General features: G+C 73.9%; 40 protein-coding genes (1 of these 40 cut by a window edge). 11 read left to right on the forward strand and 29 right to left on the reverse strand.

The annotated features are described in order from the left end of the window. A protein-coding gene (locus AB0O11_RS21105) for an IS200/IS605 family accessory protein TnpB-related protein (protein ID WP_363388998.1) crosses the window boundary here: on the reverse strand, nucleotides 1–1307 show its 5' portion. 325 nt of this gene lie to the left of the window's left edge; only the first 1307 of its 1632 coding nucleotides appear in the window; its start codon is at nucleotides 1305–1307; the stop codon falls past the left edge of the window. 437 nt (nucleotides 1308–1744) lie between these two features. Here AB0O11_RS21105 and AB0O11_RS21110 point away from each other — a divergent pair, with 437 nt between their 5' ends. Then, nucleotides 1745–3253, forward strand: a complete 1509-nt coding sequence (locus tag AB0O11_RS21110) for an FAD-binding protein (protein ID WP_363389001.1) — start codon at nucleotides 1745–1747, stop codon at nucleotides 3251–3253. Nucleotides 3254–3316: 63 nt separating this feature from the next. Here the strand turns inward: AB0O11_RS21110 and AB0O11_RS21115 are convergent, their stop codons facing one another. Continuing rightward, complete coding sequence (locus AB0O11_RS21115) at nucleotides 3317–4837, reverse strand: multicopper oxidase domain-containing protein (protein ID WP_363389004.1); 1521 nt, start codon at nucleotides 4835–4837, stop codon at nucleotides 3317–3319. Between the two features lie 360 nt (nucleotides 4838–5197). On the opposite strand from AB0O11_RS21115, the gene AB0O11_RS21120 reads away from it, so the two are divergent. The 4 genes from AB0O11_RS21120 (at nucleotide 5198) to AB0O11_RS21135 (ending at nucleotide 9000) form a co-directional block, all read left to right on the forward strand. After that, nucleotides 5198–6715, forward strand: a complete 1518-nt coding sequence (locus tag AB0O11_RS21120) for an aminotransferase class I/II-fold pyridoxal phosphate-dependent enzyme (protein ID WP_363389006.1) — start codon at nucleotides 5198–5200, stop codon at nucleotides 6713–6715. Continuing rightward, nucleotides 6712–7425 carry a hypothetical protein gene (locus AB0O11_RS21125; RefSeq protein ID WP_363389009.1) on the forward strand — a complete coding sequence of 238 codons (714 nt, stop codon included), beginning with the start codon at nucleotides 6712–6714 and terminating at the stop codon, nucleotides 7423–7425. Before AB0O11_RS21120 ends, AB0O11_RS21125 begins: the two co-directional genes overlap by 4 nt. After that, on the forward strand, nucleotides 7422–8087 hold the full coding sequence (locus AB0O11_RS21130) for a DUF6875 domain-containing protein (protein WP_363389012.1): 666 nt from the start codon (nucleotides 7422–7424) through the stop codon (nucleotides 8085–8087). The genes AB0O11_RS21125 and AB0O11_RS21130 overlap by 4 nt, the downstream gene beginning before the upstream one ends. Before the next feature lie 184 nt (nucleotides 8088–8271). Further along, nucleotides 8272–9000: an NAD(P)H-binding protein gene (locus AB0O11_RS21135; RefSeq protein WP_363389014.1), complete on the forward strand. Its 729-nt coding sequence runs from the start codon at nucleotides 8272–8274 to the stop codon at nucleotides 8998–9000. A gap of 178 nt (nucleotides 9001–9178) precedes the next feature. Here the strand turns inward: AB0O11_RS21135 and AB0O11_RS21140 are convergent, their stop codons facing one another. The 22 genes from AB0O11_RS21140 to AB0O11_RS21245 form a co-directional block, all read right to left on the reverse strand. Next, entirely contained in the window at nucleotides 9179–9502 is a 324-nt protein-coding gene (locus tag AB0O11_RS21140; protein ID WP_363389017.1) for a hypothetical protein, read from the reverse strand. A gap of 95 nt (nucleotides 9503–9597) precedes the next feature. Then, a complete protein-coding gene (locus AB0O11_RS21145) occupies nucleotides 9598–10461 on the reverse strand; it encodes an ABC transporter permease (protein ID WP_363389020.1) in 864 nt (287 codons plus the stop codon). Continuing rightward, a complete protein-coding gene (locus AB0O11_RS21150) occupies nucleotides 10421–11263 on the reverse strand; it encodes an ATP-binding cassette domain-containing protein (RefSeq protein WP_363389023.1) in 843 nt (280 codons plus the stop codon). Before AB0O11_RS21150 ends, AB0O11_RS21145 begins: the two co-directional genes overlap by 41 nt. Beyond that, entirely contained in the window at nucleotides 11260–11742 is a 483-nt protein-coding gene (locus tag AB0O11_RS21155) for a MarR family transcriptional regulator (protein WP_363389026.1), read from the reverse strand. The genes AB0O11_RS21150 and AB0O11_RS21155 overlap by 4 nt, the downstream gene beginning before the upstream one ends. 83 nt (nucleotides 11743–11825) lie before the next feature. Beyond that, complete coding sequence (locus tag AB0O11_RS21160) at nucleotides 11826–12281, reverse strand: hypothetical protein (protein ID WP_363389029.1); 456 nt, start codon at nucleotides 12279–12281, stop codon at nucleotides 11826–11828. A gap of 33 nt (nucleotides 12282–12314) precedes the next feature. Further along, a complete protein-coding gene (locus AB0O11_RS21165) occupies nucleotides 12315–13052 on the reverse strand; it encodes a hypothetical protein (protein WP_363389032.1) in 738 nt (245 codons plus the stop codon). 193 nt (nucleotides 13053–13245) lie between these two features. Further along, complete coding sequence (locus AB0O11_RS21170) at nucleotides 13246–13866, reverse strand: AraC family transcriptional regulator (protein ID WP_363389035.1); 621 nt, start codon at nucleotides 13864–13866, stop codon at nucleotides 13246–13248. A gap of 229 nt (nucleotides 13867–14095) precedes the next feature. Next, on the reverse strand, nucleotides 14096–14983 hold the full coding sequence (locus AB0O11_RS21175; RefSeq protein ID WP_363389038.1) for a hypothetical protein: 888 nt from the start codon (nucleotides 14981–14983) through the stop codon (nucleotides 14096–14098). A 181-nt stretch (nucleotides 14984–15164) separates the two neighbouring features. Next, complete coding sequence (locus AB0O11_RS21180; RefSeq protein WP_363389041.1) at nucleotides 15165–15842, reverse strand: NAD(P)H-binding protein; 678 nt, start codon at nucleotides 15840–15842, stop codon at nucleotides 15165–15167. A gap of 86 nt (nucleotides 15843–15928) precedes the next feature. After that, a complete protein-coding gene (locus tag AB0O11_RS21185; protein ID WP_363389044.1) occupies nucleotides 15929–16723 on the reverse strand; it encodes an MBL fold metallo-hydrolase in 795 nt (264 codons plus the stop codon). Nucleotides 16724–16935: 212 nt separating this feature from the next. Next, entirely contained in the window at nucleotides 16936–17847 is a 912-nt protein-coding gene (locus AB0O11_RS21190; protein WP_363389048.1) for an alpha/beta fold hydrolase, read from the reverse strand. Next, complete coding sequence (locus AB0O11_RS21195) at nucleotides 17844–18545, reverse strand: indole-3-glycerol-phosphate synthase (protein WP_363389051.1); 702 nt, start codon at nucleotides 18543–18545, stop codon at nucleotides 17844–17846. Before AB0O11_RS21195 ends, AB0O11_RS21190 begins: the two co-directional genes overlap by 4 nt. Beyond that, the gene (locus AB0O11_RS21200; RefSeq protein WP_363389054.1) at nucleotides 18542–19261 is read right to left on the reverse strand and encodes an N-(5'-phosphoribosyl)anthranilate isomerase; all 720 of its coding nucleotides are present in this window, start codon (nucleotides 19259–19261) and stop codon (nucleotides 18542–18544) included. The genes AB0O11_RS21195 and AB0O11_RS21200 overlap by 4 nt, the downstream gene beginning before the upstream one ends. Next, on the reverse strand, nucleotides 19258–20403 hold the full coding sequence (locus tag AB0O11_RS21205; protein ID WP_363389057.1) for an acyl-CoA dehydrogenase family protein: 1146 nt from the start codon (nucleotides 20401–20403) through the stop codon (nucleotides 19258–19260). The genes AB0O11_RS21200 and AB0O11_RS21205 overlap by 4 nt, the downstream gene beginning before the upstream one ends. Nucleotides 20404–20557: 154 nt before the next feature. Further along, on the reverse strand, nucleotides 20558–20932 hold the full coding sequence (locus AB0O11_RS21210) for an ectoine synthase (RefSeq protein ID WP_363389060.1): 375 nt from the start codon (nucleotides 20930–20932) through the stop codon (nucleotides 20558–20560). Continuing rightward, nucleotides 20926–21801 (reverse strand): tryptophan synthase subunit alpha, encoded by an 876-nt coding sequence (trpA, locus tag AB0O11_RS21215; protein WP_363389063.1) that lies wholly within the window; start codon nucleotides 21799–21801, stop codon nucleotides 20926–20928. Before trpA ends, AB0O11_RS21210 begins: the two co-directional genes overlap by 7 nt. Beyond that, nucleotides 21794–22858 carry a hypothetical protein gene (locus tag AB0O11_RS21220; RefSeq protein ID WP_363389066.1) on the reverse strand — a complete coding sequence of 355 codons (1065 nt, stop codon included), beginning with the start codon at nucleotides 22856–22858 and terminating at the stop codon, nucleotides 21794–21796. Before AB0O11_RS21220 ends, trpA begins: the two co-directional genes overlap by 8 nt. 5 nt (nucleotides 22859–22863) lie before the next feature. Beyond that, nucleotides 22864–23139, reverse strand: a complete 276-nt coding sequence (locus AB0O11_RS21225) for a phosphopantetheine-binding protein (RefSeq protein WP_363389068.1) — start codon at nucleotides 23137–23139, stop codon at nucleotides 22864–22866. Nucleotides 23140–23190: 51 nt separating this feature from the next. Then, on the reverse strand, nucleotides 23191–24720 hold the full coding sequence (locus tag AB0O11_RS21230) for an AMP-binding protein (protein WP_363389071.1): 1530 nt from the start codon (nucleotides 24718–24720) through the stop codon (nucleotides 23191–23193). Between the two features lie 5 nt (nucleotides 24721–24725). Further along, a complete protein-coding gene (locus AB0O11_RS21235; protein WP_363389074.1) occupies nucleotides 24726–25634 on the reverse strand; it encodes a MaoC family dehydratase in 909 nt (302 codons plus the stop codon). Further along, a complete protein-coding gene (locus tag AB0O11_RS21240) occupies nucleotides 25631–26866 on the reverse strand; it encodes a beta-ketoacyl-[acyl-carrier-protein] synthase family protein (protein ID WP_363389077.1) in 1236 nt (411 codons plus the stop codon). Before AB0O11_RS21240 ends, AB0O11_RS21235 begins: the two co-directional genes overlap by 4 nt. A gap of 56 nt (nucleotides 26867–26922) precedes the next feature. Further along, nucleotides 26923–28134, reverse strand: coding sequence for an aminotransferase class I/II-fold pyridoxal phosphate-dependent enzyme (locus AB0O11_RS21245; protein WP_363389080.1), 1212 nt, complete (start codon nucleotides 28132–28134; stop codon nucleotides 26923–26925). Between the two features lie 668 nt (nucleotides 28135–28802). On the opposite strand from AB0O11_RS21245, the gene AB0O11_RS21250 reads away from it, so the two are divergent. Both AB0O11_RS21250 and AB0O11_RS21255 read left to right on the forward strand, forming a co-directional pair. Then, entirely contained in the window at nucleotides 28803–29675 is an 873-nt protein-coding gene (locus AB0O11_RS21250; protein WP_363389083.1) for a BTAD domain-containing putative transcriptional regulator, read from the forward strand. Between the two features lie 715 nt (nucleotides 29676–30390). Next, nucleotides 30391–30744 (forward strand): helix-turn-helix domain-containing protein, encoded by a 354-nt coding sequence (locus tag AB0O11_RS21255; RefSeq protein ID WP_224285129.1) that lies wholly within the window; start codon nucleotides 30391–30393, stop codon nucleotides 30742–30744. A 7-nt stretch (nucleotides 30745–30751) separates the two neighbouring features. Here the strand turns inward: AB0O11_RS21255 and AB0O11_RS21260 are convergent, their stop codons facing one another. Then, complete coding sequence (locus tag AB0O11_RS21260) at nucleotides 30752–31747, reverse strand: zinc-dependent alcohol dehydrogenase family protein (protein WP_363389087.1); 996 nt, start codon at nucleotides 31745–31747, stop codon at nucleotides 30752–30754. A gap of 313 nt (nucleotides 31748–32060) precedes the next feature. Here AB0O11_RS21260 and AB0O11_RS21265 point away from each other — a divergent pair, with 313 nt between their 5' ends. From AB0O11_RS21265 to tpx, 3 genes are all read left to right on the forward strand, one after another. Beyond that, nucleotides 32061–33026 (forward strand): aminoglycoside phosphotransferase family protein, encoded by a 966-nt coding sequence (locus AB0O11_RS21265; protein ID WP_363389134.1) that lies wholly within the window; start codon nucleotides 32061–32063, stop codon nucleotides 33024–33026. Nucleotides 33027–33828: 802 nt separating this feature from the next. Further along, on the forward strand, nucleotides 33829–34191 hold the full coding sequence (locus tag AB0O11_RS21270; RefSeq protein WP_363389089.1) for a hypothetical protein: 363 nt from the start codon (nucleotides 33829–33831) through the stop codon (nucleotides 34189–34191). A 1362-nt stretch (nucleotides 34192–35553) separates the two neighbouring features. Beyond that, nucleotides 35554–36054 (forward strand): thiol peroxidase, encoded by a 501-nt coding sequence (gene tpx, locus AB0O11_RS21275; protein ID WP_363389092.1) that lies wholly within the window; start codon nucleotides 35554–35556, stop codon nucleotides 36052–36054. An 855-nt stretch (nucleotides 36055–36909) separates the two neighbouring features. Here the strand turns inward: tpx and AB0O11_RS21280 are convergent. After that, nucleotides 36910–37230, reverse strand: coding sequence for a hypothetical protein (locus AB0O11_RS21280; protein WP_363389094.1), 321 nt, complete (start codon nucleotides 37228–37230; stop codon nucleotides 36910–36912). Nucleotides 37231–38145: 915 nt separating this feature from the next. Between AB0O11_RS21280 and AB0O11_RS21285 the strand changes: the two genes are divergently transcribed. Beyond that, nucleotides 38146–39129, forward strand: coding sequence for a tetratricopeptide repeat protein (locus AB0O11_RS21285; protein WP_363389097.1), 984 nt, complete (start codon nucleotides 38146–38148; stop codon nucleotides 39127–39129). Nucleotides 39130–39858: 729 nt separating this feature from the next. Here AB0O11_RS21285 and AB0O11_RS21290 read toward each other — a convergent pair. From AB0O11_RS21290 to AB0O11_RS21300, 3 genes are read right to left on the reverse strand one after another with little or no spacing between them, the layout of a single operon-like run. Beyond that, nucleotides 39859–40614 (reverse strand): SDR family NAD(P)-dependent oxidoreductase, encoded by a 756-nt coding sequence (locus AB0O11_RS21290; RefSeq protein ID WP_363389100.1) that lies wholly within the window; start codon nucleotides 40612–40614, stop codon nucleotides 39859–39861. After that, on the reverse strand, nucleotides 40611–41597 hold the full coding sequence (locus AB0O11_RS21295) for a beta-ketoacyl-ACP synthase 3 (protein ID WP_363389103.1): 987 nt from the start codon (nucleotides 41595–41597) through the stop codon (nucleotides 40611–40613). The genes AB0O11_RS21290 and AB0O11_RS21295 overlap by 4 nt, the downstream gene beginning before the upstream one ends. Before the next feature lie 34 nt (nucleotides 41598–41631). Further along, nucleotides 41632–41892 (reverse strand): hypothetical protein, encoded by a 261-nt coding sequence (locus AB0O11_RS21300; RefSeq protein WP_224279085.1) that lies wholly within the window; start codon nucleotides 41890–41892, stop codon nucleotides 41632–41634. Nucleotides 41893–43247: the final 1355 nt, after the last annotated feature.

Below are 43247 nucleotides of genomic sequence, written 5' to 3' on the forward strand. Positions count from 1 at the left end.
TTCTGCCAGTGCTGCGCGCCCCATTGGGAGGTGTAGGCCGGGTCCACGGCGACGATGACCATGCCCTGCCCGGCGGCCATGGACACGAGCCTGGCACGGAGCCTGCTGGTGGGGATGCCGGAGACGAGCTGCCGGAAGTGCTTGCGGCGCCCGTGTTTCTCGCGCGTGGTCTCGGCGGTGAAGTCCAGGTCCTCCAGGCCGATCGCTCTCACACCGCAGCGCTTCGCCCAGTGCAGCAATTGGCTGATGGCGTGGCGGATCTGGGCGTCGCGGTGGCTTGCGGTGCCGGTCAGGTCGTAGCGGAAGCGGCGAGGGTCGCCGACCGGGTTACCGTGGGCGTCGAGACGCCAGCACGCGAAGTGGTCGGCGTTGGTGTCCACACCGATCATCCCGGCCGCGCGGGCCACCTCCAGCGGCATCGTCCGCACCAGGGGCCGGGTCCAGGACGCGTCCAGATACCACCGCCCCCGCTGCACGTCCAAGTGGATCCAGTACGCCACCGCCCGGTTGGCAACGATCCGGTCCGCCCACTCGGCACCCCGGTGCGCGAACGCCACCTTCACGGAAAGGACGTACCTGCCGCTCCCTGCGTTGGCGTGCCCGGCAAGCGGGGCGGGCAGCTTGATCGACACCTCGCCCTGCGGGGTGACACGGATCGTCTCGTTCCCGAACCGCTTCCCGGACTCACCGTCAGCGGACAGGAACCAGCGGGACACCTCCCAACGCTTGCGCCAGTCGGCTTCGGCGAGACCGGCGGCGGCCAGATTGCGCCGGGTGTTCAGCAGCTTCCCGCCACCGCGCACCACATGCACGACACCGGCCTCACGATCGGCCGCGACCTGCGCACGCCTCTCCTCCAGCGCCGCGAGTCGGCGGGACTTGACGAACCACTCGTGCCTGGAGCGGTAGCCACCGGGCCCACGCCTGGTGCCCTTCTCCCCGACCGGCAACGACAGGCGGTGGCGCAGCATCCGGATGCCTGCGTCCAGCGAGTCCAGGTGCGCGGCCTGCCCGCGACGCGACAGCGCCCACTGGTCGTGCGTGGCCTTCGTGACCGAACCGGCCCAGCGCGACGAGGACTCCACGGTCAGGTCACGCTTGCGCGCGGCCCACCTCTCGTTGCCGTGCTCCAGGCCGTCCGCACAGCGCGCCTTCAGGTCGCGGGACGCCAGAGCCCCCATATGCTCGCCGACCAACCGCAGCACCCGCTCATCCTCAGCAGTGAGGCCCTTGAGACGATCACGGACCGTCACGCCCGACGGGCCAAGGGAAACGAACGGCGCGTCGATCCGCCGCAGCCCCTTCATAGGCCCAGCCACGCCACCCACCCCCTCACAGTCAGTACCACCACCCTCACACACGGCACTGACACTCGTCCCAGTCATCCGACAAACCGCGATCGAAAACACGCCCGTGGACACTTGTATGCACCAAAACGGCCCCAATCGCTAGCAGTTCATAACCCTTCTTCCGCCTTGCTACACCGACCTGCGCCCGCAGACTCGTGGGCATCCCGTTCCGCGCCACCTCCCTGCTCAGGACAGCCGCCACGCGCGGCGTGCTGCCCGCAGGCGGGAGGAGTGGCATGAACGGTGAAGGGAGACAAGGGGCATGCACGAGGACCTGGTGCTGAGGGCACGGGTGCGGCTGCTGATGAACGACCGGCAGTGCAGGGCAGTAGGTGATCACCCGATGGTTGCGGTACAACAATCCCTATTTGACGACTGATCGGAGAAAACCTGATATGAGCAGGTCAGGACTGTCGCGCCGCACCCTCCTCGCCGCCGCCGGCGCCGGCGCCGTCACCGCCGTCACCGGCTGGAACACCGCCACCGCCGCCTGGGCCACCGAGGCCGACACCGCCGCCGGCGCCGACATCGCCCCACTGCCCGCCCTGGACGGCACGGTGACCCTCCAGGGCGAGGGCCTGGAACGCTTCTCCACCGACTTCGGACACCTCGTCACCGCCACACCCCGCGCGGTGCTGCGCCCCGGCTCGGTGCGCGACGTGCAGCAGCTGGTGGCCTTCGCCCGCCGCCACCGCATCCCGGTGGCCGTCAACGGCCAGAGCGGCGACCTCGCCCAGCTCGGCGAGGCCGGCCTGGAGTCGCACTCCAGCTACGGCCAGGCCAACCCCCGCGGCGGCATCGCCATCGACGCCCGCGGCCTGTCCAAGGTCCTCTCGGTGCGCCCCGGGCGCGCCGTCGTCGAGGCCGGGGCCACCTGGGCGCAGGTCACCGAGGCGGGCCTGGCGGCGGGCTGGGTGCCGCCGGTGCTCACCGACTACCTCCACCTGACGGTGGGCGGCACGCTGAGCGTCGGCGGCATCGGCGGCGGCGTCCAGCGTCACGGCATGCAGGTCGACAACGTCCTGGAACTGGACGTGGTGACCGGCACCGGCGAGCTGGTGACCGCCTCCCCCGCCCGCAACCGGGAGCTGTTCGAGGCGGTGCTGGCCGGCGGCGGCCAGGTCGGCGTCATCGTGCGCGTCACCCTCGCCCTGGTCCGGGTGCGCGAGCGCGCCCACGTCTTCTCGCTCCACTACGACGACCTGGACGCCTACCTCGCCGACCAGCAGAAGGTCATGGCCGAACGCCGCTTCGACCTCCAGGTCGGCGACGTGGTGCGCAGCGAGGACGGCACGCGCTGGCGCTACAAGGCGGAGCTGGTGGCGTTCGCGGACGCCGGGCAGGCGGTGGACCGGGCGGCGCTGCTGGCGGGGCTGGGCCCGGTGCAGACGGAGGTGGTGGAGCAGAGCTGGCGGGAGTACGCGTTCCGGGTGGACGGCTTCGCCGGGTACCTGCGCGCGGCCGGGTTCTGGGCGCTGCCCAAGCCGTGGCTGAGCGTGTTCCTGCCGGCGTCCGCGGCGCGGGCGTTCATGGCGCGGGCCGCCGAGGTGCTGACGGCCGCCGACCTGGGGGCGGGGCTGCTGCTGTTCTACCCGTACGAGCGCTCGAAGGTGAAGGCGCCGCTGGCGGTGCTGCCCGAGCAGGAGGTGGGCTGGCACTTCGACCTGCTGGCCTTCCCGGGGCCGGGGGCGGACACCGCGGCGATGCTGGAGCGCAACCGGCGCCTGTACGACCTGGCGGTGGAGCTGGGCGGCAAGCGGTACCTGATCGGGGCGGTGCCGGGGATGACGCAGGCGGACTGGCGGCGCCACTACGGGGGGCTGTGGGAGCGGGTGGTGCAGGCCAAGCGCCGTTTCGACCCGGCGGGCATCCTGACGCCGGGGCAGGGCATCCACGTGTCCTGACCTGACCGTCTCTTCCAGGGCCGCCCGTGCCCGCGGGTGGGTGCGGGCGGCCCGGTGGGCGGGTCAGGTGATCTCCATCTGGGCCATCATGCCCATTGCGGAGTGGTCCAGCAGGTGGCAGTGGTAGGGGTAGCGGCCGCGGTAGGAGTCGAAGGCGGCCTGGAGGCGCACGCTCTCGCCGGGCATCAGGCGCACGGTGTCCTTCAGGCCGGCTTCCTGGGGGCCGGGGGCCGCTCCGTTGCGCTCGAGGACGCGGAACTGCACCAGGTGCAGGTGGAAGTTGTGCGGGATGTCGGTGTTGGCGTTGACCACCGTCCAGATCTCCGAGGTGCCGAAGGCGACGGAGGCGTCCACCCGGGCCGGGTCGTACTGCCGGCCGTCGATCAGGCCGCGCGGGGCCGCGCCCGCCGTGCCCTCCTCGACCTTCAGCACGATGGTGCGCTCGCGGGCCACCGGGCCCAGCGGGGGCAGGGTGCGCAGCCGGTCGGGGACGGCGGAGGGGTCGGGGGCGGGGCGGCCGACGTCGAAGCGCAGGACCTGGCCGATGTGTTCGGCGGGGCCGGGCGGCATGGAGTTGGTGAGCACGACGCTGGTGCCGGGGCGGTAGCGGGAGAAGTCGATGACGACGTCGGCGCGCTCGCCGGGCGAGAGGTCGATGGTGTCGGTGGTGTGGGGGCGTTCCAGCAGGCCGCCGTCGGAGCCGATCTGGGTGATCGGGCCGCCGTCGGCCAGGCGCAGGGAGAAGAAGCGCAGGTTGGAGGAGTTGAGCAGGCGGATGCGGTAGCGGCGGGCGGCGACGTCGACCTTGGGCCAGGGGCGGCCGTTGGCGAGGATGGTGGCGCGGCCGGCGGCGTCGTCCATCCGGTAGACGAGGTTGCCCGAGGTGTCGAAGCGGGCGTCGCGCAGTGCGATGGGCAGGTCGTAGCGGCCGGAGGGCAGCGGCAGGGCGGCCTCGGTGGCGTCGGTGAGCAGGTAGGTGCCGGCCAGGCCCCGGTAGACGTGCTCGGACTCCAGGTGGTGGGCGTGGTCGTGGAACCACAGGCTCGCGTGGGGCTGGTCGTTGGGGTAGGTGTAGGTGCGGGTGGCGCCGGCGCCCAGCAGGTTCATCGGGCCGCCGTCGCTGTCCACGGGGACGGCGGAGCCGTGCAGGTGGACGGAGACGGGGTCGTCCAGCAGGTTGGTCTGGCGCACGATCACCGGCCGTCCGGAGCGGGCGCGGATGACGGGGCCGGGGAAGGCGCCGTTGTAGGTGAGGACCTCGGTGCGGTGCCCGGGCAGGATCCGCGCGAAGGAGCGCAGCATGGTCACCGCGTAGGTGTCGGCTCCGTTGTCGGTGGCGACGGGGCTGAGCACCGGGGGCAGCGGCAGGGCGGTGGTGAACTTCTCCACGAGCGAGGGGCCGGCGTCCGGGCCCGGGTCGGGGGCGGCGGCGCCCGCCGGGTGGGCGTGTCCCGCGTCCTGCCCGGCGGCGGCGTCGGCGGTGGTGGAGGCGGCGGAGGCGGCCGGGCGCAGCGTGGTGCGCACGAGCAGGACTCCTCCCCCGGTCGCCAGGGCGGCGCCGATCATCCTGCGTCTGGTCACCATCGCGTCGTTCCTCCCGCGTGAGCTCCCCCGGCCTCGCCCGGACGGGGGTGTGGGGCGGCCTTGTCCGGGGGTGATTGCAGCAGCGCCGGCTCACGCCCCGGTGGGGTTCGGCTTGGGCCGTGCGGGAGGTGTCCGGGGCGGGTTCGGGGCAAGGCGGTGGGGCCGGCGGGCGGGGTGGTGGGTGAGCTGCGGGTGTTGCGGGCGCCTTGCGCGCGGTGGCCACCGTGGCTGCGGACGCGGTCGAGGAACGCTCAAGACTCGGCACGCGGTGAACGCTCGTACTCGCCAGGGGCCCGGCGTGCTGCTCACCTGCGCGCCGGTCCCCCTTGTTGTCGAAGGACTGAGGGGAAGGGCCGGAGCGTGGACCTGCGGTACTGGCTGCCGAGGGCGGCCGAGGTGGCCGAGCGGTGGGGCGAGCGGTTCGGGCCGCTGGAGCCGCATCCCTCGCACCTGGTGGACGACGCGGACTTCGCCGCCGCGTTCGAGCGTTTCGCCGAGCGCCTGGAGCACAACTACCCGTTCTTCCACCCGCGTTACGCGGGGCAGATGGTCAAGCCCCCGCACCCGGCGGCGCTGGTGGGCTACCTGACGGCGATGCGTTTCAACCCCAACAACCACGCCTACGAGGGCGGGCCGGCCACCAACGACATGGAACGCGAGTGCGTCGCGCAGCTGGCCGCCATGTTCCGCCTGCCCGCGCACGTGGGCCACCTGACCAGCAGCGGCACCATCGCCAACCTGGAGGCGCTGTACGTGGCGCGCCAGAGCCACCCCGGCCTCGGCGTCGCCTACAGCAGCCAGGCCCACTACACCCACAGCCGGATGTGCCACGTCCTGGGCGTCAGCGGCCACGCGGTGGCGGCGGACGCCGAGGGCCGGATGGACGCCGGCGCGCTGGAGGAGCTGCTGCGCACCGGGCGGGTGGGCACGGTGGTGGTCACCTGCGGTACCACCGGGCTCGGCGCGGTGGATCCGGTGCACGAGATCCTGCCGCTGGCGCGCCGTTACGGGGCGCGGGTGCACGTGGACGCCGCCTACGGCGGGTTCTTCGCGCTGCTGGCCGCCGACGACGCGCTGGCGGCCTCGCTGGGGGTGGACACCGCGCCGTGGCGGGCGATCGCCGGCTGCGACTCGGTGACCGTCGACCCGCACAAGCACGGCCTGCAGCCGTACGGCTGCGGGGCGGTGCTGTTCGCCGATCCCGGCATCGGGCGCCACTTCGCCCACGACTCCCCGTACACCTACTTCACCGACGCCGAGCTGCACCTGGGCGAGATCAGCCTGGAGTGCTCGCGCGCCGGGGCCTCGGCCGCCGCCCTGTGGCTGACCCTGCAGCTGCTGCCGCTCACCGCGCAGGGCCTGGGCGCGGGGCTGGCCGCGAGCCGGCGCGCCGCCCTGGCCTGGGCCGCCCTGATCGAGGACAGCGCGGAGCTGACGCTGTACCAGGAGCCGCAGCTGGACATCGTCACCTACTTCCCCACCGTCGCCGGTGTGCCCGCGCTGTCCGCCGTCGACGCCGCCGGCGAGCGGGTCCTGCGCCGGGGCATGGCCGACGAGCACGACCCGGTGTACCTGAGCGTGCTGCGCGTGGACGCCGCCGACTTCACCCGCCGCCACCCGGGCGTGCGGGCGGACGCGGGCGGGGCGCGGGTGCTGCGCAGCGTGCTGATCAAGCCCGAGGCGCAGGGGTGGGTGGCGCCGCTGCACGCGCGCGTCGCCGCCCTGGCCGCCTCGGCCACGCGCCTTCCTGCCGATGTGCCGGCCGGCCCGCCGGATGTTCCCGCCGGCCGGCCGGATGTGCCGGTCGGCCGGCCGGGTGTTCCCGCCGGCCCGTCTTCCCCTTCGTCCGCCCCCTCGTTCGAGGAGAGTGCCCGTTGACCACCGCCACCGCCCTGCCCGCCGCCGCGGGCACCGCCTTACAGCCCGCCGTACGGCCCGCCGTGCGCCCGGCCCGCCCGGGCGAGGAGAGTGCCCTCGCCGCCGTGCTCGCCGGCGCCTTCGCCGACGACGCGCTGATGCTCTGGGCCTTCCCCGACCCCGAGCACCGCGCGCGCGTCCTGCCCGCCTTCTTCCGCGTCCACGTCGAACAGTGCCTGGCCCACCGGGGCGTGCTGGTCGCCCACCGGGCCACGGCCACCGCCGACAGCGGCCCGGCCCGCGACGGCGGGCAGCCGCTGGGGGCACTGCTGTTCCTTCCGCCCGGCCGGTGGGAGAACCCGGGCCTTCACGACGGCGCCGCCACCGACGCCCTCGCCCAGGCCGTCGAGGCCCCCGGACACCTCCAGGCGGCCCACCGCCTGGAGTCCATCACCCGCCTGCAGACCCTGCGCCACCCGCGCCACCGCTCCCACCACTACCTCGCCTTCGTCGGCGTGCGCCCCGACGCCCGCCGCACCCGCGCCGGCGAGGCCCTGCTGCACGCCTTCCTCACCGAGGTCGACACCGCCGGCCAGGCCGCCTACGCCGAGACCAGCTCCCCGGCCGGTGCCCGCCTCCTGGCCGGCGGCGGCTTCACCCGCTTCGGCGAGGCCATCGCCCTGCCCGGCGGCGGACCCCGCCTGGCCCCGGTCTGGCGGGGGCCCCGGTGACCGCCCCCACCGCCACCGCCGGTGCGCTGCGCCTGTACAGCGCCGCAACCATCGACGCCGGCCACGCCGCCGACCGCCCCGAAGCCGTGGAGACCCTCGCCTGGGCCCGCGCCTTCCTCACCGCCTCCCACCCCGACCTCGGCCGCAGCGGCCCGGTCTGCCCCTACACCCAGCCCTCGCTGCGCCGCGGCCTGTTCCACATCGCCGTCGCCGACGGCTCCCCCGGGCGGGACCTTCCCGCCCTGGTGGCCGAACTGCGCGCCCGCTACGACGAGTTGCTCGCCGGCCTTCAGGAGGAGCCGGAGCGCGAGCTGCTCACCGTGCTGCTGGTGCTGCCCGAACTGGACCGCGAGGACTCCACCGTGCTGGACGAGCTCCAGCGCAAGGCCAAGGACGAGTTCGTCGAACAGGGCCTGATGATCGGCCAGTTCCACCCGGTCTGCGAGGAACCCGGCCTGTGGAACCACTCCTTCAGGCCGCTGCGCTCCCCCGTCCCGCTGCTCGCGGTGCGCAAGCTCCTGGTCTTCGACCTGCCCTTCCTCGCCGGCGACGAGACCCACCTGGACCACTACCTGGCCCGTTTCGCCCCCGAGGTGCCCGCCCGCATCCGCGCCCAGCTGGTCACCAGCGTCCGCGCCCGCCGGCAGGGCGCCGCCGCCTGACCCTCCTCCCCCAGCGCGCGCGGAGCCGGCCGGCGCCCGGCTCCGCGCGCGCCCCTCGGCAGGCAAGGGCCCCGGGCCTGGCGACCCGTCCCCGGCGATCAGCCCGCCCGGGTCGGGTGCATGTCATGCCCACACAGGGGTTCATATGCCATATTTCAGACATGATCCCGACGAAAGGCATGTCATGAAGTTCGCAGTCATCGGCGGCACCGGGCTGATCGGGTCGCAGGTCGTCAGAAATCTGAACGCCGCCGGGCACGAGGCGGTACCGCACTCGCAGTCCACCGGGGTCGACGTCATCAGTGGCCGGGGACTGGACGAGGCGCTGGCGGGGGCCGACGTCGTCGTCAACCTGACGAACTCCCCGACGTTCGACGAAGCCTCCCTCGCCTTCTTCCAGACCTCGATGGACAACCTTCTGGCCGCGGCCCGCAGGAGTGGCGTCGGCCACTTCGTCATCCTCTCGATCGTCGGTGCGGACCAGGTGCCGGAGCTGGACTACTACCGTGCCAAGGTGCTCCAGGAGGACATCCTCGCGGCCGGGCCGATCCCCTACTCGATCGTCCGGGCGACGCAGTTCATGGACTTCATCGACGCCGTCCTGTCCTGGACCGCCGACAGCGAAACCGTCCGGTTGCCCGCCACGCCGATCCAGCCGATCGCCTCCAAGGACGTGGCCGACGCGGTGGCACAGGTCGCGGCGGGCGCCCCGCTGGGCGGCACTCGCAACATCGCGGGCCCCGAGATCTTCCCCCTGGACGAGCTGGGCCGGATCACCCTGTCCCGCAAGGGCGACAGCCGTACCGTCGTCACCGACCCCACCGCCGGCATGTTCGCCGTCGTCAAGGGGGACGTCCTCACCGACACGGACGCCCACCTCGCCCCCACCCGCTACGCGGACTGGCTCTCCTGACCTGCTCGCACCCCCTCGGGCACGCGAACCGCCGGGAGCGCCACGGGGTGCCACGCGGCGGCGGCCCCTGGTTCCGGGCGTTCGAAGGCCTGCCCGGCGAAGAGCCGGTACCCCACGGCGCAGGCCCCGGGCTCCGGGCGGGGCTGTGGCCGGCTCCGCGCAGCGGTCCGGCTCCCCGTCAGGTGGCCGGCCGGGCGGCGGACAGGTGCAGTTTGAAGGGCGACCCGCCGGCGCCGGGCGTCCAGCCCTTGGAGCGCGCGAAGCGGATGCCCGCGGCGACCTCCCGCGGCAGGACCAGGTGCGCCGGCACCGCGTCCGGGTTGCGGAGGGCCGGCCGGCCGGTGTCCACGACGAGCGTCGTTCCGGGGTGTGCCGCGTCCTCCACGGCGTAGCCCAGGGTGGTGCCCTCGTAGTCGCAGCACCAGTGCCGGCTGCTCACGCGCCAGCGGTACGCCACGCCGTCGACGACGATGCGCCGCGAGCCCTTCCTGGCCAGTGCCACGGTGGTGCCCTTTCGGTCGTCGGGACGTGTCCGGATGCCCGTGGGCAGTCTCCTCGGACGGCGCCCGCATGTCACCGCGTTTTCCGGTGTGGTGGCTAACGCGCCAGGCGCCCGAGCAGGGCGGAGGAGGCGCCGATGCCGAGGAGGGTGGCGAAGGCGAGGACGGCGAAGTCCAGGGGCAGGTGGGAGGGGGTGCCGATGAGCAGGCCGCGCAGCGCGTCGACCTGGTAGCTGAGCGGGTTGGCCTTGCTGACGGCCTGGAGCCAGCCGGGCATCAGGTCGACCGGGTAGAGGGCGTTGGAGGCGAAGAACAGCGGCATGGTGATGGCCTGGCCGACGCCCATGAGGCGGTCGCGGGTGAGCACGATGCCGGCGATGGCCATCGACAGGCAGGAGAAGAACGCCGAGCCGAGCAGCACGACGGCCACGACGCCGAGCAGCCGCAGCGGGTTCCACGTCATGGCGACGCCGAGCACGGCGGCGATCAGCACCACCACCGCGGCTTGCAGCACGGCCTTCACCCCGGCGGCGAAGGCCTTGCCGGTGACCAGGGCGGCCCGCGGGGTCGGGGTGACCAGCAGTTTGGTGAGGACCCCGGAATCCCGCTCCCAGATGATCATGATGCCGTAGAAGATCGCGATGAACATCGCGGACTGGGCGATGATGCCCGGCGCCAGGAAGTCCAGGTACGGGATGCCGCCGGTGGGAATGGCCTTGAGACGGGTGAAGGTCTCGCCGAAGATCAGCAGCCACAGCGCCGGCTGGACGGCCCGGGTGTACAGCTCGGTGCGGTCGTGGCGCAGCTTCTGGAGTTCGACGGTGCACATCGCGCCGATGCGGGCGGGCACCAGGCGCCAGCCGGTGCGGGCGCGCGGGGGCACCAGCAGCAGGGAGAAGTCGGGGCCGGGCCCTGGGGGTTCAGCCGACGCGGCCTGCGGTGCGGCGGGTTCGGCGGACATCGCTGAAGTCTCCTTCGGTGGCGTCGGCCAGCTGGCGGCCGGCGAAGTGGCGGAAGACGTCGTCGAGGCTGGGGTCCTCCCGGGCCGGGTCGGCGTGGCGGACCCGGTCCTTGAGTTCGGCGGGGGTGCCGAGCGCGCGGATGCGGCCGCGGTCCATGAGGGCGATGCGGTCGCAGTGGCGGTCGGCCTCGTCCATGTAGTGGGTGGTGACCAGGACGGTCATGCCGGTGGCGGCCCGTACGGCGTCCACGCGTTCCCACACGCCGGTGCGGGCGATCGGGTCCAGGCCGATGGTGGGTTCGTCGAGGACGAGCAGGCGCGGGGCGCTGACCAGGGCCTGGGCGAGTTCGAGGCGGCGCACCATGCCGCCGGAGTAGGTGGCGGCCATCCGTTCGGCGGCCTCGGTGAGGTCGACGGCGGCGAGGGCCTGGGTGACGCGTTCGGCGCGTTCGCGGCGCGGGACGTCGAAGACGCGGGCGAACAGGGCGACGTTCTCGCGTCCGGTCAGGGCGGCGTCGGCGGACAGCTGCTGGGGGACGTAGCCGAGCAGGCGGCGCACCTGCATGGGGTGGCGGGTGGCGTCGTGGCCGAAGACGCGGACCATGCCGGCGCCGACGGGCAGCAGGGTGGTGATCGCGCGGATGGTGGTGGTCTTGCCGGCGCCGTTGGGGCCGAGCAGGCCGAACACCTCGCCGGTGCGCACGGTCAGGTCGATGCCGTCGACGGCCCGGGTGGTCTTGCCGCGGCCGTGGCGGAAGACGTACTCCAGGCCCTGGCACACCACCGCGTCCTCGGCGTTCATCGCTTCTCCTCCCCGGGCAGGGTGCGCAGGCCTTCGGCGACCTGCCGCAGCGCGGGCAGGGCGGCGGCCAGGGCGGCGCGCTCGGCCTGCGGCAGGCCGGCGACGATGTCCTCCATCAGCGCGCGGCGGCGCCGGCGCCAGGCCTCGATCCGCTCCACGGCCTCGGGGGTGGCGTGCAGGAGGGCGGCCCGGCGGTCGGCGGGGTCGCTCTCGCGGCGCAGCAGGTGGAGGGCGACGAGCTGGTTGACCAGGGTGGACACGGAGTTGCCGGCCAGGCACAGCTCCTCGGCGGCTTCCGAGACGCGCAGTCCGGGGGTGTCCATCACCAGGTGCAGCAGTTCGACCTGGGCGCCGCGCAGCCGGGGTTCGTCCATCGTCTGCCGCAGGCGGCGGCGGACCAGGCGCTGGATGCCGACGAGGAGGGTGGAGAACTCGTCCGCCGGCACGACGTCGAGCGTCTGGGGCGCTGTCGCGGTCATACCCTCATTTTAGCTCTCAGTGAGAGCTATCCGTCGAGAGTTCTCACGCTGCCCTCTGTCCGTGGAGGAGGGCGGGCAGGGAGTCACAGGGCGATCGGCCGGTACCGGAGGGCCTCGTCGACGATCTGCTCGGCCGCAGCGTCGCGCAGGTCGGCCGGGGGGCGGAAGATCAGGTCGGCGACCCGGGGATGAGCCGCGTTGGCTTCGAGGAGCCGCAGGTAGTAGCCGCTCTCCGGGCCGCCGGCGAGGACCCGGCGGACGATCTCGACGAGTTCGCCCGTGGTGATGCCCGCGATCCGGGGCGCAGCCGGGCGGGCGGCCTCCAGCGCGAAGTCGGCGAGGCTCCGGCCGCCGTCGTGTTCGGCGAAGTCGAGAGCCGTGTAGTGGTGGCCCGTTCTCGCGTTGAAGGCCGCGATCTCCTCTGCCGCGTTCGCGGCGCCGCCGAGCAGCAGGTCGGCGATCCGCAGGATCTCGCGGCAGAGCTCGTCCAGCCTGTGCGGGCTCACCGGCGGGGGTGTCAGTTCCACTCTCAGGTCCACGCCCGGATGATGCCACCGCCTGCGGACACCCCGTCAGGGGATCCATCGTGCGGTCACCCGGTCGGCGACCGGGAAGACGGTCCCGCAGTCGGGGCAGGCCGCGTGCCCGAACAGGTAGGTCACCGCGCGGGCCACGGGCTCGTGCCCGTCCGCGAGGGCCCTGGCGTGCAGGCGCCTGGCCAGGCCGTCCAGGGCGTCCGGCCGGGCCGGACGCGGGGGCGACGTGGCGGCGTCCTGCGGTTCCATGTCGTCGCCGCTCGCGCAGTAGCAGCCGTGTTCGCCGAACACGACGGACACGTTGACGCCGCAGTAGGGGCAGTCGACCTCGTACTCACCGGTGTGCAGGCCTTCCAGGCAGCGGTCCCAGACTTCGGCCCCCTCGAAGGAGAGCAGGCACTGCAGCAGGTCGACGTAGTCCTGCTCCTCCTGCGTCGTGCGCAGGGCCTCGTCCGTGAGGCGGTGGAGCACGGCGAGCGGGGCCGCGAAGACCTCCAGCGGCCCGCCGGGCTGCGCGTGCCCGGGAGCGCAGGCGGCGATCGCCCCGGCCGCCAGCAGCACCCGGCGCAGGTGGTCCGGGGCGCAGGTGGTCGCGGTCTCGGCCAGGCGCGGCAGCGCGGCGTAGCTCGCCGGGTAGGCGGTGTCCAGGTGCGGGCACAGGTGGTCCATCAGTTCGGACCAGACGCCGCCGGGATCGGCCTCGAACCGGTCCAGCAGCGCGGGGACGTGCTCCGCGGAACCGCACGCGTCGTCGAGCGCCGGCCAGTGCGTCATGCCCTCATCCAACCAGGCCCCGGAGCGGGCCGTGCGCGGCCCCCGGGCCGGGCCGGTTCAAAGGGGGGGCGGCGGGGTGGGGGCGGATCCGCGGGCTGTGCCGGCGGGTTGTTCGTCAGCCTCTCGGTCGGGTGACGTCGCCCGTCGGGAGGGGCCGCCGCCGCGGGTGCGGGCGGCGGCCCCGGGGGGGCCGTCAGGAGCGGGCGGGCTCGGCCGTGCGGGCGGCGCTGACGGCGTGCAGGGCGCGTTCGACGGTTTCCCGGTTCTCGCCGACCGGGGCCACGTAGTCGAGGACGGCGCGGGCGGCGTCTTCTCCGAGGGTGCGGGTGATCACCCAGGTGGCGAGGTACTGGGAGGCCAGGCAGCCGCCCGCGGTGGCGATGTTGCCCTCGGCGTGGAACGGCGCGTCGAGCACGGTGACGCCGCGGGCTTCGACGAAGGGGCGGCTCGTCAGGTCCGTGCAGGCCGGCATGGTGCCCAGCAGGCCGAGGTGTGCCAGCACCAGCGCGCCGGAGCACTGGGAGCCGATCAGCTGGCGCGTGGGGTCGAGCGGCAGCTGGGCGAGCAGCCGGCCGTCGGCGACCACGTCGCGGGTCCTCACGCCGCTGCCGATCAGCACGACGTCGGCCTCGGTCACGAACTCGATCGGGCGCTGCCCGGTGACCTCGACGCCGTTCATCGACGTGACCTGCGGTGTCGGCGTGGTGATGAAGGCTTCCAGGCCGTCCTTGCGGCAGCGGTTGATCAGCGCGGAGGCGATGAAGCTGTCCAGTTCGTTGAATCCGTCGAAAGTGACCACGGCTACCTGTGCCATCACTGCTCCCTCATGCGGTGTCGGATGTCCGGTGTGCCCAGTGTGCCGCGCGCGCCTGAGGTCGGCGGGTGCGGGTGGCGATCCGGGGTGCGCTCGGCGGCCCCGGGGGGCCCGGCCGGGAGCGGCGGTGGTCCGGGTCGTCCCGTCGGGTTCCCTCGCCGGCAGGGCGGGTCTCCCGGTGGCGCAGCCCTGCCGGGCAGGCGGTGCGCGGCCGTCCGGCAGGGCGCGGTCAGAGTCCGCCGCCGCAGCCCCCTCCGCAGCCGCCGCCGCAGCCCGCGCCACCGCCGTGGGAGGCGGCGCGCTCGGCGATCGCGGCACGGATGCGGGCGGCAGAGCGCTCCTGGGACCCGGCCCAGCAGACCCGCAGGTCGTGCTCGGCGGGCAGGGCCGGCAGCCCGCCGAGCGCCACGGCCGCCGGCCCGTGCTGCCACCGCTCGTCCGTCCTCGCGGCGGCGAGCACCCGGGCGCCGAGTCCGGTGGCGGAGCGCGTGGGCGGCCACGACGTGTGGTCGATCCACAGGGCTGCCGCGAACAGCGGCGGGAAGGCCGCCAGCGGGACGATCCAGTTCTCGTGCCGCACGAGTGTCCACACCAGGGCGGCCAGGCCCGCCGCGGCCACCAGGACGAGTACCGCCGGCATCCGCTCGCTGACCTCCCGCGCGCGCTTGACCAGTTCCTCGTCGTCGGCCAGGCCCTGCGCCGCGAGCCGCTTGCGCAGCGCCTTCGTCTCCGGGGAGCGGTCCACTTCCCGGATCAGTTCCCCGATGTCCCCGGTGCGCGTGGGCCCCAGCCATCGCACGGCCACCGCCTCGAAGCCGTCCCCGGCGCCTGGTCCGTCCCCGGCCCCGGCCCCGTCCCCGGCCGCGGCCGCGGCTTCGGTCACCGTGACGTCACCCGAGCGGGAGGCGATCAGCCGGCCGCCCTCGTACATCTCCACGAGTGTCAGGTCCGCCAGGACTTTGGCCAGGCCGGCGAGTTCGATCCGGTCGAGGTCGAACTCCCGTCCTGCCGCGAGCCGTTCGGCCCGGTGCAGCTCGCGCAGCGCAGAGCGGCAGCGCCGAGCGGCCGCGGCCACTCCCGCGCCCGTCCCCAGCAGGAGTACCAGGACCACCCACATGACGCCCCCTCCCCCGGCAGGTCAGCCCAGTGTGGTGATGCCGGGGTCGCCCGGCAAGTCCCAAGTCCACTGGCCGCAAAGGGATTTACTGTTCGTTTAACCGCCGCCGGCCGGGGGCCGGCGGGCTGCCTGGCGAAGGTGCGGTCACGGACGGGCAGGCGGGCGGCGGGGCGCGGTGGGCTCAGCCGCCGGTGAGGGAGCGCGCGGCGATGCGGGCGACGGCCTGGTGGACGGGGGTGGGGCCGCTGGTGAGTTCCAGCAGGCGCGGGGTGGTGGCGGGCACGGTGAGCAGGTGGGCGAGGACGGCTGCGGCGTCCGGCCGGTCGATCTCGCCGGGGCCGGTGTGTGCGGCGAGGTGGACCAGGCCGGTGCCGGGCCCGTCGCGGAACCAGGCGGGGCGCAGCACGGTGGTGTCGAGGTCGGGGCGGGCCAGCAGGTCCTGGTCGGCTCTGCCTTTGGCGCGCAGGAAGGTTTCCACGAGCGGGTCGGCCGGGTAGTGCGCGTCCGGGTGTGCGCCCATGGCGGAGAGCAGGACGAAGCGGCGCACTTTGGTGAGGCGGGCGGCGTCGGCGAGGGCGAGGACGGCGTCGTGGTCGGCCGGGTTCGCGTGTCCGGGGTCGTCGCCGAGGCCCGCGCCGGCGGCGTAGAGGATCGCGTGTGCGCCGGTGAGGATCTGGGCGAGGCGGGTGGGGGTGGCGGTGGTGAGGTCGGCGAGGGCCGGGAGGGCGCCGGCGGCCCGCAGGGTGGCGGCCTGTTCGGGGCGCCGGATGATTCCGGTCACCCGCAGGCCCTGGTCGGTGAGCAGGCGGGTGGTCAGGAGTGCGACTCTGCCGTGGCCGCCCGCGATGACAACCGGCATGGGGGCACCTTACGGTCCGGGTGTCTGCCGGCCGGGCATCGGCGCGCTCGGCGGGGCCGTACGGGCGGGCGGCGGGGGCGGCGGGCTCAGAGGGCGACGAAGCGGCGGTTGCCGTCGGCGGCGAGGATGCGGCCGAAGCGCATGCCGGGCAGGTGGGCGGCGACGAGCAGGTCGTCGGTGTCGGCGGCCTCGTCGGCGATGCGGTTGCGCACGGCGCGGGCGGCTGCCGGGTCGATGTCCCAGATGACCTGCCAGTCGCGTTCGGCGAACTGGACGACGGAGTGGACGACGTCGCCGAGCAGCAGGGCCCGGCGGCCGCCGGAGGAGAGCACGTAGACGGTGGTGCCGGGGGTGTGGCCGGGCTGGTGGAGGGCGTCGATGCCGGGGGCGAGGGTGAAGTCGGTGTCGAAGAGTTCGAGTTGGCTCTCGATGGGGGTGAGTTTGGCGATGGCTTCGGGGGTTGCGGTGTCGCCGGTGACGAAGTGCTGCCAGTCGGCGCGGTGGGCGCGGTAGGTGGCGTGGGGGAAGACGGGCCGGTCGTGGACGCAGGCCCAGCCGACGTGGTCGAAGTGGAGGTGGGTGAAGACGACGTCGGTGATGTCGGCGGGGGTGACGCCGTGGGCGGCGAGGGAGTCGAGGAGCGCTCCTCCGCGGTACTTGCCGTCGTCGTGGGGGCCGACTCCGGCGTCGACGAGGACGGTGCGTTCGCGGCTGCGGACCAGGAAGCCGCCGAGGGGCAGGGTCAGGGTGCCGTCCGGTTCGCGGTGGTGCTGGTGGCAGGCCCAGGGGTCGTCGGTGCCGGGGCGGGTGAGGATGTCGGCGGCGGTTTCGGTGCCCGTTCCGTCCGTGATCGCCAGGACCTCGATGTCGCCGATCCTCATGTGTGTCCCCTCCTGTGGCCGGCCGTCGGTGTGCCCGCGGCGGACCGGGGGTCCGTGCACGGGCTGTCGGCTGCAACCGCCTGGGGCGGTGCGGGATTCCCGCGGGCGGTGTACGGGGGGCGGGCCCCGCCGTCCCTTGCCCTGGGGGACGGCGGGGCCTTCCTACCACCCTGCGTCAGATGGCTTGTCGGGGTCCTGCCCGGTGGTTGCGCTCAGGCGGGGGCGAGGACGGGGGCCGGCGCGGGGGCGGCGGGCGCGGGCGCGGGGGCGGGGCGGGTGAGGCAGTCGTCGGTGAAGGCGAGGGCGCGCAGGTGGTAGGGGCGGGCGGCGTGGCCGAGGGAGAGGTTGTGGCCGGCGCGGGGGGCGGTGGCCAGGTGGGCGAGGCCGGTGGGGAAGGCGGCGGTGAGGGCGGTGCGGGAGGCCGCGTCCAGGCGCCACCAGTGTTCGTGGTCGGCGAGGGTGAGGCGTACCGGTACCTGGATGCGGGCGGCGAGGGTGGTGTAGCGGGTGGGCCAGGTGGCCAGTTCGCGGGATTCGAGGGCGGGGACGGGGGTGAGCAGGGTGCGGGCGGCGTGGAAGGTGCCGGGCGGGTAGAGGTTCAGGGGGCCCCAGTTGAGGCGGCCGCCGCCGGCGAGGTCGTCGGGGCGCTCCCACGCGCCGGGGGCGTAGTGCTGGGCGAGGCCGGAGATGTCGCAGCCGAGCAGGGGCAGGTGGGGGTCGGCGGGCCAGTGGGCGGCGAGCTGGAGGGCGATCTTGCCGCCGAAGGAGTGGGCGAGGAGTTGGACGCCGGCGCCGGTGTGGTGGGCGCGGGCGTAGTCGGTGAGGGCGGCGTGGAGGGTGGCGGCCTGGTCGGCGATGAGCTGGCCGTGGGGCAGGCGGCGGGCGGAGGCGCCGTGGCCGGGGCGGTCGATGGCCAGGACGGTGTAGCCGAGGTCGGCGGCGAGGGTGAGCAGGCTGGTGTCGGGGTGGGCGGGGCCGGCGAAGTAGGCGGCGCGCATGCCGCGGCCGTGGATGGCGAGGAGGACGGCTTTGGGGGTGCGGCCTTCGGGTTCGGCGACCAGTGCGGACAGGGGGATGCCGTCGGCGTCGAGGACCAGGGAGCGGGTGCGCAGGTCGTGGTTCACGCGGCTGCTCCGGTGCGGGCGTTGTCGAGGTCGGCGAGCCAGGTGTCGAGGTCGGGGTTGCGCATCAGGGAGGTGCCGATGAGCAGGGCGGCGTAGCCGGCGTCGAGGAGGCGGGCGGCGTCGTGGGGGTGGGTGATGGCGGAGGCGGAGACGGGGGCGCGGCAGCCGGCTGCTCGCAGGGCGGGCAGCAGGCGCAGGCTGCGGCCGAGGTCGCCGTGGTCGCGTTCGCGGGTGCGGATGTCCTTGTTGTTGACGGCGACGACGCAGTCGGTGATGCGGGGCAGTGCCTGGAGTTCGTGTTCGTCGGTGATCTCGACGAAGGGGGTCAGGCCGAGGTCGAGGGCGCAGGTGACCAGGCGGCGCAGGGAGGTGGCGGGCAGCAGGGCGGCGGTGAGCAGGACCGCGGAGGCGCCCAGGGCGCGGGCGGCTTCGAGTTGGGCGGGGCGGGTGAGGAAGTCCTTCTGGAGGACGGGCAGGGTGGTGGCGGCGGTGACGTCGCGCAGCAGGCGGGGGGTGCCGCCGAACCAGCGGCCGGTGACCACGGACAGGCAGGGGGCGCCGGCTTGTTCGTAGCGGGTGACGAGGTCGGTGACGGTGCGTTTGCCGAGGAGGTCGGTGCCGTGGGGGTCGCGGAGTTTGACTTCCATGACCAGGGGGCGGGTGGCGGTGAGCAGCGCGTCGATGAAGCTGGGGCTCATGGGTGCGTCTCCTGCAGGCGCGGGTGCCAGGCGCGGGTGAGGGCGGTGACGGCTTCGTGGGTGAAGCGGCCGGTGCGGTCGCGGGCGGCGGAGTCGATGTCGGCGCCGGCGTAGAGGGGGTGGTCGGTGATGGTGCGGTAGGTGTCGCGGTTGGTGGTGTTGAGGCCGCCGGCGAGGAGGAAGGGGATGGTGAGCCGGGGTAGCAGGGCGTGGACGTGGGCGGGGTCCAGGGGTTGGCCGGTGGAGCCGACGCGGCCGTCGTCGGTGACGGTGTCGAGGAGGAACAGGTCGCAGCCGGCGCGTTCGAAGGCGCCGGTGAAGGCGCGTTCCAGGCAGCGTCCGCGGGAGAGGTGGAGGACTTTGACGAGGACGGCGTAGGGCAGGTGTTCGCGTAGTTCGGTGACGAGGGTGGGGCTCTGGTAGGCGTGGAGCTGGATCCAGCGGATGCCGGTGGCGCGGGCGAGGGCGGCGAGGGTGGGGGCGTCGTCGAGGAAGGTGACGAGGACGGGTTCGAGGCCCAGGCGGATGGCGGTGGCGGCGAGGTCGGCGAGGCGGTCGGCTTCGAGGTCGGCGGGGCCGTCGGGGATGCCGTGCCACAGGCCGACCAGGGTGGGGCCGGTGTCGGCGAGGAGGGCGAGGTCGGCGCGGGTGCGGGCGCCGCAGACTTTGAGGTGGCCTGGGCGGTGGGGGGCCAGCAGGGCGGTGGGGGCGGTCATTTGCCCAGTCCCAGCATGGCGGCGATGCGGTTGTACTGGATCTCGTTGCTGCCGGAGTAGATGGTGCCGGCGACGGCGTTGCGGACGTCCTTCTCCAGTCCGTATTCGGACATGTAGCCGTTGCCGCCGAAGACCTGGACGGCGGCCAGTGAGGTGGCGAGGTTGGATTCGCTGGTGAGGAGTTTGGCGATGGCCATGTCGACGGTGACGTTGTCGCCGGCTTCCAGGCGCTGGGCGGTGTCGTAGAGCCACTTGCGGGCGGTTTCCAGGCGGATCTTGGTGTCGACGATCTTGTTGGCGACCGACTGGTAGGAGCCGATGGGTTTGCCGAAGGACATGCGGGTCTTGGCGTAGTCGAGGCAGCGGGCGAGGCGGTGCTGCATCTCGCCGGTGTTGACGATGAAGGTGTAGAGGATTTCGCGTTTCATGACGTGGTCGAGGACGAGGAAGCCGCCGCCGACGCGGCCCAGGACGCGGTCGGCGGGTACGCGCACGTCGTCGAGGTAGAGCTCGGAGAGGGGGGAGGTGCGCAGGCCCATCTTCTTGATGGGGTTTCCGGTGGTGAGGCCGGGGGTGTCGGCGTCGAGGAGGAAGGCGGTGACGCCCAGGGCGCCGCCTTGGGGGTGGGTGCGGGCGTAGACGACGATGACGTCGGCGACGGGGCCGTTGGAGACGAAGGTCTTGGCGCCGTTGAGGATGAAGTGGTCGCCGTCGCGCACGGCGCGGGTGCGCATCTGCATGGCGTCGGAGCCGGACTCGGACTCGGTGATGGCGTGGGCGCCGATGGCGTCGCCGGAGGCGATGCGGGGCAGGTAGGCGTCTTTGAGGACGGGTGAGCCGAAGGCCTGGAGGGGGACGCCGGTGGAGGCCATGGAGGTGGTGACGGAGAAGTTGAGGCCGCCGTCGCGGCAGGTGTGGCCGAGGCCTTCGAGGACGTACATGGTGGTGAGCAGGGACTGGCCCAGGCCGCCGTAGCGTTCGTCGAAGGGCAGGGAGAGGATGCCGGTCTTCTGGATCATGCGCCACTTGTCGTGGGAGAAGGCGGCCTGTTCGTCGCCTTCGATGTGGCCGGCGCTCAGGTCGTCGCCGAAGCGGGCCAGGCCCTCGCGCAGGGCCGTCTGGTCGGCGTTCCAGCGGATCATGGGGTGTGCCGCCTTCCTCCCGGGCTGTCGTTGTGGGGCCCGGGGTGGCAGGCCGGCGCTCGGGGGCGCCGGCTCACGTCGGTTCCAAGGGCCCGCCGCGGGGGCCCGGGCCCCCGGGGCGGGGGCGGCGGGCCCCGGTGGGGGCGCGGGGTGCCTAGTAGGCGGAGGAGGAGTGGGCGTCGAGCTGGTGGACCTCGTCGCCGCGCAGGGCCGGGGAGAAGACGCACACCAGGCGCAGGTCCTCGTCGGGGCTGGCGACCAGGTAGTGGGCGTCGTGCTCGTCGAGGGCGTAGAGGCGCCCGGGGGTGATGGGGTGGGAGGTGCCGTCCATGTCGATGACCTCGCCGGAGCCGGCGATGCAGTAGCAGGCCTCGAGGTGGTTGCGGTACTCCAGGCGGGACTTGGTGCCGGCGTTGACGACGGTGTCGGTGAGGCTGTAGCCGAGGCCGTCGCTTGCCACCAGGAAGCGGCGGGACAGGCCGTTGCCCCACTCGACGGTCTTCACGTCGGCCAGGTCGCGGATCAGCATGCGGGTTGTTCCTCTCGGGTCGTGGTGCCGGGGGTGGTGGGGGTGGTGCCGGGTCCGCCGGGTCCGCCGGGTCCGTGCGGGTGGGCGGGGCGGAGGTCGGTGAGGAAGGCCTTGAGTTCCGTGACGGGGTCGAGGCCTTCGGTCAGTGCGTGTTCCACGCGGGCGACGGCGGCGGAGCCGACGATCGCCGCGTCGGCGCCGCAGGCGGCGACGGCCTGGAGGTCGGCGGCGGTCTTGACGCCGAAGCCGACGGCGACGGGTGTCGCGGGGGCGGCGGTGCGCAGCGCGGTGACGGTGGTGGTGAGGGTGTGGTGGCCGGTGGCGGGGGTGGTGCCGGAGCGGCCGTAGTGGGCGACGAGGTAGACGTAGGCGCCGTGGGCGTCGCGGGCGGCGGTGTGGAGGGTCTGGGGGGTGGAGGCGGGGTAGCAGGTGGTGACCTGGGGCAGGCCGGTGTCGTGCAGGGCGGCTTGCCAGGTGGGGCGCAGGCGTGGGGGCAGGGCGTGGACGAGCAGGGCGCCGGCTCCGGCGGCGGCGGCGCGGCGGGCGGTGTGGGTGGGGTCGCGGTGGCGCAGGCTGTGGCTCCAGTCGGCGAGCAGGACGACCTTGAGGTGGTGCAGCCGGGGGGTGAGGTCGGCGAGGGTGTCCAGGACGGTGTCCAGGGTGGTGCCGGCGTCGAGGGCGCGGGCGGCGGAGCGGCGGATGACGGGGCCGTCGGTGGGTGAGTTGGGGAAGGGGACGGCCAGTTCGAGGACGTCGACGTGTTGTTCGTCGAGCATCAGGGCGAGGTCGGTGAGGCGGTCGGCCGGGTCGCCGGCGTTGAGGAACAGGGCCAGGCCCAGTCGGCCGGGGGGGAAGAGGGGTTCAGGCACGGGTGGCCTCCTGGCGGTGGGCCGGCCGGGTGATGTGGATGGCTTTGGCCGCTGTGGTGGCGAGGCGTTCGGCCAGGGCGCGGGGGGCGCCGTCGGTGAGGGCGTCCAGGGCGGTGGTGTAGGCGGTGTTCCAGTGGGTGTGGCGGCCGGAGGCGAGGGCGAGGGCGGCGGCGTTGAGGGCGATGGTGTGGGTGGCGGTGTCGCCGGCCTGTGCGGCGAGGGCGCGCAGGAAGTGGCCGGTGAGGTCGTCGGGGTGCGGGGCGAGGTCGGTGAGGGTGCCGGTGCGGGGGGCGAGGGAGCCGGCGGGCAGGTGGATGGTGGCGGTGGGGGTGTGCAGGGTGTTGTCGGCGAAGGGCAGGAGTTCGTCGGCGCCGGCGTTGTTGTGGGCCAGCCAGATGGTGCGGGTGGTCACGTGCGGGGCCAGGGGGCGCAGTGCGTCGAGGGCGGTGGGGGTGGCGACGCCGGTGAGCTGGGCGGTGACGGGGACGGTGGCGATGAGGGGGCCGAGGGTGTTGAGGAAGGCGCCGAAGGGTTTGAGGGTGAGCGGGTAGAGGGTGCGGGCCAGGCGGGTGAGGGCGGGTGGGTAGACGTGGGGGCCGGCGAAGGCGATGCCGTGGTGGGCGAGGTGGTCGGCGGTGGCGGTGTGGCTGGGGGTGAGGGTGATGCCGAGGCGTTCGAGGAGGTCGACGGAGCCGGCGGTGCTGGTGTAGGCGCGTGAGCCGGTCTTGACGACGGGGATGCCCATGGCGGCGGCGGTCAGGGCGGTGGCGGTGGAGAGGTTGAAGGTGGCCGGTCCGCCGCCGGTGCCGACGATGTTGACGCTGCCGGGGTGGGTGGGGCCGGGGTGGGGGGTGCGTTCGGTGAGGGAGGTGAGCAGGGCGGTGAGGGTGGCGGGGTCGGGCAGGCGGGTGGCGAGGGCGGCCAGCAGGGCCGCTGCCTGGGCCCGGTCGCTGTCGGCCGGGCCCAGGGTGCGGTGTTCGAGCTGGTCCCACCACGAGCGCCAGGCCTCCAGGTCGACGGGGCGGGCGGCGAGGAGCGCGGTGAGGGCCGGGTGCATCGTGGTCAGCCGCCCACGGTGACGGTGGCGGTGGCGGTGGCGCGGCGTTCGGTGATGAAGGCGTCGATGGCGGTGACCGAGCGGAAGTTGTTGGGGTCGAGGTCGGTGTCGTCGACGGGCAGGGTGAAGTGGTCTTCGACCCAGGCGATGAGTTTGAGGACGCCGAGGCTGTCGATGACGCCGTCGGAGAGCAGGTCGTGGTCGTCGGCGAGCTGGTCGGGGGTGATGTCGGGCAGGAACTCCTCGATGAGGAACCGCTTGATCTGGGTGGTGTTGCTCATGGCGGGTGACTCCCTTGCTGGGGTGGATGGTTGCGGGTGTGGGTGTGGGTGTCAGGGCGCGGGGGTGGGCAGGACGGCTTTGCGGTCGACCTTGCCGGTGGCGGTCTTGGGCAGGGGGGTGTCGTGGATGGCGAGTTTTTCGGGGACGGCGGCGCGTGGCAGGTTGCGGGCCAGGTGTTCACGCAGGACGAGGGTGTTGAGGGTGGAGCCGGGGGTGCGCTGGACGGCGGCGTGCAGGCGTTTGCCGGTCAGTGGGTCGCTTTCGGCGGCGACGGCGGCTTCGCGTACGTCGGGGTGGGTGAGCAGGACGCGTTCGATCTCGGCGGTGTTGACCGCGACGCCGCGGACCTTGACCTGGAAGTCGGCGCGGCCGGTGAGGTGGATGCGGCCGGTGTCGTCGCGGGTGACGAGGTCGCCGGTGCGAAACCAGCGGCGGCCTTCGCCGGCGCCTTCGGGCCGGGTGGTGAAGCGTCCGGTGTCGCGGGAGCGGTCGAGGTAGCCGGCGGCCTGGAAGGGGGTGGAGACGTGGAGTTCGCCGCTGCCCGGGCCGTGCAGGGGGGTGCCGTCGCCGGTGGTGATGAGGGTGCGCACGCCGGGCAGCGGGGTGCCGATGGGCACGGGCAGGGCGGCTGCGGCGTCCAGGCGGTCCAGGCGGTGCAGGAAGCTGTCGTTGGTCTCGGTGCAGCCGTAGATGTTGTACAGGTGGGCGGCGGGCAGCAGGGCGGGCAGGGCGGCGAGGGTGCGGGCGTCGATGGCGTCGCCGGTGAACGCGGCGTGTTCGATGCTGTCGAGGACGGTGGTGGTGCCTGCGGCGGCCTGGACGAGCAGGGTGTAGGCGAGGGGGACGGCCTGGAGCACGTGGGGGCGGTGGCGCTTGAGCTGGGTGAGCAGGTGGCGGGCGTTGAGGGCGTGGGCGGGGTCGATGAGCAGGCAGGTGCCGCCGGCGGCGAGGGTGGCCCACACGTCCAGGAGGGCGAGGTCGAAGTTGAGGGGCGCGTAGTTGGCGACGGTGCGGCCGGGGCCGAGGTCGAAGGTGTCGTGGGCCCAGGCGGTGAAGCGGTCCACGGCGCTCTGCGCGAGGGGGACGATCTTGGGCAGGTCGGTGGAGCCGGAGGTGGTGAGCATGAAGGAGGTGCCGGCGGCCAGGGTGGGCGGCGGGGCGGGGTGGGGCAGGGCGGGCAGGGCGGGGGCGTCCTGGCCGAGGGGGGTGAGCAGGTGGCGGGCGCCGGCCTGGGCGAAGAGGGCGGCCAGCAGGGCGGGGGCGAGCTGCGGGGAGGGCAGCAGGAAGGGGCGGCGTTCCATCAGGCAGGCCAGGACCAGGGCGATCGCGCCGGGTGACTTGACGGCGAGCAGGCCCACCGGTTCCCCCGGCGCGAGGTCGAGGGCGGCCAGGCGGGCGCGTTCGGCTTCGGCGGCCTCGGCGAGTTCGGCGTAGCTGACGGTGTGTTCGTGCCACAGCAGGGCCGGGGCGGTGGGCCGGGTGCGGGCGTGGTGGGTGAACGCGTCGGGCAGCGGCAGCGGCGGTGGCGTCGTGTCCGGCGTCGTGTCCGGTGTCGTGCGGGCTGCGGGGGTGGTGGTCATGGGGTTCACTCCCCCGCCGGTGCGATGCGTGCCCAGCCGGCCTTGACGGCGGTGTGGGTGTCGGTGGCGATGGTGAAGCGCACCACCGTGCCCCGGTCGTGGGGCTGGAGGGTCAGGCGCAGTTCGGTGCCGGGGCGGGTGGGGGCGGCGAAGCGGGCGCCGAGGGCGGTGAGGCGGGTGGCGTCGCCGCCGGCGTGGCGGTCGGTGATCTGTTCGGCGGCCAGGGCGACGAGGTGCATGCCGTGGGTGATGGTGCCGGGGAAGCCGGCCGCTTTCGCGGCGTCCTCGTCGAGGTGGATGGGGTTGAGGTCGCCGGAGGCGTGGGCGTAGGCGGTGGTGTCGGCGGCGGTCAGGACGTGGGTGGAGGTGCGGGTGTCGCCGTCGGGGGTGGTGCCCGGGTGGGCGGCGGGCGGCAGGGTGCCGTGGGGTTCGGTGCGGGTGGCGCCCAGGAGGAGGGCGGCGGTGGCGAGGTCGGCGAGCGGGGTGCCGGTGGCCGCGTCGGTGAGGCGGGTGGTCAGGGCCAGGCGGGTGCCGCGGGCCTCGCGGCGTACGGCACCGACCTGGACGGTGACGTCGATGTCGCCGGGGGTGAGGGGGGTGTGGGTGTGGATCTCCTGGGCGAGGTGGATGACGCCGGTGAAGCCGCTGTCGCCGGCGGTCAGGGCGGTGACGGTGTGCTGGGCGAGGGCGTGGGCGGCGACGAAGGGGTGTGCGGGGCTGGCCGCGGCCGGGTGGGGGGCGGGCAGGTGGGCGCGGGCGGCGGCCCGGTAGGCCCTCAGGTCCTGGGCGCTGACGTGCAGGCGGGTGCGCGTGAGCGGCCCGGGCGCGGCGGGTGCGGCGGGTGCGGCGGGTGTGGCGGTGGGGGCGGGTGCGGTCGTGGGTGCGGTCGTGGGTGCGGTCGTGGGTGCGGTCATAGCGGGGTCACCACCAGGGTCGTGTTGTGGCCGCCGAAGCCGAAGGAGTTGGACAGGGCCGCTCCCGGGCGGATCGGGCGCGGTGCGGTGTGGACGACGTCGAGGTCCAGGCCCTCTTCGGTCTTCTCGTGGTTGGCGGTGGGAGGGACGGTGCGGGTGTTCATGGCCTGGATGGCGGCGATCAGCTCGACGGCGCCGGCGGCGCCGATCAGGTGGCCGATGGAGCCCTTGGTGGAGGTGACCGGCACGCCGTGGGGGCCGAACACGGCGCGCAGGGCGGCGGCTTCGGCCCGGTCGTTGGCCACGGTGGAGGTGCCGTGGGCGTTGACGTGGGCGATGTCGCCGGGGGCGAGGCCCGCGTCGGCGAGGGCGGCGCGCATCGCGTCGGCGGCGCCGGCGCCGTCGGGGCGCGGGTTGGACAGGTGGTAGGCGTCCGCGCCGGCGCCGTACCCGGCGAGCAGCGCGTAGGGGGTGCGGCCGCGGGCGCGGGCGTCGGCGAGGCGTTCCAGGACGAGGAAGCCGGCGCCCTCGCCCATCACGAAGCCGTCGCGGTCGGTGTCGAAGGGGCGTGAGGCGCGCTCGGGTTCGTCGTTGCGCAGGGAGTGCGCGCCGAGGTTGCCGAACGCGGCCAGGGTGACGGGGGTGAGGGTGGCCTCGCAGCCGCCGGCGATCACCACGTCCGCCCGTCCGCTTTCCAGCAGCAGCGCCGCGTGGCCGATCGCGTCCGCGCCGGAGGCGCAGGTGGTGGCGATGGTCAGTGCCGGCCCGCTCCACGCCAGGCGCATCGCGATCTGGGCGGCGGCGGCGTTGGGCATGGTGACCAGCGGCATCAGCGGGGAGACCCGCAGCGGCCCGTGCTCGGTGTACAGGGCGGACTCGCGGTCGCTGGTGGTGCGTCCGCCCACCGCGGTGCCGACCACGATGGCGCTGCGTCCGGGCTGCGGCTGGGGGTGGCCGGCGTCGGCGTGGGCGGCCAGCGCGGCGAGGGTGCCGTAGTGGGCGAACGGGTCGAGGCGGCGGGCGTCCTTGGCGGGCAGCCGTTCGTTGTCGGGCAGGGCGGTGACCTTGCAGCCCAGGCGTACCCGGTGGCGGGCCAGGGCGGGGTCGGTCAGGGCGGTGGCGGTGGAGCGCCCGGAGGCGACGGTGCGCCACAACTCCTCGACGGTGTGGCCGGCGGGGCTGACCACGCCGAGGCCGGTGACGGCGATGGGCGGCCGGTGGTGGGGGGCCATGGCTTCGTCTCCTTTGCGCTGCGCGCGGGTTCGGCGGCGGCGGAAGGCGGGGCGGGTCAGATCAGCCCGGTCTGGGCGGCGGCGGTCAGGAACGCGTCGGCGGCGAAGTCGATGTCGGCGGCGGTGTGACGGGCGGTGACCGCGATGCGCAGCCGGGCGAGGTCGTTGGGCACGGCGGGGGTGACGACGGGCAGGCCGATGACGCCGGCCTTGCGGCAGGCGGTGGCGTAGTCGTAGGCGGCGTCGTCGGAGCCGGCGATGACGGGCAGCACGGCGGTGGTGGAGTCCATGGTGGAGATGCCGGCGTCGTTGAGGCGCCGGCGCAGCCGCTGGGCCTGGGTCTGGGTGTGGGTGACGCGTTCGGGTTCGCGGCGCAGGATCCGCAGGGACTCCAGGGCGGCGCCGGTCTGGGCGGGGCCGAGGGCGGCGGAGAAGAGGAACGGGCGGGCGGCGTAGCGCAGGTGGCCGATGAGGTCGTGGCTGCCGGCGACCCAGCCGCCCATGGAGGGGATGGCCTTGGAGAGGGTGCCGAGTTTGATGTCGACGCGCACGGTGTGCCCGAAGTGTTCCTCGATGCCGCCGCCGGTTTCGCCGATGACGCCCAGGGCGTGGGCTTCGTCGACCATGAGCAGGGCGTCGTAGCGGTCGCAGACCTCGCGCAGTGCGGGCAGCGGGGCGATGTCGCCGTCCATGGAGTAGACGCTGTCGACGATGACCAGGCGTATTCCGGTGGGGGAGGCGGCCTTGAGGCGGCGTTCCAGGTGGTCGACGTCGTTGTGGCGAAAGCGGGTGACGGTGGCGCCGGACAGGCGGCAGCCGTCGACGATGGAGGCGTGGTCGTACTTGTCGATCAGGACGGTGTCGCCCTGGCCGACCAGGGCGCCGACGGTGCCGACGTTGGCGGCGTAGCCGGAGCCGAAGACCAGGGCGCGTTCGCGGCGGGCGAAGCGGGCGACCTCCGCTTCCAGTTCCTCGTGCAGGGGGATGGTGCCGGCCAGGGCCCGTACGCCGTGGTTGCCGGTGCCGTAGACGTCGACGGCGGCTTTGGCGGCGGCCACCACGCGTTCGTCGCCGGCCAGGCCCAGGTAGCTGTAGCCGGACATCATGAGCAGGCGTTCGCCGTCGAGGTCGCAGTAGGCGCTGTCGCGTTCCATCGTGTAGGCGACGAAGCTGTTGCGCCGGGAGGAATCGGGCTCCAGTGCGGCCACGCGGGCGTTCGTTGCGGCCAGTTTCGGCTCCAGGCGGTCCCATGCTCCGGTGGCGTTCACGGGCGTTTCTCCTTCACGGCGTCACGGTCTTCACGGTCTTCACGGCTTTCGCGGCTTTCGCGGCTTTCGCGGCTTTCGCGGGCTGTCGGTTCCGGCCCCCCCCCGGGGGCGGCGCCGGGGCCGGGCCGGGTGTTCTCCGGCCGGCATCCGGCCGGTTTCGGGCCGGTTTCGGGCCGGTTTCGGGCCGGTTTTTCGGTCCGGTTTTTCGGTCCGGTTTTTCGGTCCGGTGTCCGCCCGGGGTGTTCGGCGGGGTGTTTCCGGGCGGTTCCGGGTGGCTCCGGGTGGTTCCGGGGAATGTTTTCTCGAAGCGTTCACGCGGGGTGCTCAAGGATGGCTACATTTCTACGGCAGGATGCGCAAGGCGTCCGCAATAGGCGCTTTCCTGGCCTGCAGGAACGCTCTGACGTGCGGAAACCTTGCGTCCACGACGTATTGACCGGCCGGTGGGTATGTTTCCGTTACCGGTGTTGACACCGCGCGATGCGGCGAATGTATGGTCGAAATCCGCTGAAACCGAACAGCTGGTCGGCGGTTTATCGTTCCGATCCGCATGTCCCATGCCGACGGCCCGGTACGGGCCGTCACTTCCGCTTTGACTCGAGGGGGTTGGAGCTCGTGTTGAAAGGCTTCAGGGAAGACGGTGCGTCCGGTAGATCGGGGGCGCGCGCATGCTGATCCGCCTCACCGGTCTGGTGGCCGTCGAGCACGAGGACGGTGCTCCGCAGCACCTGTCCAGCGCCCAGGCCCAGGTGGCGTTCGCCCGCCTGGTGCTGGAGCGTTCCAGCGGCACCAGCCGCGACCAGCTGGCCGACACCATCTGGCCCGACGGTCTGCCCGACACCTGGGCCTCGGCGCTGCGCAGTGTGGTGAGCCGGGTGCGGGCCTTCGTCACGGCCCCCGGCCAGGGGCCCGGTGCGACGCCGCTGATCGCCCAGGGCGGGCGGTACGTGCTGCGTCTGCCCGCGGACGCGGCGGTGGACCTGGAGGCCGCGGCGTCGGCGGTCGGCGAGGCCGGCGAGGCGCTGGCCGCGGGCGGCCACGCGGTGGCCCAGCAGCTGGCCGCGGGTGCGCTGGCGAACCTGCGCGGGGCGTTCCTGCCCGACCACGAGGGCGAGTGGGCGCAGGGGGTGCGCGAGCACGTGGAGGAGTTGCGCATCAGCGCGCTGGAGACGGCGAGCCTGGCGGCCTCGGCGCTCGGCGAGGAGCACCACGCGCTGCGCTGGGCGGACGAGGCGGTGCGCCGTGCCCCGTTCCGTGAGAGCGCCTACCGCTGCCGGATGGAGGCGCTGGCGGCCTCCGGCAACCGGGCGGAGGCGCTGCGCTGCTACCAGCAGCTGCGTCAGGTGCTGGCCGAGGAGCTGGGCATCGACCCGGCGGCCGAGACCCAGGAGCTGTACCTCGCGCTGTTGCGCACCCCGGTGCCGGCGGCGCCGGCCCCGGCGGCGGTGCGGGCGGTGGACCCGGTGCTGATGGGTATCTTCGAGCCCCTGGCGCTGGCCCGTCTGGGCCGCCCGGCCGCCGCCCCGGTACGCGCCGCCTGACCCCGGTACGCGGAGCGCAGCCGCGCCGCTGCCCCGCCGGTCCCTTTTCTCCGGCGGGGCGCGCCGCTTGTCGCCCCGGGCCCTTCCCCGGCCTGCGGGCCGTGCCGCTCCGGTGGGCGCGCCGCCCCCCCTTTTTTCCGCTGCTTGCTGCGCCCCGGGTGTCCCCCTGCGCCGACCCGGGGTGTCCTCCTGCGCCGGCGCCTGCCCTTCCCCGGCCGCGGGGCCCCTCCCGGTTCCCGTTCCGCTCCCCCGGCGCGCGGCGCGGCGCCCCTTTCGGCTCCTGCGCGCGGCCTGCCGTGACACCCGGCTCCCTGCGGGTACGCGGGCGCGGGGGGTGCAGGGAGTGCGGGGGGGGTGCGGGGGCGTGTTGCGCGGGTGTTGCGTCGACGCCCTTCCCGCCCTGAGGACCGGGGCCTGCCGGGGGCACCGGTGTGCGCGGCAACCGGCCCGGGCGCGTCGGCGTCCGGGCCGGTCCGGGCCGGGAGACTGCGGCGCGCACAGCGTGCGGGACGTGTGGCGGGCGGTGGCCGCCTCCAGCGTGGTGAACGGCCTCAGGGACGCCGCGGCAGCACTCGCGGTCCGCTTCACCCCGGGCCCGGACACCGGGAAGTGAAGCGATCGGCCCTGGTAGCGTCATGCACGCGAAGTCGCGCGCACCGCGCGGTCTTTGACCATCAGGCGGACGGGGGTCGAGTGTTGGGAAGGGGTGGTGGGTGTGGGACGGGCACGCGTGGCGGCGCGGGTGATCGTGCACCCTGGTGTGGAGGACGTGAGCGTCCAGCAGGTGCTGGAGGCGCTCGCTGATCCGGCCCGCAGGACGGTGGTGCGCACGCTCGCGCACTCGGGAGCCGATCTCAGCTGCGGTTCCTTCGACCTGCCGGTCGGGCGTTCGACCTCCAGCCACCACTTCAGCGTGCTGCGCGAGGCGGGACTGCTGCGCCAGTACTACGTGGGCACCACCAAGATGAACGCGCTGCGCAGCGAGGAGTTGGAGCACAGGTTCCCGGGCCTGCTGGCGGCGGTGGTGGCCGCCGCCGACGCGGAGGCCGGGCAGGTGCGGGGGCGGTGAGGGCCGGTCAGTCGCCGACGGTCAGGACGATCTTGCCGACCTGGGTGCCGGCTTCGAGGTAGCGGTGGGCCTCGGCGACGGTGTCGAGGCCCTCGAAGACGCGGTCGATGACGGGGGTGAAGGAGCCGTCGGCCAGGCCCGCGGTGACGAACGCGTGGGCGCGGCGCAGGCGTTCGTCGTCGCGGGTCACCTCGTGCATGCTGTAGAAGCGGCTGGTGACGGGGGCGAAGGTGTCCTGGCCGGGCATCGGGGTGTCGCGCGTGTCGAGGCGGCCGTAGACGATCACGCGTCCGCCGGGGGCGACGGCGCGGGCGAGGGTGAGGACGCCGGGTCCGGCGACGGGGTCGAAGACGGTGCGCACACCGCGTCCGGAGGTTGCGGCGTCCACGCGGGCGAGGAGGTCGTCCTCGCCGGTGACGAGGACCTCGGCGGCGCCGGCGTCCAGCAGGTACCGGGCCTTGGCGCGGGTGCGGGTGGTGGCGATGGGGTGGGCGCCCAGGCGGCGGGCGGTACGGATGGCGGCCAGGCCGACGCCGGAGGCGGCGGCGGTGATCAGCACGTGGTCGCCGGGGCGCAGGTGGCCGTCCTCGGCGAGGGCGCCGTAGGCGGTGAGGTAGGGCATCCACACGGCGGCGCCCTGGGCGGGGGTGAGCCCGGCGGGGTGGGCAACGGCGGCGCGGGCGGGGACCAGCACATGGGTGCCGTACATGCCGTAGGCGTTCTGGGAGAACGCGGGCACGGTGTCGACCCGGTCGCCGGGCGCGAAAGCGGTGACGCCCTCGCCGACCGCCTCCACGGTGCCCGAGGCCTCGTAGCCGAGGGAGGCGGGCAGGCGCGGCTGCTCCAGGTAGGTGCCGGCGCGGAAGAGGGCCTCGGCGCGGTTGAGGCCGATCGCGGCCACGCGCAGGCGCAGTTCGCCGGGCCCGGGCTCGGGCAGGTCGCGCTCGCGCACGGCCAGCACCTCCGGTCCCCCGGTGGTCTCGAAGACGACGTTCCTGGGCATGACGGGCCCCTCCCCCTCGTGCGTACGGCCGGCCGTGTACGGACCGCGGCGTGCGGACCGGCAGCGCGCCGGCCGCGGTGCGCGGACCGCGGTGTGCGGACCGCGGTGTGCGGACCGCGGTGTGCGGACCGCGGTGTGCGGATCTGCGGTGTGCGGACCGGCTCTCAGCCAACCCCGGGCGCACCTCGCCTGTCAAACTTCGACAACCGTCGGAACAACGGTCTTCGGGCCGTGGCTGCAGTGGAGTTGACCTTCCGTCAGTCTCCGTGGCGGCGGGCCCGGCAGGGGGCGGGGCGTAGGCTTGCCGACCGTGATCGACAGTGAGGACCGGGACCGGGGGCGGGAGGGCACGCGCCGGTGGGTCGAGGGGCACCTGGCTGCCGGTGAGCGCATCACCGCCGTGAGCGCGCTGCGGGGCGGATGGACCTCGCGGATGCGCCGCCTGGACGTGCGGCGTCCCGGCCGCGCGGGCTCGTACGCGCTGGTGCTGCGCTCCTTCGTCAAACCGTTCTACCGCCGCCATGCGCCGGGGCTGCTGGCCCGCGAGGCGGCCGTGCTGCGCCTGCTGGAGAGCAGTGGCATCCCGGCGGCGCGGCTCGTCGCCGTGGACGCGGCGGGGGCGGTGTGCGAGCACCCGTCGCTGGTGATGACGCACCTGCCCGGCAGGGTGCGCCTGGCCGAGGACGGCGACACGGCACGGCGCGCCGGTCTGCTGGCCGCGCAGCTGGCCGCCGTGCACGCCCTGGCGGTCGGCGGGCAGGACCGGCCGCGTGCCTGGCAGGCGTGGACGGCTCCCGGCCGGGTGGCCGTGCCCGGGGGCACCGCCCGTAGCGGGCTGCGGGAGCGGGCGGTGGAGGTGATCGGCGGTGCGGTGCCCGCGTACCGGCCGTGCCTGCTGCACCGCGACTTCCACCCCGGCAACGTGCTGTTCACCGGCACGGGCGCCGGGCTTGCCGTCACCGGGGTGGTCGACTGGGTGGAGACCTCCTGGGGCCCGGCCGACCTGGACGTCGCCCACTGCTCCACCGCGCCGGCCCTGCTGCACGGCCCCGGGGCGGGCCTGGCCTTCGCCGACCGCTACCTGGCCGCCGGCGGGCGCGAGCTCGCCGAGGGGCGCGCACACCTGTACTGGCGGCTGCTGGACGCCCTCGCCTTCGCCCCCGACGCGCAGAAGGTCGCCGAGCCCTGGCGCGAGCTGGGCCGTACCGACCTGACGCCCGCCGTGCTGACCGGACGCCTGGAGGACTACCTTCAGGCCCTGTTCGACCGCTACGCCTGACCCCCCCGCCACCACGGCCCGCCCCCTCTCCCGGCCGCCCTCCCCCTCCCTTCCCCCTCCGGCCGCCCCGCCCCCTCCTTTCCCCCGGCCGCCTTGCCCGGTCCGGCCCGGCCCGGGGCGCGCCGAGGACCCGCATCCCGTCGCGGCCCCGCGCGGTGGGGCGGCGCGTGGCGTGGCCGGGTGTCTTCCTCCCGGGGCCTGCGGGTGGTCAGGGGGCCGGGGCGGGTTGTGTGTCGCGGGGGTGCGGCTGTTCCCGGGGGTGTTCGGGGTGCAGGCGGCGGCGCAGGAGGACGGCCGCGAGGGCGGCGCCGGCCAGGGGCAGGTGGCGGGTCCGGGGCGCGGGGCCGAGAGCGGTGGCGGGTGATCCGGGCGGGGCCGGCACAGGCGCCGTCCGGGACGGCCGCGGCCCCCGCCCCCGGGGCCGCAGGCGGGGATCCGGGCGGCGCGCACACCCGAGGCGTACGGGCGCTTACACCCGGCGTGCGCGTCGTACACGGCAAAGGGGCGGCCGGGACGCCGGCGGGCGGCCGACGGGCGGGCGGGGCGCCGACGGTGGGCGGGCGGGGCGCCGACGGTGGGCGGCCGGCGGGCGGCCGGGACGCCGGCAGTGGGCGGCAGGCGGGCGGGCGGGCGGGCGGCGGTGCGCGCCGGGCGGCGTGCGCCCCGGGGCCGTGGCCGCACGGGTGGCGCGGTGGCGCGCCGGAGGTTCACTCGCACGAGTGATTGTTGCGCTGTGCGCATCAACGGACACTCTGAGTATCCGGAGGGCTCGTGGGGCCCTCCCGGCGCGAGGAGAGCCGTCATGGCCGCAGCCGAACCTTCCGCCTCCGAGGTGCCGCAGATCGCGGACAGCTCCCAGCCCGACAGCCCGGACGAGGGCCTCGCGGACATCGGCGGCAACGTCGGCGCCGTGTGGCGGGCCTGGTGGACGTGGACCCCGGGCAACGGGACCTTCAACCTGCAGATCCCGTGGAACGTCATCGGGATCGACTCGACGGTCGTCATCACGGCCTCCGAGATCGACTCCAACGGGAACCGGTTCGTCGGGGCCGCGCCCTTCCAGGTGTCGAGCATCGCCCCCGGCAACGGCGTGGCGACCTTCAAGATCAGCATCGGCTGGAACAGTCCGCTGCCGATGCGCACCGACGTCCTGGTCTTCAACTGACCCATCCGCCAAGACCGGTGGCCGCACCCGCACGGTGACGGCCGGCACACCGCACCCCGTGGCGCCCGCGGACCGCTGCGCGGGCGCCACGGGGTGCGGACGCCTTCCCGGGCCCCGTGGCCGGCGGCCGACCGGCCGGGAGACGGCCGACCAGGGGCCGGCGGCCGGGGGCACGGGCAGGCAGCGGCCGTCCGCCCTGCGGGACGGGGCGCGGGCCTCGTACGCAGGCCGTGCGCGCGGGTCCTGAAAGGGGCCGGCCACGGGCGACGGGGCGTCACCCCCGTCACCTTCCCGGCGGCCCCGCGACGGGGCTCCGGCCCCCGGGACCCGCATGACCGCTCCCCCTGTTGACCGCATGGCCCCACGCATGGCCGAGCGGGTCATCAAGGACGTCTCCACCGCGCCGGACGGGCAGACCGTCGCGCTCCCGGGCGCGGACGCGGCCGCTCCATCGTGCCGGGCCCGGCCCGCTCGCTGTCCGCCGTCCTCGACCAGCGCAAACTCCTCGCCACCCGGATCGAGGAACTGCCGCAGGACCCCCCTCCCCCCAAGGTCCCGACCTCCATGCCGGGGATCGGCGTCACGACCGGGGCCAGGATCCTCATCGACGTCGGCGACGCCGGCCGTCCCCCTGCGCTGCCCGCCTCGCTGCCCACGCCGGCCTCGCCCCGGCAACCCGGAGTCCGCGCTCCTCGAGCCGCGGCGAACAACCCTCCAGAGGCGGCAACAAGCAGCTCGGACGGGCCTTCCCCCCTCTCCGCATCCGCCGCCCTCGCCGACCCGGCATCCCGGGCCTGCCACGACAAGAAGACCGCCCAGGGCACACACCACACCCAAGCCCTGCTCCGCCTCACCCGACGCCGAGCCGACGTGCCCTTCGCGATGCTCCGCGACGACACCTTCCACGGACCCCGGCCCGTCAACTCAGCCTGGATCACCGAGACTCAGGATCCCCACAAACCGGACAGTCGTACTCGTCCTGCGACTCCATGGCGACCGGGTGACCGCAGAAGACACAAGGGCGCACCGCTCCTTCGACGGACACACCGACAACCGGCTCATCTTCCACGCCGGACAGACTGCCAGGCGATCCCCCGGCTGTCGCCCAGCCACATGACCAAGCACACAGGGCACCCCCGGCCCGCCGCCCTCCGCCCCGGCACCCACCACATCCTCGGCACCCGGCTCCGGCACCCTTGTCCTGGCCGCCCGCAGCCGCCCCGCCACCGGCCCCGTCCCTCCCCGGCCCCGCGCCTGCCCGCCCCCGGGGTGTCAGGTTCGGTGGCCGCCCCGAGGAGGGGTGGGGGCGGGCAGTAGGATCGGCGGCGTTGCATCCCGTACACCGCTGGTAGGAGGCTTTTCATGGCTCAGGTCACGCTGAAGGGGAACCCGGTGCAGGTCGGTGGCACGCTGCCGGCCGCCGGCAGCCAGGCGCCGGCGTTCACGCTGGTCGGCGAGGGGCTCGCGGACGTGTCGCTGAAGGACTTCGCGGGCAAGCGCAAGGTCCTGAACATCTTCCCCAGCATCGACACCCCGACCTGCGCGACCTCGGTGCGCACCTTCAACACCAAGGCCGCTTCGCTGGACAACACCGTGGTGCTGTGCGTGTCGGCCGACCTGCCGTTCGCCCAGGCCCGGTTCTGCGGCTCCGAGGGCCTGGAGAACGTCAAGACCCTGTCCACCCTGCGCGGACGGGACTTCCACGAGGCGTACGGCGTGGCGATCGCCGACGGCCCGCTGGCCGGCCTGACCGCCCGCGCGGTCGTCGTCCTGGACGAGAACGACACCGTCCTGCACACCGAACTCGTCGCGGAGGTCGCCGACGAGCCGAACTACGAGGCCGCGCTCGCCGCCCTCAGCTGACCCACCCGGCACCGCACATCCCGGCGCCGCGCATCCCGGCGCCCCCTTGTGTCTGCCCTGCGGCGGCCCGCCCCCGCGTCCTTCCTGACCCGCCCCGACCCGGCGGCGCGACGGCAGGAGCGGCGGCGGGCCGCCGCACGCCCGCCCCGCCCGGCCTGCTCGGTGCCCGTTTGCCTGCCGACGACTCGGTCCGCGAACCGAGGCAGGGGCGAGCCGGCCACCCGGGCCGGCCGGTGGATGACCGGTCGGCCGCCTGCCGAGCGTGCACCGGTTCGGCGCCCGGCTTGCGGCAGGTCGGCCGGCGGGCCGCGCGGCCAAAGGCCGGCGAGGCGATTGCGCGGTGGGCCCCGGCAGCCGGACGCCCGGGCGGTCGGGGACGGCGAAGCCGCGTGCCGCCGGCAGCCGCCGGATCCCGCCCATGGCCCGGGAGAGCGTGGAGCGGGCCGTGCCGCACAGCTCGGCCGGCACGGCATGCGGGAGCCCGGCGCGCAGGTGGACCAGGGCGACCAGCAGCCGGCCGGTGAAGACCGGGTCGCACCCGGGCCCCGCACCGGCCCCCACTGCCGCCCGGCACCACGCCGCCCGGCACCACGCCGCTCGCCCAGCGCCGACTCGCCCAGCGCCGACTCGCCCAGCGCCGGCTCGAACCGGGCGGGCCACCGGGGTGCCAGCTCCTCGATCACATCGCCGGGACGGGTACGGGAGACGCCACAGAAGGCAGAACCGGCCAAGGCCGCACGCGCCCGCTTCCTGGCCGCACCCGAAGAACCCGTGCAGCCACTGTCACGTCACGGTTGCTGTGACTGGGCGGCGCAGCTGGTCAGCCGGGCGCCCGTGTTGTCCACCGGCGCGGGCTCAGCCCCTGCGGTCCTCGACCGTCCAGTCGTCGCCCAGCTCGCGGCGCAGCGCCTCCAGCGCCATGTCGGCCTCGCTTCGGAACGATTCCTGCCGGTCCCGGGTCCAGGGCGAGGGACCGGCCGGGTGATCCCAGTCGAGGGAGGACTGGTACAGGTCGGCGAGTCTCGCGAGTTCGTTCCGCGTGGCCGGGGTGACGGGTAGCTTCTCCAGGGCGCAGGGGTACCCGTAGGGGCTGTCGAGGTCGGGATCGCCGAAAGGACCTGGCCACAACGGGGTGTCGACGCCGTACTCGAAGAAGAACCGCACGTGATGGGGCATGCCCCAGCCTTTCACGGCACTGAGCACACGAGCGGCCGGCTGAAACGCTCAGCGGCCGGCTCGGTGCCCGGCCACGAGCGCTCGCCGGTCAACAGTCGCGGACCGCGTCGTTCCCCTGCCACCACGAACGGACCCGGCCGAGAGGCCACCGCCCCCAGCCCGTCGCAGGCCCGTGCACCCCGCCATGGGGGAGATCGCCGTTCCTGACGAAACGGCTGCCCACACGCCCGAGGACGGCACACTCTCACCCGCCTGGTGGACAGAGGCCCCCGAGCGCCGGGACTTCCTGCAGTTCGAAGCAGCCCACGACGAGCCCGGCCTGCCCCTTGACCGGTGGTGGAGGGACCGCTGGGACGTCCTGGACGCGCTCGTCCTCACCCCGGGACCGGCTGGCCACGGCTTCACCCGGTTCCTGCTGGACCAGGAGACGCGGTTCCGCCTCCGCTGCCGGGGCTTCAGCCCCACCATCGAGGTCGCCGCGCTCCTGCTCTCCGAGCACCGCCGACCCGGTGACATCCGGCCCCTGTGGCAGGCGGTCACCACCAGCTTCGGCACCTGGTGCGGTCTGTCCCGCCGGTTTCTCCTCGCCTGCGGGGGGCGGAGTGCGCGGTCTCCTGCGTCGCCGGCTCCGGCCACGGACAGCGCGACAACCTGCTGGGACACCTTCACGAACTCCAGGCAGCGGCCGACGGCGACGTCACCGCGCTCATCGCCGGACGCCGCCGGTACTGCGCCGAGACGCTCCGCGAGCCGGACATGGCCCTGGGGCGGGACGATGACGGAGAAGCGGGCCCGCGGCACCCGGTTCCGGCGGGCAGGAGACGGCGTGGACCTCGTTGCCCCCGCACCGAAGCCGTCCTGGTCGCGGTGCCTCCCGGCGGTCCGGAGATTTCCTGTCTCCGCTATCTTCGGATCATGTCGAATCGGGCGGCGGCTGCCGGGGTCGGTCTTGCGCGGGTGATGGCGCATTGTGGGGGCAGCCCCGCGGCAGCCGTGCACTACGTGGCCGGCGCTGTGGCCTCCACGCCTGAGGACCCAAAGCCCTACGCGGTGCTCGCTGAACTGTGGGAGGAACAGCGGGCCGACCTGGCCGAGCTCCTTCAGGGCGCCGGCTCCCTGAGGACGGTGCTGGCGCAGTCGTACGTCAGCTTCCTCGAGAACGACATGGACGGCGCGGTGATGGCGCTCGGCGCGGTCACGGGCGCGCAGCCCGCCATTGCCTGGGCCAACGCCCCCTGGTTCGGCGACAAACGGTTCCTGGGGACAGTGACTGCCGGCGCGCTGGCCGAGGCCGTCATGCGGACGATGGACTACGGCCATGCTTTGGACTCCGCCGGCACGCGGGAGGGTCTCCGTCCCTGGTTCCATGCGATCGACGTCGTCTGTTCCCGCGAGCCGGTACCCGAGGCGATGGCGAAGATGGCGGTCTTCCTGCGGGCCTGCGGTCTCACCGATGCGTCGTTCGGCCTCTGCGACCGGGCGGATTCCATCGAGCGGATCATGTTGACAGAAGTCGTCCGGGCGGGGACGTGGCGCAAGCTGGGTGACCCCGGGCAGAGCGCGGCGGCATTCGAGCGCGCTCTCACTCTGGACCCGGCCAACTGGTCGCTGTACCTGGACCTGGCCGACCTGCACGCCGAAAAAGGCGACTTCACCACCGCGGTCCAGCTCATAAGCCAGGGGCTGGAGCACGAGCCGACCGAAGTCACGCTTCGCGCGGCCGGGGCCTCCTACCGGACCCGGATCACGGGCTCGCCCGACGACCTGCGTGAACTCATCGGATTGATGCCGCACCTGCCGAACGGCCCGTACCGGGAACTGCTCATCGATCACGCCTGTTCCGGCCCCGCCCTGCCCGCCGAACTCATCGCCGAGGCCCGCCGCTTCCAGAGCACCTGACGCGGACTCCAGCCCTCACGCAGGTGCACGCGCCCGCACCGGCCTGAACCGCGGCGGGTGCCTGCCAACACGGGACAGGCCGTGATCCTGGCGCCCCGATCCGTCCCGACGCCGATCCTGTACCGAAACCACTCAGCCCCGTGACGGAACCACCGACGGTGTACCGCCCGGCGTCCACCGCATCTGACGGACCATGACGTAGCGGCGCACAAGGAAGCCCGCCGGCAGGCTGTCGATCACGCAGAGCTACTTGTCACTTCGCGGCAGCTTCGGGAGTACAGAGCCACGAAGGCACACAGCACCCGAAAAACCGGCACAAACCCCCCACCGGGACCGGCCCCCAGGCCCGCCCCGCACCGGCGGGACGGCCCGAACCCCGGAGCGGCGGGACGGCCCGAACCCCGGAGCGGCGGGACGGCCCGGACCCCGGAGCGGTGGAACAGCCAGGACCCGGCCCCTGCCGCGCACCCCGGCCAACGGTGCCACGGCCCCCGGGGCGAGCAGGACGCAGGTGCGCCCCCTTGGCACGCCCGGCACGGGGACGGGCACGCCAAGAGGGCGCAAAGGGACCTGCGGACCGCGGACCGGCCCCGGCAAACGGACCAGGGTGGCCGGACCGGGGTGGCCGGACCCGGCCGACGGACCGGACGGTCCCGGACCCGGAGGACGGACCGGACGGTCCCGGGCCCGGCGGACGGACCGGGGTGGCCGGGGTGGCCGGGGTGGCGCTCAGGTGATGGAAGCGCCGGAGTCGATGCTGATGACCTGGCCGGTCATGCAGTCCTGGTCGAGGAACAGCGTGATCGAGCGGGCGACCTCCCGCGGGGTGACGAACCGCGGCACCGGGACCTTCTCCCGCATGCCCGCCACCACGTGCTCGGGCAGCGTGTCCGTCATACCGGTGATCATGAAACCGGGCGACAGGGCATTGACGGTCACCCCCCGCCGGCCGCACTCCGCCGCGAGGGTCCGGGTCAGCCCGATCAGGCCCGCCTTCGACGCGGAGTAGGCGGTCTGCCCGGCAGTGGCGATCAGCGCCGACGGCGAGACGATGTTCACCACCCGCCCCCAGCGCGCCCGCAGCATCGCCGGCACGCACGCCCGCGCGGTGTGGAAGGAACCCACCAGGTTGGTGTCGATCACCTGCCGCCACTCCGCGGGACTCTGCATCGCCATCAACGCGTCCTTGCGGATCGCCCCGTTGTTGACGAGCACGTCCACCGGCCCCAACGCGGCCCTGATCTGCTCGTACATCACCCCGACCGCGTCCCAGTCGGCAACCGACCCGGTCACCAGCACATGCTCGTTGACCAGCTGCGCCGCGACCTTCTCCGCGCCCTCACGGGAACTGTTGTAGTGCACCGCGACCCGGCAGCCCGCCGCGTCCAGCGCCAGCGCCAGCTCACTGCCCAGCCCCCCGGAGGCACCGGTGACCAGCGCCACCGGAGCCTGCGGACGGGCACCGAAAGCGTCCTTGCCGCTCACCGCGCCACCCCTCCCCACGTCAGCAGGACCGAACCCCACGTCATACCCGCGCCGAACCCGGCCAGCAGCACCGTGTCACCGTCCTTGATCCGCCCGCTGTCCAGCGCCTCCGCCAACGCGATCGGGATCGACCCCGACGCCGTGTTGCCGTAGCGCTCCAGATTCGTCACCAGCCGGTCGGCAGGGATACCGGTATGGGAGAGCACCGAATTGATGATCCGGATGTTCGCCTGGTGCGGCACCACATGGTCCACCTCCGCCGGCGTGATCTTCGCCTGCTCCAGCGTCTCGCGGATCGTACGCACCGTGTAGCGCACCGCGTTCAGGTAGATCTCGTTGCCGTTGATCTGCGCATAGTGCAGACCCCGGGCGACGGTCTCGGCAGTGGTCGGCATCCGCGAACCGCCCGCCAGGACCTTCAGACTGTTCTTGCACGAGCCGTCCGCACCCAGGTTCCACGCCCTGATCCGGTCCACCGCACCCGGCTGCAGGACCACCGCCCCCGCACCGTCACCGACCAGGATCGACAGGTCCCGGTCAGCGGGATTCGCAGTCAGCGTGTGCGTGTCCGAACCGATCACCAGGACCGGACGCGGATCCATGTGCAACAGGCCCGCCGCCGTCACCAGCGCATACACGAACCCCGCACACTCGGAGTTCACGTCGTGCGCACTGCCGGCGATCTTCAACTCGTCGTGGACGAACGCCGACGTCGCCGGCGAGGGCTGCTCCGGAGTGGCCGTCGCCACGATCAGGTGCGCGATGTCCGCACCCGAAAGGCCCGCACGCTCCAGGGCCCGGCGCCCGGCCTCCACCGCCATCGACGCCGTGGTCTGCCCCTCACCCACCGCCCTGCGTTCACGGATCCCGCACCGCGAGACGATCCAGTGCTCGTCCACGCCGAACCGCTGCGCGAGCTGCGCACTGGTCACCACGCGCTCGGGCACCGACATGCCCCAGCCGGTGACGTCGAAACCGCTCACCACCCGACCCCTCTCTCCCCTGGCAGCCAGAGCCTCAGTTACCGGCAGCCGGCACGAGCGCCAGGATCCGCTCGTGGACCACACGCAGCGTCGTCGTGTCGTCGATGTCCGCGAACAGCGACTCGTCCGCCGGAATGTGCGGGTACTGGTTCTGGAAGCCGTACAGCCACTCCATCAGGTCCAGCGAATCCACGTCCGCGATGTGCTGCAACGCCGCGTCCGCGTCGATCTCCTGAGCACCGGAGACCGCCTGAAGCTGCTGGGCCAGGTCCTCGATCGTGGGGATCTGAGACATCAGTGATCGTTCCTCTCCACGCCCACTTCTCAAGTGAGCGCCATCAACGCGCCGAAAGAACAGGTCAGGAACACACGCCGGAACCCCGCCCCCCGCCCCCACCACCCACAGGCGGACAAGGCCAGGACGAACGCCCACAGCGCCCCGGGGACGAACAAGGCACAGAACACCCCACACCCCGGCAAAGGAAGAAACACCCGCAACCCGCACCACAGACCCCGCCACACCACCCCAACCACCCCACTGCCCCACACCCCCAATCCCGCACCCGCACCGCCCGGCCCCCCACCCGCCGCTCCCGAACCCGCCCGCCGGCCGGCCGGGCCCCGAGCGGACACCACCGCACCCCGCCCCCGGCAACACACCACACCGACACACCAGGGACGAACGAACGGACCGGCACACACGGCACACGAACAACCACAACAGGCAAACAGACCGGACGAACAGGACAAGCGGACGAACAGAACGAACGGAACAGGCAGGCCAGGACAAGCAGAACGAGCGGAACAGACAGGACGGGACCGGCAGGACCGGCAGGACGGACGGGACCGGCAGGACCGGCAGGACGGACGGGACCGGCAGGACCGGCGGGACCGGCAGGACGGACGGGACCGGCGGGACCGGCAGGAGCGGCAGGACCGGCGGGACGGACAGGGCCGGCGCGAGAGCCCGCACAACGGACCCCTTACGCAACAGCGCGGCACGAACCCCGGACAGCGGACAACACCACCCGGGAACCGAAGCACCCCCGACAACAAGCCGTGGGAACCGCGTGTCTTGCCGAACCGCATGAAACCCGCCCCCATGCAACCAGCCCGCAACCCACCCACCCCCACCCCCCTTGCGCACCGCTTGCGAGACACACGCTTACCTGACCCACAACACACCGCACCCGCACGCACACCACCCCGACCCACACGACCGCACGCCACCGCCGCACGGCACCACGGCGACGGCACGGCACGGCACGGCACGGCTTCGGTACGGCGGCCGCCCGGACAGCCGGCACCCGCCGCGAACCGGGCCCGCACCACCGCAACAACCGCCCCCACAGGGCGGAACCGGCCACCACCGCCCCACGGCCGCCACGGCGGACCGCTCGGCACGCACCACCGGCACCACCCCGGCGCCAAGAACACCGAACGGCCCGGCCGTCCACCCCCGGCAGCACCAACCAGCCAGGGAATCAGCCCAGTTCGACAGGAACCACCGCACACACCGGGCAGCACCAGCCACCCGAAAACGGCGGCCGGCCGGGCACACCGCCCGGGCACGACAAGCACCAAGAACACCGAACGGCCCGGCCGTCCACCCCCGGCAGCACCAACCAGCCAGGGAATCAGCCCAGTTCG

The organism is Kitasatospora sp. NPDC093102 (assembly GCF_040683915.1).
Classification (GTDB): domain Bacteria; phylum Actinomycetota; class Actinomycetes; order Streptomycetales; family Streptomycetaceae; genus Kitasatospora.

What these genes read in the sequence shown, in the direction of transcription:
- AB0O11_RS21110 (WP_363389001.1), top strand. Translation starts at nt 1,745, where the DNA reads ATGAGCAGGTCAGGACTGTCGCGCCGCACCCTCCTCGCCGCCGCCGGC.
- AB0O11_RS21115 (WP_363389004.1), bottom strand. Translation starts at nt 4,837, where the DNA reads ATGGTGACCAGACGCAGGATGATCGGCGCCGCCCTGGCGACCGGGGGA.
- AB0O11_RS21135 (WP_363389014.1), top strand. Translation starts at nt 8,272, where the DNA reads ATGAAGTTCGCAGTCATCGGCGGCACCGGGCTGATCGGGTCGCAGGTC.
- AB0O11_RS21145 (WP_363389020.1), bottom strand. Translation starts at nt 10,461, where the DNA reads ATGTCCGCCGAACCCGCCGCACCGCAGGCCGCGTCGGCTGAACCCCCA.
- AB0O11_RS21150 (WP_363389023.1), bottom strand. Translation starts at nt 11,263, where the DNA reads ATGAACGCCGAGGACGCGGTGGTGTGCCAGGGCCTGGAGTACGTCTTC.
- AB0O11_RS21155 (WP_363389026.1), bottom strand. Translation starts at nt 11,742, where the DNA reads ATGACCGCGACAGCGCCCCAGACGCTCGACGTCGTGCCGGCGGACGAG.
- AB0O11_RS21165 (WP_363389032.1), bottom strand. Translation starts at nt 13,052, where the DNA reads ATGACGCACTGGCCGGCGCTCGACGACGCGTGCGGTTCCGCGGAGCAC.
- AB0O11_RS21170 (WP_363389035.1), bottom strand. Translation starts at nt 13,866, where the DNA reads ATGGCACAGGTAGCCGTGGTCACTTTCGACGGATTCAACGAACTGGAC.
- AB0O11_RS21175 (WP_363389038.1), bottom strand. Translation starts at nt 14,983, where the DNA reads ATGTGGGTGGTCCTGGTACTCCTGCTGGGGACGGGCGCGGGAGTGGCC.
- AB0O11_RS21180 (WP_363389041.1), bottom strand. Translation starts at nt 15,842, where the DNA reads ATGCCGGTTGTCATCGCGGGCGGCCACGGCAGAGTCGCACTCCTGACC.
- AB0O11_RS21185 (WP_363389044.1), bottom strand. Translation starts at nt 16,723, where the DNA reads ATGAGGATCGGCGACATCGAGGTCCTGGCGATCACGGACGGAACGGGC.
- AB0O11_RS21195 (WP_363389051.1), bottom strand. Translation starts at nt 18,545, where the DNA reads ATGAGCCCCAGCTTCATCGACGCGCTGCTCACCGCCACCCGCCCCCTG.
- AB0O11_RS21200 (WP_363389054.1), bottom strand. Translation starts at nt 19,261, where the DNA reads ATGACCGCCCCCACCGCCCTGCTGGCCCCCCACCGCCCAGGCCACCTC.
- AB0O11_RS21205 (WP_363389057.1), bottom strand. Translation starts at nt 20,403, where the DNA reads ATGATCCGCTGGAACGCCGACCAGACGGCCCTGCGCGAGGGCCTGGCC.
- AB0O11_RS21210 (WP_363389060.1), bottom strand. Translation starts at nt 20,932, where the DNA reads ATGCTGATCCGCGACCTGGCCGACGTGAAGACCGTCGAGTGGGGCAAC.
- AB0O11_RS21220 (WP_363389066.1), bottom strand. Translation starts at nt 22,858, where the DNA reads ATGCACCCGGCCCTCACCGCGCTCCTCGCCGCCCGCCCCGTCGACCTG.
- AB0O11_RS21225 (WP_363389068.1), bottom strand. Translation starts at nt 23,139, where the DNA reads ATGAGCAACACCACCCAGATCAAGCGGTTCCTCATCGAGGAGTTCCTG.
- AB0O11_RS21230 (WP_363389071.1), bottom strand. Translation starts at nt 24,720, where the DNA reads ATGACCACCACCCCCGCAGCCCGCACGACACCGGACACGACGCCGGAC.
- AB0O11_RS21235 (WP_363389074.1), bottom strand. Translation starts at nt 25,634, where the DNA reads ATGACCGCACCCACGACCGCACCCACGACCGCACCCACGACCGCACCC.
- AB0O11_RS21240 (WP_363389077.1), bottom strand. Translation starts at nt 26,866, where the DNA reads ATGGCCCCCCACCACCGGCCGCCCATCGCCGTCACCGGCCTCGGCGTG.
- AB0O11_RS21250 (WP_363389083.1), top strand. Translation starts at nt 28,803, where the DNA reads ATGCTGATCCGCCTCACCGGTCTGGTGGCCGTCGAGCACGAGGACGGT.
- AB0O11_RS21260 (WP_363389087.1), bottom strand. Translation starts at nt 31,747, where the DNA reads ATGCCCAGGAACGTCGTCTTCGAGACCACCGGGGGACCGGAGGTGCTG.
- AB0O11_RS21270 (WP_363389089.1), top strand. Translation starts at nt 33,829, where the DNA reads ATGGCCGCAGCCGAACCTTCCGCCTCCGAGGTGCCGCAGATCGCGGAC.
- tpx (WP_363389092.1), top strand. Translation starts at nt 35,554, where the DNA reads ATGGCTCAGGTCACGCTGAAGGGGAACCCGGTGCAGGTCGGTGGCACG.
- AB0O11_RS21280 (WP_363389094.1), bottom strand. Translation starts at nt 37,230, where the DNA reads ATGCCCCATCACGTGCGGTTCTTCTTCGAGTACGGCGTCGACACCCCG.
- AB0O11_RS21285 (WP_363389097.1), top strand. Translation starts at nt 38,146, where the DNA reads ATGTCGAATCGGGCGGCGGCTGCCGGGGTCGGTCTTGCGCGGGTGATG.
- AB0O11_RS21300 (WP_224279085.1), bottom strand. Translation starts at nt 41,892, where the DNA reads ATGTCTCAGATCCCCACGATCGAGGACCTGGCCCAGCAGCTTCAGGCG.